Genomic DNA, 51,223 nt, shown 5'->3' on the forward strand with positions numbered 1-51,223 from the left:
GCTCCGGCGTTTTTCTTCCCCGGCGCGCTTCTGCTGTGTTGGGACCAGGCCATGGTTTCTCAGCGCTCCCGCGCCCAGCCGTAGGCGTAACGCACGGCTTTTTCCCACCCGCGGACCATGGTCTTGCGGGTCTTTTCATCTAATTCCGGTGTAAAGATCCGGTCCACTTCCTGATTTTCTTTGACTTCTTCCTTATCTTTCCAGTATCCCACAGCAAGGCCCGCCAGATAAGCCGCACCCATGGCTGTGGTCTCCACACAGGACGGCCGCTTTACCGGTGCCTGGATAAAGTCTGCCTGGGTCTGCATCAGGAAATTGTTGGCACTGGCTCCGCCATCCACCTTCAGGGATGTCAGGTCAATACCGGAATCCGCCTTCATAGCCACCAGCACATCATGGACCTGGTAAGCGATGGACTCCAGCGTAGCCCGGATGATGTGGTATTTGTTCACACCCCGGGTAATACCTACAATGGTTCCTCTGGCATACTGATCCCAGTGGGGTGCGCCCAGGCCGGTGAAGGCCGGAACCACGTAGCAGCCGTTGGTATCTTTTACCTTCTTTGCCATGTACTCGGAATCCTCCGCCGAATCAATCAGCCGCAGTTCATCCCGCAGCCACTGAACCGCTGCCCCTGCCACGAAGATGGAGCCCTCCAGCGCATAGTTCACCTTGCCATCCAGTCCCCAGGCAATGGTGGTAACCAGCCCGTTTCTGGAAAATACCGGCTTTTCTCCGGTGTTCATAAGAAGGAAGCAGCCCGTTCCGTAGGTGTTCTTGGCCTCACCCGGCTCAAAACAGGTCTGCCCGAACAACGCCGCCTGCTGGTCCCCCGCCGCCCCGGCAATCGGAATTGGTCCGCCCAGATAAGAGGGATCCGTCTCGCCGTAGATGCAGCTGGACGGCTTCGGCTCCGGCAGCATACACTTCGGAATATCCAGAACCTTTAAGATTTCCTCATCCCACTGCAGAGTGTTAATGTTAAACAGCATGGTACGGGACGCGTTGGAATAATCCGTCACATGCACCGCGCCTTTGGTCAGCTTCCAGATGAGCCAGGTCTCCACCGTGCCAAATAAAAGCTCACCCTTTTCCGCCCGTTCCCTGGCTCCCGGCACATGGTCCAGCAGCCATTTGATCTTGGTCCCGGAAAAATACGCGTCAATGACAAGTCCCGTTTTCTTCCGGAAACTGTCCACGTATCCCTGTTCCTTCAGGGAATCACAGTAAGCTGCCGTGCGGCGGCACTGCCACACAATGGCGTGGGCAATGGGTTCTCCGGTCTCTTTATCCCATACAATGGTGGTTTCTCTCTGGTTGGTGATGCCGATGGCCGCAATATCTGCCGCCTCCACGCCAATGCGGTTCATGGCTTCTACCGCCACGCCCAGCATGCTGGCCCAGATTTCATCCGCGTCATGTTCTACCCAGCCCGGCTGCGGAAAATACTGGTGAAATTCCCGCTGCGCCATGCTGCAGATCTTGCCTTTTTTATTGAAGAGGATACAGCGGTTGCTAGTGGTTCCTGCGTCCAGTGCCATAATATAATCTGCCATAATGTTTCCCCCTTTATATGAGATTTTACTTGCTCGTTTCTTTTTTGTTCTTAAAATTCCACAATAAAACGATTCTCCTTCACACTGTCTGACTCCGCCCAGATCTTCCCTCCATGCATCCGCACAATTTCCTGCGCGATGGCAAGACCCAGGCCATATCCGCCTGTTATTCCCCGGGATGGATCAGCCCGGTAGAAGCGTTCAAATATCTGCTTCTGTTCTTCTTTCGTAAGCGGGGTTTCCTGACTGGTTACGGTAAACCGGATTTTTTTCTCTGCCGCCTGTTTTAAGCTTACCCGGATTGTGCTGCCTGGTTCACTGTATTTACAGGCATTGTCCAACAGGATTTCCGCAAGCTGTCTCAACTTCGCTTCTTATCCATCGATCATCCGTCCGGCTTCTGCCCGAATATAGCCTATGCGGCGTTTGTCTTCTGAATCTGTCAGCGCTGAGGATGCTGCAATCAGTCCCGCATTGGATAAGATAAGATTCGTGGCGTTATTTTCCGAGCCTCACATCCTTTCGAATTCTTTCACTTTTTTTAACAGTTCCACCACCATATCCTTTTCTTCAAGCTGGCGCTTAAGTCGCAGGTTCTCCCTGCTCAGACATTCCAGTTCGTCAACCTCATCATCCGGTTTATGGTGCCCGCGTTTATCTGACAGCCCGTCTCCCCCCGCTGCATCGTATTTCTTTACCCAGGAATAGACCCGGCTGTATGAGACATCACACAAGGAAGCCGTTCCTTTGTAATCCCGGTCATGGGCAATACAGTATCCCACTATTTCCTTGCGTTCCTCGAGTGTTGTTTTTCTCCGTGCCTCTGCCATATAGACCTCCCTTTTCGGATCATAACTCTTAAGTTCTATATTGGCATTATACTTCAAAATCCACCTTCTGAAAACTTTGGTGTCAGAAATACCGTATTTGACGGTAATTTCCAGAATAGTGCCCTTCCCGGAAAGGTATTCTTCCACAGCTTCTGTGCTAATAAAAAGAACTTATGTTCGATAAACCATGGGCATATAGAAAAATATATGGTAAAATATAATCAGCCGAGATAGTTTCCATGGCTGAAGGAAGTAGACAGTCTGGCATTGTGCAAAGCACAGCTGCATCTGCAGACAGCATACAAAAATTTCTTTCGTGATGTTTCTGTAGGTTTTCCAAAGTTCAAATCAAAAAAGAAGCCAGTAAAAAGCTATACAACCAATTATGTGAATAATCCGGGGTGAAATCCATCACCTGTCCGGCGTATGGAAATCAATATTCCGTTTTTTACGGAATCACGCTTCCAGCAAAAAGGGAATCGCATTTTTCGCCCTGCATCGGCGAGCAGAGTGATGCCTGAGCGGAGGATACGTGCTATAATATTGAAGGAAAATAGACGATGAAATGAGGGGACATTTGTGATGGGAAACGAAGTCGGATTAAAAATAGAAGAAATGCTGTGCCAGCTGGCCGATGCAACGCGCATCGACGGAGAGATCTGGCGTGCAGCTTATACCCCGGAAGACAAAAACGCGAAGAACATCCTGCGTGAGTGGATCGAAGATCTGGGGCTTGAATACAGAGAGGATGCGATCGGTAACGTGTATGGGCGGTTTCCGGGGACAGAGCCTGGAACCGTACTGACGGGATCCCACCTGGATACCGTAAAGAACGGTGGAAAATATGATGGCGCACTGGGCGTTGTGACCGGTGTGGCAGCGCTGGGATACCTCAAAGAGTCTGGCTTCGTTCCGAAGCATAGCCTGGAAGTGGTTGGTCTGATGGAGGAAGAGGGCAGTCGTTTTGCTACCGGCTGTCAGGGGAGCCGTGCGATCTGTGGCACGCTGAAAGAGGAGGATCTCGAGGAAGTCGGCCGTGATGGTGTCACACTTCGCGAGGCACTGGTATCTGCCGGTTATCAGCCGGAAGCGCTGAAGAGTGTGAAACGTGATGATATTAGAGCGATCGTAGAGCTGCATATCGAACAGGGACCGGTGCTTGAAAGCGAGCAGAAGCAGATCGGTATTGTGGACAGTATCGTCGGTATCGTCAACTATGAGCTGACCATTCAGGGAAGCTAGAACCATGCAGGTACAACCTCGATGCCTTTACGACACGATCCTGTGGTGGCTGCTGCGGAATTCATAACAGAGTCTACCCGTCAGATGATGGAGCAGACCCCTTCTGCCACCCTTACCTATGGCGCGATGCAAGTGTTTCCTGGAATGCAGAACGTCATTGCAGATCGGGTAAATCTGCTCATCGATATGCGAGATGGCAGCGAAGAGGAACTGCTTCAGGATGAAGCTATTCTGAAACGCGCGCTGGAATCCATCGAAAGCAAGGGCTTTAAGATCCGGTTTGGACAGAACCACTGGTTGAAATCAGCGCAGATGGATCCGAACGTGATTCGTGTGATCGAGCAGCACTGTAAAGAAAAACATCTGGCATATAAGCATATGAACAGCGGTGCCGGTCACGACTCGATGGTATTCGGAAAGGTGTTCCCGACCGCGATGATTTTCGTGCCGAGTATCGGAGGTATCAGCCATAATCCAGCAGAAGCCACCGCTATATCGGATATACAGACTGGCTTTGAACTGCTTTGTGACGTGTTAAAAGAATTATCAGAATAAAAGGAGGGAAGAAATAAAGGAAAATGAGGATCAGAAAAGCAGAAGAAAAAGATATTCCGAGGATCATGGAATTGTTGGGATGGGACAGGTATTGGAGATACATGCAGATATACGTCCTGACATTTTTATTCCGGGAATGATGTATATTTTTTCCAGACAAAAAATCCTCGCAGGCATGGATTTTAATTTCTGGAGGAAACTTTGGTTTGGACATAAAAATCTCCCTTAAGTAGACTTTGTTTATTTATCTTGTCTACTTAAGGGAGATCATATCACTTCTCTAACCCGCGGGCTTCTCTATTTATTTTCTATATTTTGCTGCCACTCCGGCGCTGCTCATGCATTAGCCTTCAATGGTAACATACTTCTTGGTTTCTACAGCCGGTTTTGCTTCTTTCTTCGGAACGAACAGCTTCAGCATACCATGCTTGAACTCGGCCTTGATGTCCTGCTCGGTTACATCTTCACCAACGTAGAAGGAACGCTGGCACGCACCGGCATAACGTTCACGGCGGATGTACTTACCGGTTTCTTTCTCCTGCTCGTCCTTGTCAAGTCCCTTGGATGCGCTGATGGTTAAGTAACCATCTTTCAGCTCTGCGGTAACTTCATCTTTCGTAAAGCCCGGAAGATCAATCTCCAGTTCATAACCGCCTTCCAGTTCCTTGATATCGGTCTTCATGACGTTCTTGGCATTGTGACCATACAGTTTCTTCTCAACGTTGTTCTCTGCGCTGTTATCGAAGAACGGAAAACTTCTCATAAAATCATCAAACATATCCTCACCAAAAATACTCGGCATTAACATAAGTCATCTCTCCTTTTCTATCTAAGCTTCTCTATGCTTAAACCTTGTTTCTTTGGAACCAGGATCTTTCAGGGACTCCCGGGAACCTCTTTCTTTGTTCCTTCTGTATCCCTTTCCTTTGTTCTATGTGTAATATAGCACATATTATTAGCACTGTCAAGAGGTGAGTGCTAATAATTTATTAAATTTTTTCCGCACGGTATTTCACATGATTCCAATCCATGCCAAAAGCACTTAAGAACACTTTCTGTGTTTTGGTTACTGCATGATCAAGCCGGTACACCTTATCCAGCTGGCGTGTCATCTCGATCTTTTCCAGTTCCCTGATTGCTGCCGGAACTGTAAGATAATTCGGTTTTTTGCCAGTTCTTTTGCCTTCTCCTTTAAAGCTGTATATATCCTGCACCGGATGATCAGTGCAAGAAAACCAATGAATATCTTATTTGATGCCGCCTCTTCTGATGCCACTCTCAGACAATGGTTTCCGAGATAAGATTTATCTGCCCGGAATACTTTTTCCGATACATCCCTGCTCTTGTAAAGGTTTATCGCATCCTTTGCATCCATCTTTTCGGATGAGATGATAGCAAAATATCCACAGAACTCCAGCTCATCCTGGATCACCGGCAGGAGGTCTTCTGTGGTATTGGCAATTGCCTGAATTCCGGGTTTTTCATCATAGGAAAGTACATGTACAACCTGTTCATCCTTCCCATGAAATTAGCAATTTTCTTGTTGCCTTATTACTTCTGATAATATTGAGAGCAGCTTATCAACCTGGATCGGCTTTGCTATATGACCATTCATCCCGGCTGCAATAGCATCTTGCTTATCTTCTACAAATGCATTTGCTGTCATTGCAATGATTGGTATACACGCCTTATCCTTATCTGGTATATTTCTAATTTCCTGCGTTGCTTTATAACCGTCCATCTTGGGCATCTGGATATCCATGAGTATCAGATCATAAGTTCCTGCCGGCATCTGCTCTATTTGCTTTACACACTGTATGCCATCCTCTACACGGTCAATAATAATCCCTGTTTCTTCAAGTATTGCAATTGCAATTTCTGCGTTTAGCTCATTATCCTCTGCCAGTAAAATATGTTTTCCGCGTAAACTGCTTTCCATATCAGCGGCATCTGTTTTTGATGCTTTCTGCCCGTAATAGTCCTCATCAGCCTTTTTTTGTATCAGGATAAGTGTAAACACAGTTCCTTTTCCCAGTTCGCTTTTCACGTCTATGCTGCCGCCCATCAGATCAACATATTTTTTTACAATTGCCATTCCAAGCCCTGTACCTGCAACTTTACCAACGGTCGTATTCCGTTCCCTTGAGAAGGAATCAAACAGAGTTGGCAGAAATTCTTTGCTCATTCCGATTCCTGTATCACGAACCTCTATCTGAATTTTCACAGAATTTTCCTGTTCACATGGAAACTCTTGTACAGTGACCGTAACGGTTCCTCCTGCCGGTGTATATTTGACTGCATTACTGATCAGGTTCACCAGAATCTGTTTTGTTTTTGTAATATCACACAGAACATGCTGATGCTCCACCTGTGTTTCAAATATAAGGTTCAGTCCTTTTTTGTCAGCCTGCGGTTCAAATACACTTTTTATCTCATCCACTGTCTGATCAATCCGGGCATAGCTTTCATCCAGTTCCACTCTGCCACTTTCAATACGAGCCATATCAAGTACATTATTGATAATTGCCAGCAAAAGATTTCCAGACTGTTCGACCGCCCTCTGATAATGAAGTAGTTTCGGATCTGTAAGTTCTTTTTTCATCAACTGGTTATACCCAAGTAATGCATTCATCGGTGTACGGATATCGTGGGACATATTAAAAAGAAACGCAGACTTCGCAGCATTTGCATTTTCTGCCTGTGTCTGGGATTCTTTTGCCTTTGTTTCAGCAGCTTTTGCCTTTTTCAGCAAATGAATGAACATTCCCAGTATCAGTATAAATACCAGCGAAAACATAATGATAACCACCAGGAAATTATCCTTTATAAAATCAGTAAACGTAACTCTTTTTAAAGAATTTTCATACATGGATACTGCTCCTGTCAGCTTTGAAGTCTGGATGGATTTCAAAGTCTTATTCAGGATCGACATAAGGATCGTATTTCCCTTGTCTACTGCAAATGATGTATTTGCCGTTTTTGTCAGAAACACACTGTGCATTTTTTTGTCATTGACATAATCCATTGCCTGTCCGGATCTGGCGATAAAGCAGTCTGCTTTCCCATTACGGACTGCCTGCTCTGCATCTTTTATCGAATTATATTCTTTAATATTCCAGTTTGGATAATTATAAGTAACATACCATTTATATTTGGAATTTTCTTTTGCGATAGCAACCGTATTTTCTGCACTTTCGTCAAAAGCCTCCTGTGCAGTCACAGCAGCGAAGGGAACCGATAAAACAGTATTGGATAATGCTAAGCCATTCTCTTCGGCATAATAGGGATTCTGATTGACATGAAAAATCATATCAATTTTATTGTCCCTCACTGCCTGTATCAACGCTTCCTGCGAATCCAGTCCAACCAGAATAAATTCCAACGGCTGCTCAAAACAATTCGAAGCGTATTCAATATAATCATTAACCACACCCATCAATTTACCACTTTGTGGATCAACGGTGCTGAAACCCGGATCATTTTCCAGATATCCTACTCGAATTGCCCCATGTTGTTTCAACCACTCCTGCTCATCACTGGAAAGGACCGCAACAGACTGGGTTGCAATATACTGTTTATAAAGATCATCGGAATAAAAAGGTTTATCATTTTCCATAGCACGCATGGCACTATCAAGTTCCTCTTTCAGATCAGGACGGTTTTTATTGATTCCATAATAAATCTCAGATCCACCTGTTGTAAATACAGCAGACAGACCTGTATTTACCCAGATAGACGTCTCTGTAGAAATTACTCCCTGGATCTCATGTTTTGCAAACATTTCCATCGCGCTGTCCATACTGTTTACAAATACATGCTTTGTTTTTACATTATGTTTTTTCTCCCAGTCGTAAAACTGTGTTGCCTGCACACTGTTCTCCATCATGGCAATAGACTGACCATTTAAACTTGAAATATCTGATGCTGAAATATCTGAATTTGCCAGATCTGCATACAGATAATATTTTTCTTCTCCCATAGGCAAATCGGAAAAGAGCATTGTTTTTGCACGTTCATCCGTATAAGACAGAGAACTCATCAGGTCAATCTCACCATTTTGCAGCTTTTTCAACAGTTCTTCCCAGTTGCCGGTGACATAGTCATAATCCCATCCGGTATAGGCAGAAACCGCCTGCTCATACTCATAGCCATAGCCACTCCGGCTTCCATTTTTGTCTGTGATATGATAAGAATCTTCATACCATGCCGCTTTCACCACCTCTGATTGTGGTTTCGCTGTTACATTTGTCTTAGTTGTCTCTGCCGCATCAATATCTTCCTCTAAATCTGCCGCCCTGACCGGAGCTGCCAGAAACACAACACAAAGAATACTGCACAACAAAAGGCTTCCATATTGCCGCATTCTGCTCTTATTTTTGTTACTCATCATTTTTCTTCCTTTTCTGGCAATCGAAATTATCTTACTATATTTTCTGCCTTAAAACCTGCTGCAAAGTATCCTCTATTTTTTTACTGTCAATGGGTTTTGCAATATGTGCATTCATTCCGGCTTTAAATGCCTTCTTTTTGTCTTCTTCAAAGGCATTTGCTGTCATAGCAATGATTGGGATATTGGCTTTCTTATTATTCTTTAAAGTACGGATTTCCCTGGTTGTCATATAACCATCCATTTTAGGCATCTGGATATCCATGAAGATCAGATCATACCTGTCATCATCTACTTCATTCATCCGTTCAACAGCATCTGTTCCGTCTTCCACAGAATCTACTATTATTCCGATTTCTTCCAACAGAGCTGTGGCGATTTCGCGGTTCAGTTCATTATCCTCCACAAGAAGAACCTTTTTACCAGAATAACGATACTCTCTTTCTGTTTGGAGCAATGGCTCTTCTTTTATATCCATAGGCTTTGTCAGGACTTTCCTTAATTCCGACATGAAGATTGGCTTCTCCACAAATGCAGTAACTCCGGCTTCTTTTGCTTCCTGTTCGATATCTGCCCAGTCATATGCGGTCAGAATAATGATTGGTATCTCGTCCCCAACTACAGAACGAATCCTTCGTACAGTTTCGATTCCATTCATATCCGGCATCAGCCAGTCGATAATATAAACTTTGAATGCATCGTTCTGTTCAAAGGCCTCCTTTGCTCTGATGACTGCCTCTTTTCCAGAAGTTGACCAGTCTGCCCGCATTTCAATTTCACGCAGCATCTTGCTGACACTCGTGCAGGTATGAACATCATCATCTACAACCAGTGCCCTTGCACCCACTAATTCAGGGATAGGTCCATACACAGTAGCCTTCTCCAGTGTTTTAAAATTAAGGGTAACAACAAATTCCGTTCCTTTTCCTTCTTTACTTGTCAGGGAAATAGTTCCACCCATCATGTCCACGATATTCCTGGTGATTGCCATACCAAGTCCGGTCCCTTTAATTCCACTTTGGGTAGATGTCCGTTCTCTTGAGAAGGAATCAAACACATGTGCCTGAAATTCTTCAGACATTCCGATTCCATTATCCCTGATCCTGAATTCAAAGGTAGTAAATCCGTTTCTGTTGCATGGTTTCTCAGATACACGGATATTGACCATACCACCTGCCGGAGTGAATTTAATGGCATTACTTACGATATTTAAAAGGATCTGGTTCAGACGTAATCTGTCAGTGATAACATTCTCATGGACAACATTCTGCGTGTCAATATAAAGATCCTGCTGCTTTGCCTGAATATTTCCCTGTATAATCGTTTTTAGATCGTGGAGAATATCCGGAATGCAGACTTCCTTTTCTTCTATCTTAACAACACCGCTTTCAATACGGCTCATGTCCAGAACATCATTGATCAAACTCAAAAGATGCTGGCTCGATGTCCCGATTTTTGTCAGATAATCCTTTACCAGATCCGGCTGATCCATATGTGCTGCTGCAAGGGCTGTGAAACCAATGATTGCATTCATAGGAGTGCGGATATCATGTGACATATTATTTAAAAATGCTGTTTTTGCCTTATTTGCATGTTCAGCGGAAGCGAGAGCAATCCGAAGAGCCTCTTCCTGCTGCAGTTCCCTTTCCCGCTGGTCTGTCACATCATGTGTCAGAAACTGGATATCTGTCACCTTTCCATCCTCATCACGATTCTGAACGATGGCACTTACTTCTATCCACTGCCTGTTCTTATTACGATAAATGTACCGAAGAATCTTATGTTTTTCAAATCGTTCACTGATCGTATCAAGATCTGTAAACTCAAGATAGCCTTCCTGGCATTCCGGCAGCATATAATTATCATGGATCAGTTTTCTTAGCTCACAGACATTCTGGCATTGCTTCAGGACATTTTCCTTATCTGCCTGGATTTTTAACCATTCTACTTTCTGATCCTCCAGATGGACCAAAAATATATTGTTAAATACTGTTCCAAGCGCCTCCAATGCTTTTGTAAGCTCTTCATCCCGTTTTTGGCTATAATGAAGTGCATTTGACAATTCTTTATTCTTCTGCAATGCACTGACATCCTGATAGGTCACATAGATATATTTTTTCTTACCCACAACAAGATAAGAAAAATCTGATTGCATATAGAACCATTTTCCCTGCGGATTTCTTTTTCTATAAAATATGTTCGTATGTGGATGCTCTATATTGAGATTTCTCACAGATTCCTCTACATATTGCTGATCATCCGGATGTACTGTTTCGCAAAAAGGTTTCTTCTGCAACAGCATCATCTGCTGCTGTGTAGTCTCCATCATCTCTGCAAAGCCTCGGGTAATAAAAACAGGATCATAACATAGCGTTGTTTTTGCATCCTCCTCTTCTGAAAGAATACAAAAAAGAACAGCACTGTTTTCAATAGAACGAAGCGTAGTTATAAACGCCTGCTGCTGTGGAACTGTATAGTCCTCCACAAACAGGAACACATTCTTTGTATCTGCACTTTCCCTCATAAAATCAAACTGCATGAAACGCATCTCGCCATTCAGCATAAAATTGATCATAACATGATGCATGATGTGTTCTGCTGTTCCCTGTGTGATTGCTTCCATCGTCATCTGCTGTTTTACCCGGTTAAGATCTTCTATATTGCCAGATGCATAACGCATTATTTTCTCACAAATATAGTCATCAAACATTTGCTCATCTGACTCTGGAAAAATATTTTCACCATTTAACAGGTTTGTATCCTGATGAAGCTTTATGCATTTTCCTGTATCTTCAAAATCAATGTACAAGATTTCTATATAATGGTTTTTAAGAGCTTTTTCATATATTGCAACCTGAACTGCTTTCTCCAACAACTGAATTCCTCCTTGTGTCAAACAGACAGTGCCTACTTTTTCTGCAACTGGCTGCCAGTTACTATTTTTCTTGTTGCCTTATGATTTCTGCTAACATTGACAGAAGCGTATCGACCTGGATCGGCTTTGCTATATGTCCATTCATTCCGGCTGCAATAGCCTCTCTCTTATCTTCTTCAAATGCATTTGCTGTCATTGCAACAATCGGTATGCACGCTTTATCCTTATCCGGCAAATTTCTGATTTCCTGTGTTGCTTTATAACCGTTCATTTTCGGCATCTGGATATCCATCAAGATCATATCATATGTGCCTGCTGGCATCTTTTCTATCCTGTTTACACACTGAATGCCATCCTCCACACGCTCTGTCTTAAGGCCGGCACGCTCAAGTATTGCCTCTGCAATCTCTGCATTCAGATCATTATCTTCCGCCAAAAGAATATTCTTGCCTTCAAGGATTTCACTGCTTGATTCAGAGCTTTCAGCACGTTTTTTTACATAATAACTTTCATCGGCTATCTTGTGTTTCAGTGTAACTGTAAAGGTGCTTCCTTTTCCAAGTTCACTCTCTACATCTATTGTTCCTCCCAACAGATCAACATATTTCTTGACGATTGACATTCCAAGTCCGCTTCCTGCGATCTTGCTCTTTGTGGTGTTCTGCTCACGTGTGAATGCCTCGAAAATCTCTGTCAGATACTCCTGACTCATACCGATTCCGGTATCGCTGACTCTCATCCTCGCTATCATGTATCCGGACTCATCACAAGGTAATTCATCTACATCTACCATAACAGAACCACCGGCTGGAGTATATTTTATGGCATTACTCAGGATGTTGACCAATATTTCTTTTATCTTGGTAACATCTGTCAATATGTGCTCATGTTCTACATTCATCGTGTAATGAAGCGCAATATTCTTTTTCCTTGCTTTCTCAGCAAATACTGCAAACAAGGATTTCCAGACATCTTCAATCCGGCAGTAATTCTCATCAAGCTCCATCCTTCCGCTCTCGATCCGGGCCATATCCAGTACATTATTTATGATTGACAGGAGCAGATTCCCGGACTGCTGCAGTTTTTCCAGATGTTCTAAAGTCTCAGGCATGTCTTTTCCATTTAATTCATTCTCCATAAGCTGTGCATAACCCAGAATTGCATTCATAGGAGTGCGGATGTCATGTGACATATTGTTAAGGAAACAGGTCTTTGCGAGACTGGCATCTTCTGCTTTTTTCAGAGCGATTTCCAGTTTGTCATTAAGCTTTTGTGTATCATTTGCAGCAAGCTTTGCGGCAGCTTCTGCTTTCCTTGCCTTCCGTAAAAGTATGAGGATAATACCAATGATAGTGAGTACAAAAAATCCTGCCGTAACAAAAAAAGCAAGCATATTGTCTTTTACAAAGTCCAAAAATGTTACCTTATCTGCTGTACTGTCATAAATAGCAAGGGCACTTGTAAGCATGTCAGATGGCATAGCCTTTAAGGTTTTATTCAATATCGATAAGAGGGTTCCTTCTCCACCTCTTACTGCAAAACACGCTTCCATTGTTTTGGTAAGTGGAACACTCTTGAAATCTCGATTGTTATCATAGATCATTGCCTGACTTGATCCCATAAGGAAACAGTCTGCTTTTCCACTGACAACCATATCCGCTGCATCCTCAAGCGAATCATAATCTACCAGCTTCCATTGCGGATAACCGAAAGCAATATGCTGTTTTAAGGCATCTTTTTCCTTTGGCACAGCTACTGTATACACCCTGTCCTCATTAAAATTTTTCTCATCCGTTACCGCCATCAGGCTGTAGTTCCAGGCAGTGTTTGTAAGTGCATAGCCGTTTTTTTCTGCGAGATCAGGATTTCTGCCGGCATAAAAAACCACATCAATCTCACGATTCTGCAGAGCCTGAGTCATTTCGTCATAGCTATCATATTCCTGTATATAAAATTTTAGTGTCTGATTCCCCAGACAGTCTTTGGCATAAGAAGTATACTCTGCCAGCATACCCGTAAGTTTTCCAGTTACTTCGTCCATGGAAAATACCGCCGGATCATTGCTCAGAAATCCTATCCGGATGTCACCATGTTCTTCCAGCCATGACTTTTCTCCGCCAGTAAGACTTTGACAATAATCAAGCGTAAAATACTTCTTATACAAATCTGCCTTAAAAAAGGGACTATCCTGTTCCAGCTGACGCATAGCATAATCCAGCTCCGTCTTGATATCGCTGCGCTCTTTATTTATTGCAAAATATATGCCTGATTTGCCAATCGTTGCAATGGATGATATTCCCTGTTCAGACCAGATGGATTCCTCCAGAGATACAAAACAATCAATGTCTTGATTCTCTAATTTCTTTTCAACATCATCATTATTATTCACATTTACATGCTCTGTGTGTATACCATTCTTATTTTCCCATTCTGTCAGCATGATTTCAGGTTCAGTACCCATGAGCACACCTATGCGTTTTCCATCCAGCGACTTGAAATCAGATGTCCCAATATCCATATCTGACAAATCAGCATAAAGAATATATTTTTCCTCACTCATCAGGTCATCCGAAAAAAGCAGCTTTTGTGCACGTTCATCGGTGTAAGAGATATCACCCATGATATCAATCTCACCATTTTCAAGCTTATCAAAACAGTTGGACCAGTCACATTTCACATACTCAAATTTCCATCCGGTATAACCTGCCAGAGCCTGCATGAGTTCGTAGCCATAACCTCGTCTGACACCGTTTTTGTCGACATAATTGAAGGTGTCCTCAAATGAACCGACACGTATAATCTGTGTCTGTTGTTTTTCATCATTATTCGTTTCAGCTGCCTGGCAGTGTACCGATAACATCATCCACATTCCCAGGACCACAAATATATATGCAAATAGTACGGCTGATTTTTTTCTTCTTTTATCCATTCTTCTTTTCTGACCTTTTCCATCCAATCTTTCATGATGCCATCTGTAAATATTGTTTTTATATCAATCAGTTTTGCAAATGGTTACTGGAGTAATGACCTGCGTTTCGTTGCCCCCCCCGGATTTTATGCTTCTGATCGTCTTTTCAAGCACCTTCATCTCAACCGGTTTTGAAACATGTGCATTCATACCGGCTGCCAGAGAATGCTGAATGTCCTCTGAGAATGCATTGGCAGTCATGGCAATGATCGGAATCTTCTTTGCCAGTTCATGGGAACTTCTGCGGATTGCCTTCGTCGCCTCATAGCCATTCATAACAGGCATCTGCACATCCATCAGGATCATGTCATAATCACCTGGAGCAGACTGTTCAAATGCTTTCAAAATCTCTTCACCGTTTTCACAGATGGTACATTCCGCACCTTCAATCTTTAACAGTTCCGTCAGGATCTCTGCGTTCAGCTTATTATCCTCTGCACACAGGAATCTCATTCCCTGCAGGATATTACCATCCTGCTCATCTGTTTCTTCTTGTGTCACCAGGTCAACTGTTCTATTCTCTGCAATTTTCAGATCCAGGAGAACCTCAAAACAGCTTCCCTGTCCCAGTTCACTGTCCACGTCAATGGTGCCTCCCATTGCCTCAACCAGATTTCTGGTAATCGCCATTCCAAGTCCGGTTCCCTGTATTTTATTCGTCATGGAATTTTCTGCACGGGTAAACGCATCAAAAATTGTATTTTGGAAATCTGCTGACATTCCCATACCATTATCGCTGACTAAAAAGCGATACTTGGCATAAACAGATGAATTTGATTCACATTCTTCTGCCAGAAGCTGGATTCTTCCACCTTCCTGTGTATATTTTATTGCATTAGAGAGCAGATTACTGAAAATCTGCATCAAATGGACTCGATCCCCATTCACCCACTCATGCCGGATATTTTCTTTTGTAATTGTAAAGGTCTGCTGCTTTTCATATATTTGAGAATGAAATATCGTGTCAAGTTCCTGTATAAAATCCACTATAGAAAAGTCAGAATATTTGAAAACCGTTTTTCCTGCCTCAATCTTGCTCATATCCAGAACATCATTGATAATCCCCAACAGATGCCGTGCAGAAACATCTATTTTTTTAGCATATTCTCTTACTTTTTCTTCATTTCCTGCATCATGTTCAAGCAATGATGTAATACCGGTAATTGCATTCATTGGTGTACGGATATCATGGGACATATTTGCCAGAAAATCACTTTTGGACTGGCTGGCATAACTGGCTACTTCTAATGCCTGTTCAGCTGCCTGTTTTGCCTGTGTAAGTTCTGTATTGATTGTTTCCAGTTTTGCGTTATTTTCTCTTTCAACCTCAATTGCTTCACTCTGTTTTTTTCTAAGCACTGTTACGATAGCTGTAATTACACAAACTGCCGCAACAACTGCAAACAGAATGATAAAGCACATGATCAGGTGCACAAGCCTTACCGTATTCGTTGCTACATATTTTGCCGGCACCAGAAAGATCAGGGTCCATGCTGCACTATCCATTCTTTTTAAAACATAGAAATATTCTGTCCCGTCAAGTATAGCATTGGAATAACTTACACCCTTTTCATTTAATTCTTTTTCCGTTTTGTCAAAGGAAGAACCATGAAGATATTCCATCTTCTTTAATACGGAAAACACATTATGTCCTTTAATCAGTTCTACTTTATTACTGTTAAACTGTTTAAAGCCATTATCATCAAGAATATAGACACTGTTATTGTTTTCATAAGCATCACAGCCAAAATATTCGTTCAGCTTCCGCATATCCTGATATAAGCCATAGTAATTAATAATCTGACCGCTTTGAAGTCTGATGGGATGATCCAGTTTCTTTAAAAAGACCATACGGGATTCATTTGTTGTAATAAAATTCGACACGTAGCTGATTTTTTCAGGGCTGTTCTCGAAATGATATGCATCTCTCACTATTCCCTGGTTTCCTTCTTCTGTATAGTACTTTCCACTGTCATCCACTGCCAGCAATGTTATCCTGGAATCTTCAAATTCATATAAATCTGTTATTGTTTTCATATATCGGCTCATATCATCCACAGTCTGTAGATCAGTAGATTCTATGAGGTTACATTGTACCTGGACATAATCCCATTTTGTGCCCATAACATCTTCCAGATTCAAAAACATCTGATGGGTAATTTCATCCATCTGGTTCAATCGTTCTTCATAAATAAACTTTTGAATATATGACTGATTCAGGAAAATAAATAAACCGAGCATAACTAAGATTGCAACAATACATCCCAAAATAACTTTTTTATATTGTTTTGTCTTCTCCAATGTACTGTTCTGACTTAGTTTCATTTCACATCCGCCTCGCTCAGTGTTTTAAATTTTGAAAAGTAATCTTTCGCTGCATCCATTCCCACAATACCACTGTCATTTAATACAACATCTTCATTTGCTCCGCAAATAACAACCTGATAAGTTTTATCATCTTCAAGTTCTTTATCCTTCACCAGCACATATGGATAGGTATTGCCTGTACCTGCGGCATCATAACCATCTTCACATAACTTTTTGATATCTTTCCCTGTAATTTTCGCTGTCTGTATTGTGCCATACCAGCTTGTTGGAAGAATCGTACAAATATCAGCTTCTGTAATATCCTGTGCATAAAGTTTGCCATTCACACCCTCTGTATTCTGGTCTATTCCATTACCATGTATCCATTTCCCAAGTGAAATCAGTGCTGCGTCGCTTTTTGTTGCTTCCATAAAGCTTTTTCCGATCAATTTTGCACAGCTCTCCTGAGAAATAATTTCAGTTGTAGTCGTGATAACTTCCGGTTTATTGTTTACTACAGAATCCTGATCCGTATCCAGCTGATCCACAACATCTTCAAGCGTTGCCTGATCCTGAAGGTATTCCAGCATACGATTTCCTGTATTTACCAATGTATTTTCCCACCCTGCATAAATAAGCGGTGCCGTATTTCCGGCATTGATCTCATCTGCAATATCTCCATAATAGGTATCGTCTGCATTCCAGTCCTTAAACGGTAAAAGGTTCGATATTAATTTCGATTCATCATATATCGCAGTTGTTCCTTCCACGGAAGAAAGAATCTCCATAACTTTTAATGCATCGTCAAGCTTTTGTGGATTCTCCTCTAATTTTTTGCTCAATCCATGATAGCGTGTCACATTCAAAATATATACATTCTGGCTTCCGTCTTCAGAAAGATATGGCATTAATCCAAACTGATCCTTTGTATCATCTGTTTCTCCGATACCATTTTTGCTTCCAAGCAGGAATAACGTATTGCCTTCCATAAATTCATTTCTGGTTTCGTCATCGCTCTGGGGATTCTTTTCATTAGCAGTAAACATCCCCAGATCTTTCCATTTCTGAATATAGTTCATGCAATCCATCATGCCCTGTGTATCACTCACATTGGCCTTTCCTGTCAGATAATCCTTTTGCCACTGCTTGCCCTGAAAAGTTCCCAGAAATCCCGTATCCGCAATATTGCACATATATTGAAATCCATAACCCGGATATGCAATCTGCGCCAGGCACAGCTGTACCCCTGCCGCCTTTGCTTCCTCTGCCAGGTTTTCCAGATCAGCAAAGGATTTTGGGAGCTCCCATCCATGTTCCTCTAATAAAGTCTTGTTATATGTAATGCCGATACAGCTGTAGGCTGACGGAAGCATGTAAATGGCTCCATCATCTGAGACATCCTGCAATCTGGATTCTACATAGTTGTCTGTAAAATCATAACCTGAAAGATCGATCATCTTATCACTCATGTCATTGATGTTTGGATCATAAACTGTCTGTGAACAAATATCGGGAAGATCATCTGCTGCTAACATATTCTGTAAATATTGTGTTGTGTTTGCACCCGAATAGGAAAGAATCTCTAAATTTACTTCCGGATACTTCTCATGTACCAGATCAGCTAATCGATCACACTCTAAATAAGGTGCCAGAATAGTGACTGCTTCATGTTCACTCGTCGCATTCTTATTCGTACAGCCAGTAAGACATAACAGCACAGTTACAACAGATACACCAAATATCTTTTTCAAAAAGTTGCTCTGTAAGTTTTTTGAAATCATCCATACCCTCCCCCGAAAATTTTAAATTCTGCATCATCTACAATAAGTATCGTTTGTCTTTTATCCATATTTTTCCTTTGTCCATTCGGGTTTTATGAAATTCCAAAAACTCACTTCAGATTATTCTGTAATGTATCAATCAATTCATCTATAATGATTGGCTTGGATAAGAATCCATCCATACCGCATTCCTGTGCTTTTTTTCTGTCTTCGTCAAAAGCATTGGCCGTCATGGCAAGGATGGTAATTTTCGCCAGCGCCGGATTTTTCAGGGCACGAATCTGTTTCGTAGCCTCATATCCGTTCATTACCGGCATCTGTACATCCATCAACACAAGATCATAGCTGCCCGGTTTTGAATTCTTAACTTTTTCCACTGCTTCTGATCCATTTTCTGCGGTGTCAACAAGGAAACCATATTCATTCAGGATCTCCACCGCAATTTCACTGTTTAGCTCATTGTCTTCTACAAGCAATAAACTCTTTCCCCTGAAATCCAAACCAGCTTCCGGGAGGATTGTATCTTCTGTCTCTGCCTGCTTCTGACCGATAGCAGTCATCAATGTCTCTCTGATATCTGACATAAACATAGGTTTCGCACAGAATGCAGTTACCCCTGCTGCCCTGGCTTCCACTTCGATATCTGACCAGTCATATGCAGTCAGGATAATGATCGGTGTATCATCGCCAAGGCTGCGGATCTGGCGTGTAACTTCAATACCGTTCATATCCGGCAGACGCCAGTCAATGATATAAGCATGGAATGCATCTCCAAGTTCCATAGACTGACGAGCACGAAGAACAGCCTCCTTACCGGAAAGTGTCCATTCCGAACGCATTCCAACCTTTACAAGCATTTTAGTCACACTGTCACAGGTATTGAAATCATCGTCTACTACCAATGCCTTCAGACCTTCCAGTTCTGCGATTTTCTCTATACGGTGATTCTCAGGCTGGATCCGCAATGGCAGACGGATAATAAATTCAGTACCTTTTCCCTGTTCTGTCTGAACCTCAATGGTTCCTCCCATCATATCCACGATGTTTTTGGTGATGGCCATGCCAAGTCCTGTACCCTGCGTCCTGCTGACAGTAGAAGTCCGCTCCCGCTCAAACGGCGAAAATATCTTCTGTACAAATTCCGGACTCATGCCGATTCCGTTATCCTTTACCCGTATCTCGTACAGTTCACTGCCTTTTTTTGTTCCCGGATACTGTCTCAGCCGGACAGAAACAGTTCCGCCTGCCGGCGTAAACTTGATTGCATTAGATAATAAATTCAACAGGACCTGGTTCAGCCGTGTCTTGTCACAATAGACATTCTCATTGGTCACATCCATGGCATCCATGTAAAGTTCCAGCTGTTTTGCATGGATCTGCCCACTGACAATGGTCTTCAGATCATGAAGGACCTCTGACAGACTGACCTCCGTTTCCTCCAGATGAATCTTTCCGCTCTCAATACGGCTCATATCCAGCACATCATTGATAAGTGAAAGCAGATGATTGCTGGATGAAAGAATCTTACCCAGATAATCCCTGACCTTTTCCTTATTATCAATATTACTCACAGCCAGTGTGGTAAAACCAATAATGGCATTCATTGGTGTCCGGATATCGTGAGACATATTGGAAAGGAAGGTGCTCTTTGCCCTGTTGGCAGTCTCCGCAGCGCGGACCGCCTCAGAAAGCGCCTGATTCATTTTTCTGTCAGAGGTACGATCTGACAGAACCAGGATATATTTCTTTTCCCCGTTTACCTCGCTGCCCATTGCAACATTATGAAACCAGCGGTGTTCTCCTGTTTTCTGATGAATATATTCAAAATCCCATTCCTGCTGCTCCTGAACCTGGATTTCTTCCAGATAATTCTTCTCCGGATCTTCAACATCCCCAGGATGCAGTTTCCCAAGAACACAAATATCTTTACGGATCTGTTCTACTTTAATTCCCAGCAGTTTTTCCACATTGGGACTGACGTAATCTGCTTTATATGTTTTGGCATCCAGCATCAGGAAAACGTCATCCACATTCATTGACAGCTTTTGAAACAATTCGTCCCTGTACAGGATCTCCGTATCCTTTCTTTTCATGTTTACCCTGTTTTTACGGAGAATAATTCCAATAAAAAGACCGGCAATACACACCGCTACTGCACTTACAAGCAGCATAGTACTACGCTGTAGAACATTCATACTGGCATTGACGATATCAGCCTGGACAAGTCCCAGAAAGATCCAGTCCTGAGGTTTGGATTTCTCATAGACCAGATAGTAATCCTCTCCATCCAGATTTATCAGCATTGCATCTGTATGTCCTTCCTTAAACTCTTCTGAAAGTTTAAGGATCTCTTTTTCAGACATGTTGGAATGCTCTCTCAGAATCCCAAAGAAATTATACACCTCTCCCCATGACTCAGAAGAATGATCCACAACAACACGACCATCCGGATGAACCACATAACTCTGGGCATTTCCATTGAAAGCAGAAATATTCAGCACATTTACGATATCAGAGTTTTCATAGGTAATGGCAATGGCATCATATTCAAAGCCCTGATAATTTCCATGAGGCTTGGGAGTGGCAAAAACAAGGAGCTGGGATTTTCCGGGAACTGTTGCATTGGTTATCACATCATTTCCCTGCCAGATCTCATCTTCAATATTTTCCTGTAATCCCAGATACCCGGTTTCACCTGTTACCATCTTATAGTTCCCGTCCGCTGACAGGAAATAAAAATCTAAAAAGCCTGCATCTTCCTGTGCTTTCTCTATATACTCACGAATTTCACTTTCATCGGAAGTGTTCTGCAGATATTCCCCCCATATATGAAGATAAGTCAGATTCTTATTTGTCAGCTCACTTAACATATTATCAGACTGATGAAAAATTTCTGTCAGGTGAGAAACACTTTCCTCATAAACAGTCTTCGATACAAACTCAAAATATCGGAAAACAGTCAAAAGGATTCCAACGAATAGGGCAATAAGAACTGCCGTATTCCATCGTTTTCTCACAACCTGTTTCTTTCTGTTTATATTATGATTCTTAACATCCATTCTTCTCACCTCAGAGTAATGTAGTCTTCAGGCTCTGCAAGAATGGCATTACCATCTGAAACATATGTTGTCCAGGTATCTTTCACAGAGGTATCCCCTCCATCAAATACAATATTTTCCTCTGCCGCATAAGCTTCCATATGTTGTGGTGCTGCAAGGCAGGTCACAGTAAAAGTATCCTTGTCCTGAATCTGTTTTCCATTCTTTGTAACTTTACTCAATGTATAACCATTATCCGTTTCCTTAATTTCTACAGAAATACCACTGAACACAGGCAGAGAGCCGCGGTTAAAGGGGATAAAGCCTCCCTGATAGCCTTCTACGAAGTTTCTGACCGTTTCCTTCAGTTCTGCCCCGCTCATCTCGCTACTGTAAGCGGAAAGCTCGTTTGGCATGATCATGTCTCCCGCCATCTTTTCCGTATATCCTGCCTTCAGTACATTTCCCGTAAAACTGTTTCCGGTTGCGATCAGCACATCTGTACCATAAATGCTGCGCAGAGTGTTTGCCATAACAGAATAGGCTTCATTGCCTCCGCTGGTATGGAAGCGATTGGAATAAGTTTTCTTTGAATCCAGCACAATATTCTCAGATGTGGATTTCTCTTCCAGAAGCTGAGAATTAAATGACTGGTATGCCTGCTCTGCATCATATTCTCCTGCGATCATCTTAGAAACCACGTCCCTGGAAACGGAGAAAAAGTCATTTGACGCAATTCGGATATACATATGATTTTCTTCGATCACAGGTTTCACATCTTTCATATATTCCGTAAGATGGAGATCCACATCCTGACTGTAGCTCAGCAAATCCTGACCATCACTAATGACCCGGTTCTGCGCCTCCTCTGAAAGCATTGTGTTCAGTACCTCCATTGCTTTCTTTTGGCGTGTCTCATCCTGTGTCAGATCACGGTTTAAAGCCACCTGGAAATATGGCGTAGTCATCAGCCACTTTTTGCCATTCTGTTGAAAGAATGGAAGAAATGTTGTGTTGATGCCCTGATCCTGAAACATTTTCACACCGGAAGAGCTGCCAAAATACATGGCAAGCTTACCACTTCGGTACATCTCAACGATATCATCATAATTCATATCCAGATCATCCTGGTTCAGTCCTGTATCCTGGATGAACTGCTCCATACGTTCAAAAGCCTGCGGCCAGACGGTACTGTCCAGACCTTCCCTCTTTGTATTCCCCGGATCACTGTAAGTAGTGCGCCACTTACGTCCGTCCACAGTAGACAGTTCTGACGCTGACAATCCCTGCAGTGTTTCCATACAGGTATAATCATAATAATAGTCTGCAGAAAACCCACGGATACCCACTGCTTCAAATGCCTGGCAGGCAGAAACGAAGCTTTCATAGTCTGTTGGCAGAGGAATATCATACTGTTCAAATAGATCTTTGTTCACCACGAAACCATGGGCATCTGCACACACCGGAAGCCAGTTTATACTGCCATCCTCGTTCCTGAAACTGTTGAGGTAGGTATCATAGACTGCACCTGCTGCATTGGTTGTTGAAAGATCCATCAGACTGTCTTTCAGCGGACTTGCATCATGCAGTGAAAAACGACAGCAGGTTATAATATCCGGCAATCCATCATTTTCTTTAAGAAACTTATAAAAATCCAGGTCATTATTCCCTACTACAAATTCCACATTGATGTCCGGAAGCTGTTCCTGGATGTATGGTGCATATTTTTCATACAGCTTTGTGCTCCACAAATACACCGTGATAGTTTCTACATCTTCTTTTTCTGCACTCTTCCCGCCGCAGGCTGACAGAAATGACATGACTATCACCATTGCCAAAAGTACCGCAAGTATCTTATTCCATTTTTTCTTTTTCATTATGAATTCTCCCCCTGAAATCGTGTTTCACCAGTTTATGAATTACTTTTACCAATAATTTTCCATCAATAGGCTTTGCTATATGTTCATCCATTCCTGCTTCTTTTGCCCTCAGTCTATCCTCTGTGAATGCATTTGCCGTCATTGCAATGATCGGAATCACCTTTGCATCCTCTCTGTCCATGGAGCGGATCGTCTTTGCTGCTTCATATCCATTCATCACCGGCATCATGATATCCATAAGAATCACATCAAATTCTCCAGATCCGCTTTTTCTGAATATCTCCACTGCCTCCTGTCCATTCCATGCTTTTGTCACGACAGCATCTTCGTTCTGAAGCATAAATTCTGCAATTTCCATATTTAAATCATTGTCTTCTGCCAGAAGAATGTGGAGTCCCTTTATAGATTTCCCTGATACATCTTCCTGTTCTTCACGTTTATCCACATCCAGGTCTATTTTAAACGGAACCCGGATCACAAAGGTGGTTCCTGCGCCTTCTTCACTTTCAAAGGTAATGGTTCCACCCATTTTCTCGACCAGATTCTTTGCAATCGCCATTCCCAGACCTGTTCCTGCAAATTTTGTGCGGCTTCCCGTATGTTCCTGCGCAAATGGTTCAAACACACATTTCTGAAATTCCTCAGTCATTCCGATTCCGGTATCCCGGCAGACAAATTCCATTGTGGTCATTTCTGGCTGTTCGGATGGAATTTCCATGCAGCTGATATAGATCTGTCCGTTTTCTCTGTTATATTTCACTGCATTGGACAGGATATTCATCATCACACGTTTTACATACCCCGGACTTCCAATAAAATCCCGGTGTGTGATTTCTTTTTTCTCCCACACAATCTGGATATTCTGTTCTGCAGCCATCTGTTCGATCACTACAAATACTTCCCTGGAAATACTGCTCAGGTTAAATGGAAGCTCTTCCAGAACAATTTCCCCTGACTCAAGCTTACTCATGTCCAGAACATCATTTACCAGTTCCAGTAACAGGTTGGATGCCTCTTTAACCTTTGTCCTGCATTCCGTCTGTTTCTCCATATCCTCTGCATAATGGTCTGCCACATTGATTATGCCACAGATTCCATTGATCGGAGTCCGGATATCATGGCTCATTCGCTGGAGAAACTCTGTTTTTGCCTCATTGGCGGCTTCTGCCTTTTTTGCAGCTATCAGAAGTTCTGCTTTATATTTTTCATCTTTTTCCAGTTCCTGTTTCCGGTGTGCAAGATTGGTTCTGTATGTCCAGAACCAGAATATACTGTATATCAGGAAATAAAGAAACATAACGCTTATCACACTTAATGAAAGATTATGGAATACTTCCGTATCCGGAATATACGCATAAATATAGTAATCCCTCTGCTTCAGCATGATTCCGTAACATCCGATTCCTTCATTCTTCAAATGATAAATGTGCTGACTGTCTGTATGCTTTTTCATTGCCTGAACAACTTCGTTGTCAGCCGTATTCTGCCCTAACAGGCTCTGATCATTGCTGGCAGCAACGATCCCATCGTCTGCAACAATAATCGTTCCATCTTTCTGGGTACTATAACCATTTAAAAGTCCCTGTATCGTCAGGGTATAGTTTCTGGCAAATTCAGGAGATGTGTAATAGTAGATTGCCACGATACCCGGTGCATCTTTTCTGGCACAGGCTGCAATATCAATATAGGACCCATCTTCCCTGGCAAACCGTTCCGAATAAGATCTTTCTTCATATCCGGTAAAATCCATGATAATATCTTTTTGCAGATATTCCGTGATCTCATTGGCCAGAGTCTCATCCGTGCTGTATTCACAGTCCGTCTTCCCTTCTGTATCCAGTACAAGGATGCCATCCACCCAGAGAGTCTGAAGATTTTCTCTCAGGAACTCCCGGCTTAGCTGACCACCGTTTTCTATTTCCATATTAATATTGGTACTCATCTGTCTGGCGCTTTCGATCGAACGAAGGAGACTTTTGGATTCCGAAGATTCATTGTAATGGGTGTAGGTGGAGCACTGCACTTTGACATAATTTACAATCTCTACCATCCGTTTCTCTGCTTCCGCTTTCTCCGCATGAAAGAAATAAAACAGAGAGACTGCAGCCACACAGATTCCAATCAGACCGCCGAACAGCTGGATCCGTTTTTCTTTTTTCTTTCTCTTAATATCCAAGATCATCCACCTCCAGATACTTCTGGGGATCATCCAGATATTTTTCAATAATTTTCAGGGATGTGCCATCCTGTCGCATCTCTTTCAGAGTCTGGTTCATCTGCTCACAGATTCCTCTGTCATCATCTTTTGCAAAAGCAACACCTATTCCGGTGATCATCAAAGGTTCTTCCAGGATACGAAAGCTTGCGTCATAATCCTTCATATACTGAATAATAGATTCCTCATGTGCGGCGACTGCATCTACATATCCTTTTCCCAGAAATGTATAGATCAGCTCCCTGTGTCCCAGGCTGATCAGATTGCCCAGCTTTGGAATTCTTTCATCCGTCCGGTTCAGAAAGATGCCTTCCGGCTTGGTTGTGGACTGAACGGCAAGGTTCTTTCCCTCCAGATCACTCAATTTATAGATATCACTGTTCTCATTTACAGCAACCACCTGGCGGCTTGCTATGTACGGCCCGGCCCAGCGGTAATCGCCAAGACGTCCTTCCATAGAAAAGCAGCCCATGATACAATCAATCTCCCCGCTCTCCACCAGTTCTTTTTTCTTCTCCCAGTTGATCTGGACAATCTCCACCTGATATCCCATTCTTTCAAAAGCTTCTGTTGCCAGTTCTACATCTATGCCCGTTGGAACACCATCCTCATTCAAATAATTGTATGGTGGATAGCTGTCACTGCCGAGCGTGATGACCGGCTTTTCTGTTTCTTTTTTCGGGCTATCTGTATCACTGCACCCTGTCAGAGTGCACGCTAAAATTCCTACAAGCAAAATGCCTGTAAGCACTCTCTTTCCTTTCATTCCTTTCTTCTCCTGTTGATAAGTGATTTTATTATCCCCCATGCTTTACTGTGTACAAGCAAAGCTTCAACGAGTTAATGTTTTAAAAATAAAAAAAAGAGAACAGCCGATATATCCGAACTGTTCTCCTACTTTCAAAGTCAACGCAACATTGACATTACGGCTTCCTGCTCACTCAAAAATGTTTTCATTTCTGCAAAAGTCATTTTCGCCTATATCGTTTTTATAATATCATAGACAGTTACGTTTGTCACATAAAAATTTGAACCTCAAAAGAAAACATCTTTGATCCGTGAACGGAGTTTCCTGTAAAACAGATAAGTCCTTTACAGATTGCTCTCCTTCCGATTCGCCGCTCTCCGCATAGCTTCCCCGATATCCGTAATACAAAGCAGCGTTACTACAAGGAATGCCCCGGGAATCACAATGATCCACCAGGCGCCTCCAGACATGGCCTTTTCTGCCAGGCTCAGCATGCTTCCCCAGGAGATCATTTCCAGCGGCAGGCCAATCCCCATATAACTTAACGTCGATTCTGCCGTAATGGCACTGCGGATGTTCATCACGGCCATAAACAAAATCGAGGCAATGAAATTCGGTGTCAGGTGGCGCCTTAAAATATAGAAGAAGCTTCCTCCCATAGCTCTTGCCGCAATCACGTACTCACTGTTGCGGATCTGGCGCACCTCCGTGCGCACCACTTTTGCCATTCCGGCCCAGCTTGTCGCACCGATCACGACCGATAAGCTGAAGACTCCGGCTTTTCCAAAAGCAGCCTGGAGTAAAATTACCAGAAGAAGATTTGGTACGCTTAAGAAAATTTCAGATAAGCGCATCAGCAGCTCATCCAGCCAGGCCGGAGCACATCCGCTGACTGCCCCGTAAAGAATCGCAATTGCTGCCGCGATCAGGGACGCCAGCACACCAATGGTCAAAGAAATCCGTCCTCCGGACCAGATCATGGAAAAAATATCCCGTCCCATGGTGTCAGTGCCGAACAAAAATTCTTTGCCAGGATGAACACTGCAGTTTAAAAGATCCATATACGCAGGATCCTTCGGCATGATCCAGTCCGCGCAAATGCAGCCCAGAACGATTCCTGCAAGAACCAGGATGGGAAGCAGCGGCTTATTCCGATACCAGAAAACCTTCTTCTGCACCGGAGCTTCCTCAGACGGACGGATGCCAACGATGCGGAAACGGGGATCTGCAGCTGACAAAGCAGAAAACGGATTCTGGATTTTGCGTGAGGCAGATTCTAACCGGAGATTTTCCGTTGCTACTGTTCCGCTCTCCGCAGCTTCTGCCCCGGCTGCCTCCACTGCTCTTTGCGGCATATCTGCTCTGTTTTCCTGCACGCTCAGTCTCTCTGTAATCTCTGCTTCTTCTGCATTGTGCGGCTCTGCAGCTTCCCCGTTTTCCTGTTCTGTCTCCTGCACCTTCCGCTCGCCGCAGGTCACCCGCAGCCGCGGATCCAACCATTCATTGATCTTTCCTGTTGCCATGCTGCACAGAATCACCAGCACACCAGATAAGATACAGAGCAGCATCAGGAGATTATAATCCTTGTACCGCGCGCTCTCATAAGTCAGGGTTCCCAGCCCCGGATAGGAAAAGACCGTCTCCACCACATAGGTGCCGCCCAGAATATGCGGCACCGCAATGGCCATGATACTTAAGTAAGACGGCATGGCTCCCCGCAGACAATGGCCCAGCAAAATTTTTCCTTTCCGCAGCCCCTTTGCCCGGGCCAGAAGTACATAATCTCCGCGGATTTCTTCCAGCATGCGGTTTCGCATCAGAAACGCGTAATACCACAAATGACTCAGTACCACCACGGAAAGCGGCAAAATCAGATGCCGTATCCGGTCGGCCACGTCACCTGCCTTTCCCGCAGTGTAAGCCCCGGAACTTGGCAGCCAGTGAAGTCCTGCCGAGAAAATCAGAATCAGCACCAGTGACAGCCAGAACTCCGGAATACAGCTTGTGATTGTTCCCACGCGGCAGAAAAAGCGGTCCAGCAAACCGTCCTCCCGCCAGGCACAAAGGATTCCCAGAAACATGGAACCAAAAAAGATCAACAGGAATCCAATTCCGCCAAGCAGCAGCGTATTGCCAACCCGGTTTCGAATCACAGTCACAACATCCTGCTTATACTTATAAGAAATTCCAAAATCTCCGTGTGCCGCTTCCTTCAGCCAGCGCACATACTGAACCGCAATTCCATCATCCAGTCCAAGTTTTTCCTCTGCCCAGCTTCGTTCTTCCGGGCTCATCCGCTCTACCCGGTCCCCATAGTAGGAAACCAGCGGATCGCCGGGCGCCATCCGGGAAACAAAGAAAACGGTTGTAGACAGAACAAAAACACTAAACAGCAGAACCAAGATTGTCCGTACAAGCCTGTTCAGATTCCAGACCCGCACAGCCCGCTGCAGCGTTTGCGGCCTTCCAGCCATTTCCGATGCACAAATATTGCTTTGTATTTTCTCAGCATCCACAGCCGCCCCTCCTCTCCCGCTCCAGTGCCGGGTCCGGTTCCGGGATCGCAGCCAGAAGTTTTTTCGTATATTCATGTTTTGGAGACGCAAACAATTCCTCCGTCGGCGCCGTCTCCACCAGTTTCCCCTGGTACATCACACCGATTCGGTCGCACAAAAAGCGCACCACCGAAAGATCATGCGCGATAAACAGAAACGTAAAGCCATGTTCCTGCTGCAGATGCCGGAACAGATTGATGATCTGCGCCTGAATTGACACATCCAGTGATGCCACCGGCTCATCTGCCACCACAAACTCCGGCTCCATGGAAAGGGCCCGGGCAATAGCCACCCGCTGCCGCTGTCCGCCGGAAAGCTCGGATGGATACTTATCCAGATACTCCGCATCCAGTCCCGTGTAATGTATCTGGAATTCTGCCTCTGCCCGAAGCGACCCCCGGGGCGGGATCCGTTTCTGAATTTTCATGGGTTCTGCCACAATATCACAGATTTTCATGCGGGGATCCAGACTGGAAGCGGAATCCTGGAAAATAATCTGGCGTTCCGACTGCAGCATACGCTTATGCTTTCGATATACCAGCGGATTATTTGTCTCAATCCCGCGATAACCGATACTTCCATGTGACGGCCTGGTCAGGTTCATGACACAGCGGGCAATCGTGGATTTTCCAGAACCAGATTCCCCTACCAGCCCAAAGATTTCACCTTTCCGGATCTGAAAAGAGACATCATCCAGGGCTTTTTCTTTTCGCCCGCCCGGAAGTGTGTACACCTGGGTCAGATGGCTCACATCCAGAAGAATTTCGGAATTCAGCGGAAGCGTACGGCGCGGATGCACGGAGACGGAAGCGCTTTCGCTCTGCGCTGCTGCCGCACCGATCTGCTGCGCCCGCGCATCCAGCGTCCAGGTCGCCGCGAAATGGGTATCCGAAATCTGGAACATGGGCGGTTCTTCTTCATAATCGATCGCCAATGCCTGCTCATTGCGGCAGGCGAAGGCATCGCCCTTCGGCGGATCAATGAGCGTGGGCGGCATTCCCGGAATGGTATAAAGCGCGTCTTTTCCTATGGAAGCCGCCGGAAGTGCCCGCATCAGTCCCTTTGTATAGGGATGACGCGGATCATAGAAAATCTCATCGGCGGTTCCAATCTCCACAATCTTTCCGGCATACATAACCGCCACACGGTCAGCCACACGGGCCACCGCGCCAAGATCATGAGTTACAAACACAATGGATGTACCAAGTTTTTTCTGAATATCACGAAACAGGTCCAGAATCTGCGCCTGTACAGTCACATCCAACGCTGTGGTAGGCTCATCCGCAAAGAGGATTTCCGGATTTCCGGCCAGTGCCACCGCCAGCACGGCACGCTGCCGCATGCCGCCGGAAAACTGGTGCGGATACTGGCGGCTGCGCTCTGCAGCGTGGTCAATCCCCACCAGTTCCATGAGTTCTTCCACCCGGTGCTGAATCTGTGCCCGGGGCAATTTCTGTTTCCGAGGCAATTTCTGTTTCCGGCCAGCATTCTGCTCCTGCGAGCCTGACTGCTCCTGTGAAATCCTGCCGCCCTGAGCGCCAAAACCACTCTGCCGCTGCAGCTTCACCGCCTCCGCGATCTGGTCTCCAATGGTCATGGCCGGATCCAGCGCCGTCATGGGGTCCTGAAACACCATGGAAAAACGGCTTCCCCGCAGGCCACACATCTTCCGTTCCGAGTAGCCCGTGATATCTTCCCCCTCCAGCAGAATCTGTCCCGATTTATGCTTTGCGGATGCCGGAAGCAGCTTCATAATGCTGCGGCACAGCGCGCTTTTTCCGCAGCCGGATTCTCCCACCAGGGCAAGAAGCTCACCTTTTTTCAGGGAAAAGCTCACATCCCGCACCGCCTGCACTTCCCCCTGCCGGGTAAAAAAGCTGACCGACAGGTGCTTTACCTCCAATACATCCGACATACTTTCTCTACTCCATTGTCCAGTCTTTTACATTCCAGAAAATACCTACGCCATGGTGTCCCATTACGGTATCTTTGCTGATGCCATGAATGGAAGATTTCGCCACATAGTTGGCATCCACATAGCAGATAAAGGCATACGCCGGATCCTCTGCCAGTGCTTCCTGGAATTTATTGTAATTCTCCCGGCGCACATCCGGGTCATCGGATTGACGCGCTGCTGTTAGATATTCATCCACCAGCGGGTCTGAATATCCGGAATAATTGGCGCCCTTGTCCGTACCAAATACTTTATAAGTGTGATCATCCGCATCAAACGGGCTTCCCCAGCCGATCAGGTACGCCTGCTGTCCGGTCCAGTCCACTTTCACCGGAATATCCACAGTAACGTTTATGCCAATCTCCCGCAGCTGCTGTGCTGCTGCCTGCGCCATGTCAAGACGAACCTGGTCTCCGGCACCGACACTGATGACAAAGCCGATTTCTTCCCCATTACGCTCATAAAATCCATCTTTACCCATCACACAGCCCGTCGCTTCCAGAAGCTCTTTCGCCTTTGCCGGGTCATAATCGTAATGCTCCACATTTTCATTGTTGTATACATTACGCTGCAGCGGTCCGTAGGCCGGCATGCCCTGCCCCAGGATCACCGCGTCAATGATGGCCTGACGGTCAATTCCATAACAGATTGCCGGTATCAAATCCTTATTCCGCTTCCAGTAATCATTCTGGAAATTGAACAGAATACCGCGGTAATCGGAAGTTTTCATATCGTAGCAGGTAAATCCTTCTTTATCCGCAAAGGTTTTTGCGTCCTTCGGGGTCAGAAGCGCCAGATCCAGCTCACCGGTCTGCATCTGAACGGCCTTTGCGTTGTCATCCGGCACAATCTTGAAAATGATGTTATCGATGTTCGGCGCACCCTGGAAATAATCCTCATTCTTCACCAGCGTAATGGCCTGACCCTCTTCCCAGTCTGCCAGCATATAAGGACCGGTTCCTACCGGATGACGGAAGAAATCCGACTCCTGCATATCCTCACCTTCCAGTAGATGCTTCGGAAGAACCGCCATGGTCATGTAATCCAGAAATGCCACATTCGGCGCATCCAGCTGGAAAGAAATAGTGTAGGGATCCTCCACGGTGATGTTCTCCACATCCTCATAGTTCGGCGCATTCTCAGAACCGTTCGCCGGATCCATGATGGCTTCAATGGTAAATTTCACATCATCTGCGGTAAATTCCTCGCCGTCATGCCATTTCACACCCTCCTGCAGATGAAAGGTGTAGGTGCAGGTATCCTCATCAAAGGTCCAGTCCTTCGCCAGGGCCGGAACCACCTGGTTATCCCCATCATGAGCCGTCAAACCATTAAAGATCAGAATGTTGATTTCTCCGTGCTCGTCCATGGCCGGGTTAATGCGGGTATAATCGCCGCTGCCGTAAACCAGCGTAGTGCCATTCTCCCCGACTGCTGCACCGGACAGATCTCCAGCGCCAGCTTCCGTCTGTCCTGCTGCGCCGCCCTGCTCCTGACTGTTTTCCTGTCCGTTTTGCACTGTTTTATCGTCTGTTTTCGCAGAACCACAGGCTGTCAGGATGGCCACTGCACCTCCCACCAGTAATACTGCTGCTTTCATCCGCATGCTGTCTCTCATATCTCATTACTCCTGTTTCTGTTCTATACTCTGAATCTATCGTATTTGAATCTGCCTTATCTGTTTTTATTTATGTGCAATACTCTTGCGCACCTCTGCCAGGGATATTCCCTGCTCCCTTGCGATCCGCGCCAGATCCTCATATTCATATTTCTCCCGGGTCACACCGTAACCGGAGGAAATCTTTTTCTGCACCTCTCCGTACGGAGTCTGCACCGTCACAAAGCTGCGCTTTAAGGTATAACGGCTGCAGCTGTGCTCCCGCACGCCGATGGTGGTGGTGTTCTGAAAAATCACGCGCACCAGTTTTTCTTTTTGGTCTTCATGGCAAAGTACGCTTAACAGCGTACCCGGTCTGGATTTCTTCATGCCCACCGGCACCGTGTAAACCTCCAGCGCGCCGGCTGCCAGAATTGTCTCCATGGCAAAACCAAGCTCCTCTGCCGTCATATCATCCACATTGCACTCTAACTGCAGCACGCTGTCTCCGGCATCTTCCGTCTCGCCCAGCATCGCGCGAATGCAGTTTGCCTGTTCAAAATCCTTCTTGCCCATGCCGTAACCAATCGCTTCCGTGCGCATTACCGGCATATCACCAAAACGGGTGGCAAAATGCTTTAACAGTGCCGCGCCGGTCGGGGTGCAAAGCTCGCCTTTTACTGCTCCGCCGTACATCGGCACACCATTTAAAATGTAAGCAGTGGCCGGAGCCGGAACCGGAAGAATACCGTGGGCGCAATGCACATGACCGCTTCCCACATGAACCGGAGATACAATGACCTGATCCGGCGCAATGTGGTGCATCAGCAGGCAGACCGCTGTGATGTCCGCAATGGCATCCATGGTTCCCACCTCATGGAAGTGAATCTCCGTAACCGGAACACCGTGAGCATGGCTCTCTGCCTCTGCGATCAGGCCGTAAACTGCCATCACATCCTGTTTTACCTGCTCCGGAAGATTCAGATGATCACAGACGATGTGCTCAATGTCGTGGAGGCTGCTGTGGTGATGATGGTGGTGACCGTCGTGGGAATGCTCGTGAGTGTGTTCATGGTGATGGGTGTCATCGGAACCGGTCACAACCTGATGGTCATGGTGATGTTCATGTGCCTCACAGCTATGGTCGTGGTCATGATGATGGTCGTGCTCCTCATGCACAGGGCAGGCACTTTCGTGGCTGTGGACATGAGCATGGGAGTGATCGAGGTGGTTCTGATCCTGGTGGTTCTCATCGGTCTCTTTACAATCTTCAAATGTCGCATGATCGTAATGATGGTGGAACATCTCCTCGGACTCTTCCTCCCCATGCACCTTCACGGTCATATGGGTTCCGCCAATGCCACACTTGCTCATAGCTTCTTTGCTGAATTCCACGCCTGGAATCCCAAGTCCGTTCAATTCTGCCACAACCGCATCCGGGTCCGGCATCAATTCCAGTAAAGCCGCGGTCAGCATATCGCCCGCAGCGCCCATTCCACATTCCAGATATAATGTCTTCATGATTTTTTTCCCTCCGTTATATGATTGATCATGCTTGCCAGATATCCGGCTCCAAATCCGTTATCAATATTCACTACCGAAACTCCGCTGGCGCAGGAGTTCAGCATGGACAACAGTGCGGACACGCCGCCAAAAGATGCGCCGTATCCGATGCTCGTCGGCACCGCAATGACCGGGCAGTCTGCCAGGCCGCCGATGACGCTGGCCAGCGCACCTTCCATTCCCGCGATGGCAATGATGACCGACGCACTCATAATCTCGTCCATATGCGCCAGCAGCCGGTGAAGCCCCGCCACGCCTACATCATATAGACGCACCACCTCATTGCCATGAGCTTCGGCCGTCAGAGCTGCTTCCTCCGCCACCGGAATGTCAGATGTTCCCGCAGTTGCCACCACGATTTTTCCCAGTCCGTCCGCTGCAGGGAACTGGCCGATGGTGCCAATCTTCGCGTCTTTCCGATAGTCCATCTGCGGATATGTCTTCTGAATTTTTTCCGCCTTTTCTTCCGATAAACGGGTGATCAGAATCGTCTTTACCTCATGCTCCAGCATAGCTCCAATGATTCCCACCATCTGCTCCGGTGTCTTTCCGGCACCGTAAATCACCTCTGCCGCGCCCTGACGGATACCGCGGTGCAGGTCTACCTTCGCGTAACCGATATCCTCAAAAGGTTCTTTTTTAATGGCAAGCAGCGCGTCATCTACGGAGAGTTCGCCGTTTTTTACTGCTTCTAAAGTTTTTCTGATCTCGCTGTTCATCCGCGCACCTCCAGATCCAGCAAAACTGCCGGATAGCTCTTCTTTAACTCGTTCAGAATCTCTTCCCGTTTCTCCATGAGCAGCGGAAGCTGGCTGGAAAGAACCTGCAGTCTTGCAGCACCGTTCGGCATCATGCGGACACGGAAATCACTGAATCCAAGAGAGAACAGGAAATTCTCTGCTGCCTCCGTCTTCTGAAGCTTCTCTGCGGTGATCTCACATCCGGTCGGAATGCGGGTTGCCAGACATGCGTAGGACGGCTTATCCCAGGTAAAGAGGCCGCCTTCTTTGGAAAGTCTGCGGATCTCGGATTTTACCAGGCCGCACTCCCGGAGCGGAGACTTTACCTGCAGCTCCTGCAGCGCCTTCATACCCGGGCGGTCTCCCGCATCATCGGAAGCGTTGGTTCCGTCAAGCAGTACGGTATAGCCATCCTCCGCAGCCGCCTTCATGATCATATTGAAAATGACCTTCTTGCAGTAATAGCAGCGGTTGGATGGGTTGGAAACCACAACCGGGTCAGAGAGTACATCTGCCCGCAGCACCCGCACCGGCGCCTTTAACTGCTCTGCCAGTCGCATGGCATCATCCATCTCAAACTGCGGCTGGAACAGCGCTTTTACATAGTAGGCCTTCACATCCGCACCATATTTCATAGCCGCGTAAAGCAAATAAGAAGAATCCACGCCGCCGGAAAAAGCCAGCGCTACCTTCTGGTTTTCTTTGAAAAATTCCTGTAAGTTCATAAGTTAAGTCCTCTCTTTCTCAAAGGAATTGTCTCCGGTGCGGCAAAACGGCACCGTAAAGACAGAAAAAAGGCATGCGGCCCCTCCTGAAAGGGCCGTATGCCTTCATGTGCATACATCATTCTAAATAAAATACTGATACACCACCTGTAACATTCAGGTGTTCATATCATAATCGTTTGCTGCTAATCCATAACCAGAAGCTTCGTCTTCTGCCCGACAGCTTCGTGCTGTCAAATCTACGAAGAATTATAGCATATTCTTTTTTTTATGGCAAGCGGCGCCTATCCAATCAGCTTTCCAACTTCCGTCACCACGCCTTCAATCAGCTTCGCCATGCTCAGATCCGTTACCCCCACAATATAGTTATCGCAGTGGTTCACCGGAACCAGAATACGCTTGGCCGGACTCTGGCCCACAGCTGCTGCCATAGCTGCCGTGATCTCGCCCAGGAGCGCGTCCGCGATGACAATTCCCATCGGTCCGATGATCACATCGGCCCGGCGGCTGCAGACAATGACCGGATTCTCTCCCGTTGCCGCCACATCAGCCCCGGCTTTTAGCATGGCTGACGTAGCCAGGCTGTTGGTTCCCACAGCAGTAATGTACTGCTCCGGGTAACGTTTCTTCAAAGCGCTGACGATCTGCTTTCCAATGCCGCCGCCCTGCGCGTCAATTACAAGTATATTCATGATGATGTTGTTCCTCTTTCCTGTTGTCATTTGAATCCCGCTGGCACTTTGCTTCTGCTCCATGCTTGGCGTCTCCACCCTTCTGCCAGAATTCACTTCTCAGCATTTCCACTGATATTTTTTCATATCCACGCAGCCGTTTTCTTTAAACTGCACGCCTTCATCTTCCAGAAGCAGCCGCTGCTCCCACCAGCCCGGCGCAATCCGTCCCGCGTGGTTAACTACCCGGTGGCAGGGATATTCTCCATAAAACTCTGCCCGGCTTAATACCTTTCCCACCAGCCGGGAATTTTTGTCCCGGCCGATGAGCTTCGCAATCTGCCCGTAGGAGACCACACATCCCTCCGGGATTTCCTCCACCACGGACAGAATCTCGTAAATCAGGTCTTCATCCAGTTTACTCATTTACATCCTCTTACAACTTTACTTATGCCCGTCCAGGGCCTTCTCCAGTTCCTCTACCACAATCTTCATCGCCTTGATCCGGGCATACTTTTTATCTACAGATTCCAGGATATGCCACGGCGCATAGGTGGTGCTGGTTTTGGCGATCATCTCGTTCACGGCCTGCTCGTACTGATCCCACTTGTCGCGGTTCCGCCAGTCTTCCTCGGTGATCTTCCACTGTTTCTCCGGAGTGTTCTGGCGCTCGGTGAAACGCTCCAGCTGTGTATCCTTATCGATCTGTACCCAGAATTTGATGATCACAGAGCCCCAGTCGTGAAGCTCCTTCTCAAATTCATTGATCTCATGGTATGCGCGCTTCCAGTCATTCTCGCTGCAGAAGCCCTCCAGCCGCTCTACCATCACGCGTCCATACCAGGTCCGGTCGAAAATGGCGATATGGCCGGTTTTCGGAAGTCTTGTCCAGAAACGCCACAGATAATGCCGGGCTTTCTCATGGGGCTCCGGGCTTGCAATCGGGTGCACCTCATATCCACGCGGGTCAAGGGCGCTGGTGATGCGCTTGATGTTTCCGCCCTTGCCAGCCGCGTCCCAGCCCTCATAGGCAATGATTACCGGAACCTTCTTGCGGTACAGGCGGTTGTGCAGCTCGCCCAGTCTCTGACGCAGCTGCTTTAATTCCTTTTTGTAATCTTCATCGGAAATGGTCTTATCCAGCGGAATTTCCGAAAGCTGCGGCATCCGCTCCAGCGGGAACACATTCTGCAGAAGCGGCACGGCCATCTGGCTGTTGCTGAGGGCAATGTCGATTCCCTGAGTCAGAATCTCCATAATCTGAAGCTCTGTCCACTTTCTGGACTTTGCGTCGATGATGTACCACGGTGCCGATGGCTGGTTTGTCTGCTTTAAGTAATCCGAAAATACCTCCTGGCATTTGTCATAGTGGTCGTGCTGCCACACATCATAGCTGCCAACCCGCCATGCCGTATCCTTCTCCCCAGCCAGGTGGCTGATCCGCTTCTCCTGTTCCTTTTTGGAAATGTTCAGAAACAGCTTTACTACCAGATATCCGTTGTCCGTAAGCTGACGCTCAAACCGCTGTACGCTCTCGATCCGCTGTGCATACACTTTCTCTGAAAGTTCCCCCTGCAGATACCCGCCTGTCAGTTCACTCATCCAGCCAGAATCCAGAAATACAAACTTTCCTGCTTCCGGAATTTTCGCGAAATGGCGGTACAGAAACGGCTTTCTTGCATCCTCCTCCGTCTTCTTCTCCATGTCAAAGACCTTGAAGAAACGCGGATCAATGTTCTGGATGATACGGCCAATGCTGGAACCCTTACCGGAGGTTCCCCAGCCCTCCACCAGTACCAGCACCGGAACTTTTTTCTCCTTCATCTGGAGCTGCTGCACCGCCAATTTCTCCCTGGCCGCCTCGAGTCTGCTCTTCAGTTCCTCTTCTTCCGGCATCTCGGCCGGGATCCATTCTTTCAGCATAAAAAGCCTCCTTTATCTGGCAATTCTTTTTCTCTATTATAAAAAGAAAAAGAACGAAACATCAAGTATATTGGCATACATTTTCTCAAAAAAACGCAAGCCCACTGCCGAAAAAAAGCCTCTGATCCCGTTCTCGGTCAAAGGCTTTTTTCTCATAAAAATTTAAAATTTTACATGTTTACTCTTTCACAATAATCCAGTACGGAACTTCCATTTGTACTGTTTCTCCATCATATACCGTAAATACCAGACGATACAATCCGGGAGAAGCCGCCTGGCTCAGTCGTAACCGGCCATCCTGCGTCTTCTGTGAATTGTAAGTTCCAATACCGGCATTAAAATCAAATACTCCAGAAACAGACGCAAGCAAATCTGTTACCGATGTTGTCGTCGTTCCCTGATAAACCTGAACAGTGAGCCGATTCTGGTCTGCGAGATTCTTAAGCTGCATAGTCAGATTTTGTCCCTGCCGCCATTCAGCCACAGTCGCAACTCTGGTGCCGCTGACGGAAATTGCAGGATGCTCCACTGCTTCCGTAGTGAAAAACAGCGTGTTTTCTGCCCCTGCTTTTATTCCTCTTTTAGGAGATTCGGACTGTCCGGAAATGTACATCTGACCACTCATCTGATAAGTTACCGGTTGATCAGAGAACATATCCGACACCAAAGTCAGTGTTTTTTCTCCAGTCTGAACCGTGCTTTCCAGTGGAATGATATATTCGCCATCCAGGTTCTGGTCATATCTTACCTCTCCCACCTGAATATAAGCATCTGACGGTAAAACAGGCTGGCTGCCATTCTGTGCTTGCGAAAGCACCAGAGACAATGCCTGATTCTCAATGCTGCTGTCATTCCCCGCTGCTTTTGTTACAGTATAACTTACAGCCTGCTGAAGCCCATTTGCGTTTCCCACTGTATAGGAATATCCGGTAGCTCCTGTTAATTCAACCTCTACCTCCGCCAGTGTTTTATCTCCTGAGGTTTCTGTCCCTGTAAAGTCCAGTTTATAGGTTCCTTTTGGAATATTTGCCTCTTCGAAATTTACAACAAACATACAGGATCTGGTCTGACTTTCGGTTGTGTTCTTATCATAAGAATAAGACTCTGTGCCGCCCATCCGCCGGAATGCATCCAGTTTTACCTCTTTTTCATCCTGACCGGCCTGATAATGCCAGTATCCTGTTACTTTACTGGAAGTTTCTGTTTTTTCCAGATCCATCATCGTGATGGAGGTTCCTTTCGGAAATACTGACGATGCTCCTTCCGCTGTTTTCCATAAAAGCTTTTGCTCCGAATAGCTTCCCGGAACAAACTGATTTAAAACGAACACGGACGTAAATGCGGAATTCTGGCTAATCTGGCAACTGGAAGCCGTTCCCGGCACCTTATAATGTTCGCCTACGGCCACGCCAGAACCGGTTACCGTTACCTCAGCCACCCTTCGCACAAGGTTCACCCGATACGTAATGTCCAGATTCTCATTTCCAAGTGTAATGATCGCATAGCGTTCCGTTGTAGTATCTGTCAAAGCCTTGGAAAATTCCACTGTGGTCTGAAAACCGACCGGAGTATTCTCTGGTATTGTCCAGGACTGCCTCTGGGCCGTTCCGTCTGTTGTTCCCGTTGTCAGCACGGTACTTTCCCCTATTGTGCTTCCGGTTCCCTCTTCCGGATGTGTTTTCATGGCAAAGCTTACACGGAACTGCTGATTTGCGTCCGCTCCAGTCTTCCCCGCCGGATTTTCCGAAGCAGAAAGCAGCTGTGTTCCATCTGATGCCTTAACACTTTTGATCCAGACAACCTGATCCTTCGCAAATGCATGTGCAAACAACGTATCTGCTGATGCCTGGTTTTCTGCTGCTCCGGTATTCAGTTCAATGTCTGTAGCACCGCTTAATTCTTCACTGTATAACAGACAAATCTTATTGCTCGTCCGCAGCGGATAGGTATTGGTTGTGGTTACTCCATCGCGGGTATAGGTATATTTGCCGAAAGAGCGCCACTCTACCTCCATTCCGGTGTTTTTACTAAAATCATTTGCCCCATTATCATACTGTAATTTCAACTGAAACGTACGGGATTCCTGCTCGTTAATCTTTGCATCTGTTTTCATAGTAATCTTAAGCATGGTAACCGTACTAAGATCCGTTGTCGGCTCGATTGCTGTCCAGACCACGTTTTTGTCATTTACATTCCCCGATGTCAGCCCCTCCGCTTTCGTACCGTAAATCTGAAATGGACTGTTCTCTGTATTACTTCCGCTCTCTGCAACACTTATAAGCTTCAGATTAAACTCTTTTTTGAAAACCAGCGTATCTTCATCTACACCAAAACATGTCTTCGGAATCGGAATATAGTAAGCAAAATTATTTGCCACGCCGCCATCTTTACTGGACACTGTAACATGATAATTTATCACTCTTTCCGGTTTATCTAACGCAATTTCCGCTTCATAGTCCTTATCATCCAGAGAAAGCTTACTCTCAACATCCAGTTTGGCTTCCAGACGCATAACATTCAATGTCGTTGTGTTAGATTCATACGCATTGTATAAATTGAAGCCCCGCTTAGATACCGCACCAGTTTCGCTCTTAAAATACTCTGCCAGTTTTTGAATCTGCACTGCCTTTGTTTTTCCAGCCAACTCACCAGCACCATTTGCAGTCGAATTCTTTGTCCCGGCCGCGCCCCAGCTGATCAGCTGCCCGCTGGACTCAATCACCAGTTTATTTTGAAAATTCCAGGATATCGGATTTTTTATAGTACTGCTGGTAGTGAGTTTTACAGAAACCGTATAAGATCCAGATAACTTATCATTCGAATAAACATTCATCCCATTTGCCTGAATTCTCCACCAACAGGCCGTTATTCCATCGATTGTACATTCCGTACCCACAAGCTTATCCACTGATTTTGCCGATATCGTCCTGCTCTGAAGTTTATCACTTAAAGCAATCGTCACATCTTCTTTATCCCTGATAGATACACCTTCCGGTAAACAAAGATAAAAAATTCCATCCCGAAACACATGATAACCATTTACAAAATTTACAATGCGCTTCGCATCTGAGAGTTTTGCTCCATAATATTCCTCACTGGAAATCACCTCTCCAAATTTCAGAGTCGGACTGGCTCCTGCTGTAACGGATACGGTACTGCTGCTTTCATTAATCACAAGTTTATCGATACTTCTGGCCACATAATCATCAGTATCAGAAACCGTACTTTGTTCCGTTACCGTAATCTCTTTTTTTCCATCCTTTCTAATAGCAGTTTTCTCGTCAACCGAAGATACCGTCAGATTTGCCTGCGCCGTACCGCCTGTTTCTCCTTCTAAATAACCAAAAAACAATCCTGAATCGGAAGTCTGCCGGTTTCGCCACAAATGGGCAGTTTCCCGATGATAACGCGTAGACTTCTTCATTTTCGTCTGGTAAGAAAGACTCTTTATATAATAATGATCTGACACGTTACTTCGTTTTCTAAGTTCTTCCACACCACAGGCAAATGAACTCTTATCACTGTAAGAATAGGTTCCTGATACCGTCCCCTCATTCTCGTCCGATACCAGTACATAGGTTACCTCTGTTCCTGACGCGTTATCATACACCGGCAGCGCAACCTTGGTTACATAATACTTTGCCGTCTGATTCTTGCCAGTATTGAATACAAACTTTACATTTAATAAGCCAGAATCCACAACACCATCATTGTGAATATCAAAAAATCCAATCGAACCGTAATACCCATTTTCCCGGCAAACGTCTTTATAAATATGACGCTTTGCGATCTGGTCGGAATCGGCCGCTCCGTCTGACGACTTAATCTGAATATCGACCTGGTCTTCCATAAAATATACTTTTCGTTTTTCGTCTTTTTTGTAGGTGCTTGTCAATGTCGTAGCATAACCTGTGTAACTCGTCTGCTCTGTAATTTCCCAATCCTTCCATTTGATTTCTATTCCATCCTGTGACAGCTTTAAATTTTTTACTGCCTCATCGTCCGGCCAGAAAAACTGTGGGGTATAGAACAACGCATTGTGGCTTCCTATATACAGATTTTCAAATGTATAGGTAATGCTATGGTCTTCCTTAGTATACACGACGCTTTTTGCTTTAGGGCCTTTCTTAATTCCCTGCTGATTTCCCGTAAATGCCGTATCCTCCGCACTAAATTTCAAATAGTATGTATTTCCATTATACTCAATATAGGGACAGTAATACTTCACCTGCAAAGTCTTATACAGCTGCACCGCCGGTCCGGCCAGACCTCCGCTATAGGAGAAGGTTCCACTTTTTGATACATTCACACCGGCCTGATTGACTACAGAATTAACTGTTGCATAGCCATCAGCAGAAAAGGTTGCATTCAGTCCTGATCCATTCAGGGTTCCGGTCTTTAAGTTTAGCTGATCCACCTTATAGTCACTCAACGTGTCACTCTGATCAGACGCTGTTGCAATTCTTTCCAGTTTTACTTCCAGAATATCCGTTATTGCCTGCAGCGTATTACCGGTGTATCCTGCCAGTTCTACCTTATACTGAATGGTATTATGGAGATCAATCCGGTCAACTGCCGGATTAATCTGAATTCGAATTTCTCCGCTGGCCGGATTCAAAAGTTGTACCGTTTCTCCTGCATAGTTCTGTGCTATAATATCTTCATTTTTTATAAATGCAACCGCATCAATACCCGTTGTACTGTCCGTCGGAATACCTCCAAAATAGAAGATATCTTTCACCTTCATGCTCAGGATATAATCAAAATTTTCTGTTCCCTGATCTGTGAAATCTGAGTTTTTCGTCAGTACAATATCCAGATTCTTTGCTGTATCGGAAGTCCATGAATCCGTAAAAACATTTTTCTCCGAATCCGTGCTTTCCTTCAATGTTTCACCAGCAAAAGTTACACTCAGGTTATACGGCATTTCTTCCGCAGCTGGTTTTACCAGATTTTCTTCCAGAGCAGCTTTCTGTTCCTCTGTCAGATACGAAAGCAGTGTCTGTGCCGCAAGCTCCGCCGCTGCCTCATCTTCTGTATCACATAAATCCTGATACAGCTTCAAAACCTGATCATCCGAAAGATACTGAACAAATAATCTTGTATGACTCTCATCCGCTTCCTGCAAAAGCGTTTCATACTCTGCCTGCACCTGCTCCTGATTCAGTCCCCGAATCAGTTCTCTGGTATATTCTGCCTGGGAAGCTGCAACAACCGGACAGTTATGCCTGGAAACAGATGCCATTGGCTGACTTGCGTCTTCCACACTTTCTGCCGTTTCACCATCTTCAAAATCTGATTCTTCATCGATTTCTGAAGCATCTGTTTCCGAAATGGCCTTTGTTTCTTCTTCCGTTTCTTCAACCAGCCCTAAAAACAATTCATGGATTTGATTTTCATCCAGCTGATCAAGAAATTCGGACACTTCGGTTTCTTCTCCATTTGCAATAAACGGAAATAGCTCTAAAATTTGTGAATCCGCCAGAAGCGACGGCATTTCCCCTGCACTCTCCCGTTCTCCATCTTCTACTGCTCTGGAGTAAAGCATATAAAGCCGATCTGCGGAAAGTTCAGAAAGAAGATCCTGTAATGCGCTCGCATCTGCATTTTCACCGGAAGAAAATTCCAGGAAGAGACTATAAAGCATATCATCTTCCAATTCATCTGTTTTTCCGGTATAGATGGAATCATGCTCCAGTTCCGTCAGCATTTGAATCTGTTCCTCTGTCAGATAACCAAGAAACTGCTCTAAAAGATCAGAGTCCTCATCTTCCAAAATCACCAGCTGATCATAAATGTACTGAAGCTGCGATCTTGTCAGATGTTCCAGAAAGAAACAGAGCACCTCCTCTTCCCCGTCCGCATAAGCCAGATACCGCTCATAAATTTCCTGATTGCTCATTTTTGCAATCTCATCTGCGTTTGATGCACTCGCGAGATCTGACGGACTTGCCAGATTCGACCAGGTTGCCATGGTGTCTTCTTCCGCATCGGATGGAGTGGCTGCCAATCTGCTCTGAAATTTTTCCCTGTGTTCTGCCACCACGCCCGGAATTACCAACAGGCCGCAAAGAAGTGCCAGCATTACAAGCACCACGAGATACCTCGTTTCATATTTCTTCCATTTTTTCATCATTCCGTCCCCATTTCCTCTAAAGTGCCAGTCCTGCTGCTTTTACTGTTGTGCGGTTTTTGTTACCTGAAAATCACCCGTTTGATAAGTTTTCGTTGTATCCTCCTTGAAAAAGCGATAGCTTTCTGAACCATACCGGCCAAACGCCTCTATGGTCACTTGCCCTTTACTATAATTTCCAGTAGCTTCATTATATGTAGTCACGTTCTCAAACACGGTTTCTGAGCTGTCCGGAATTAAACCGGCCGGCCAGTTAATTGTGACTCCGTCGCCATATTCCTTTGTTGATACCCGAAGAATTATATAGGGGTTTCCCTCACTGTCACTGACAGAATAATGAACCTCCTGATCCTGCTCCTGCACAGTAAAGGTCCCTCGCAAGCTCTGGACAAACGGGCTTGTCGACTCTGCCGTCACATGATACGTTCCCGGTTTTAATCCGCTGATTGTTAAATTCTGCTTTGTTCCTCCGGTATCTGTATCTGCTCTTTGCAGCGTTCCGGTGTTTTCGTAGGACAATCCTTCCAGTGTTTCACTCTGGCTTTCTCCGGTCACACTGACCTTATATTTAATATCCATATCGGACCACCGGTAATCATCCGCATAATTTCTAAGCTGAATCGTAATTGCCGTAGTCCCCGGCGCGAGAGTATATGAATTTCCTGTTTCACTTAAATAATCACTGGTAAAATAGAACTGATTGGATAATGCTGCCGCACTTTCTGACTGCTGATGCACATAACGAGCCACAAGTCCGGCGGTACCTCCGCAGGCAGCTGCTCCGGCGAGTACCATAATTGCAAATAACGGCGCTTTCCGCCGCATTTTATTCCAGTTCCATCGTCTTTTCATATGTCTCCCCCGTTAGTCTGTTTGTTCTACTTTCACATTGACATTTACAAAATCCGGAACACCTGCCAATAACGGATTCGCCTTATCTTTCGGCCATTCCATGTTCAATTCATAGGTATGACTGCCCTCTACTCCAGCCTGAAATGTCATTTGATCTGTCTGAAATGTATGTCTCTCCTCGCCATCCGAATTCAGGATGCTGCTTTTTTCTGTAAATGTACCAATTGTCTTTCCATTCTGATCCTTCAATGTAAAAACAAGCGGTAACGTTCCTGCCGTTTCCACTTCTATGGAATAATGCTGTGACACCTCGCTCACCCGGTTATCACTCGTCTGGTTTGTTACGGTAATCTTACTGTCACCACTGACTCCCGGATAAAACTTTGTAGAAGTATCATGAAATAACGTAATGGTCTCACTCTCTCCAAAAAGCGCTACATGCGCTCCATCTGTTCCCGATGCCGAAGACGCATATCTGGCGTAAGTAGTGCCAAGCTGCCAAAACGTCACCAGCACAAAAAATAACATGATAATCCCAAGCCGGAAAACCCATAATCCCGGTTCCATTTTCCGTTTCATGCAGCCACCTCCTTCTTTTGCGAAATCATTACCCGTTTCCGGCACTGTTCTGTATCTTTACAGGGACGAATTTTCCTTTAATTTTCGAATTTCTTCCTGCAGTGCCACCAATTCCTCATCTTCTTTTTCCTGCTGTTTTTGAAAAAGATATTCTTCCAAAGCAAACACCATTGCAATCAGGATCAGCATAACCCACGGTTTTCGCAAAGCGGTCACCCAACGTCCCGCTCCGGCAATTCGAAACCTCACCGTTCCAAGCACTTTATCCTTTGAAAACGGTTCGTCTGCCGCATTATTTGCATCTCCCTGCGTCGTAACTTCATTGCCCTCAATTTGTATAACCCGATGAACAACCAGCTGTTTTCCTGCTTCATACACTACAATATCGTTCACCTGCAGTTCTTTCGATTCTTTCACAATAATCAGATCGTTTTTGGAAAGCGAAGGCTCCATACTTCCAGACAAAACCACGCCGATTCCATATCCAAATGGCATTGGCATCTGCCTGCCCAAAATTCCTCTGGCATTGGCCAGATAGATATTGACTCCCAGAAAAAAGCCCATAAAAATCAATATCGCACGTCTTATTATCTGATTACAAAGGATTTTTCTGGTCTTCTGATTTTCCTGTCTCTCCATCCCTGTATTGCTGTGTCTTTCCCTTTCTGCCCGGTCTGTTTACTGTTCAATATGGATCACCAGCTTCAGCTTATGGTTCAGATTTGCGCTGGTTCCCAGTTTTGTGTCGTAAGCATCTGCTGCCTGGCCCGTTCCCGTACTGTCGGTTCTTTCATACGGCCAGCGCCAGCGTATGCTGTAGTTGACGTTCTGCTTTGGCTGCAGTGTAACCGGAAATTCCTTTAACTCCGCCGCGCTTTTCCAGTCACCACTGATTACACTTCCGCTTCCGTCCAGAATCTTGTATTCCAGCGGAATGCTGCCGCCATTGGTGCCGTCCGCCTCTTCTTCCATAGCCACGGTCATGTAAGTGGCTTCTTTCATGGTGTTGCGGATGTAGAAGTTATATTGCCCTTCAATCCCCGGATACAATTTTTCATACGCCTGTTCCCCTTTCAGATCAGAAAACAGGTCAATGGATGCCATCTGCTTCCACAGCTTTCCTGTTTTGACATCTCCGATTTCTACGGTTTCCGGCTCTTCCGCTGGTCTGGTCGGGTTTGTTCCACCGCCCGAGTTGCCGGAATCACCGGAACCTCCTGAGCCTCCGGCAGTCCCTGAATTGCCAGTATTTCCATTCGTATTGGTATTTCCGGCAGCACTATTTTCTCCCGCTGTCTCTGAGGCATTTGCTGTTTCTGTTGACGCCGTGCTGTTTTCCTGATTATTGGTATCTTCCGCGCTTCCAGTTCGTCTAGAAGCATTCTCTTCCTCGTCGGCCCCGGATCCTGTCTGCTGATTTGCTTCCTGACCGGCATTTCCGTGCTCCTGCATTTCATTGACAATTCCAACATTCCGGCTTCCTGCCGTGCCAGTTCCAATCAGTCCGCTGTTTTTTTCACGGATCAGATAAGCATTGTCTCCAAAATCCGGAATATCCAGGATGCTGCCATCCGGCATCTTTACGGTAAATCCCGGCTGAATGACCATGCCATTCAGGAATGTAATCTGCAGACTGCTCCGGTTTATCTGCGTCCCATCTGTCAAATGAAGGATTCCATCTGCATCCATCTGAATGCCATCCGGCAAGTCTTCCCCTGCTGCATTCGGTGGCAGATACGTCTGCTGCGGAAGCAAGATCCCTCCATTATTTAAAACAATGGTTCCGTCCGGCAGCATATAATGTCCGGACGCAAAGGCCACAGCCTCATTTTCCTTTACCTGTACACTGCCCGATGGCGTAAGCACACGTCCCTCCGTGAGCGCCGCGCTGACACCGTCCGCATCAAAAAGCACGTTCTGGTTCTGCTCATCAACCTCCAGATCCATATCCAGCAAAATGGTATTCACCGGAATCTCAAAACGAATCTGCTGGTCCAGTTCTGATACTTTTACGTGCTGAATGCCCTTGTCCTGATGTTCCGAAATATTCAGGCTCATGGATGCCTTTTCCTGGCCACTGGCATCCTTAACATACAACGTGTGATTCCCCCGCTCTACATCATAGAAGAAAAAAGATCCGTCTTCACCCGTCTGAGCGGTTTTCGGTGTGCTGTGCAATTCCACGATGTGGTTGCTGCACGGCATTCCGTTGGTATAGCGAACCACTCCATAAACGGATAAGGCCGTCTCTGTTTCCGCTTCCGGCTCCACCTTAATAGTCTGCTGATTCGGCTCTGCCTGATCTTTCGCACGCTTTCCGAGGCGATACATGAGACTGCAGGAAGATATGAGGATCAGAAGCAGCAAAATGAGCGCCAGAAGCATGATGCGGCGACGCGTCCGCTGGCTTTTTGAATGTTGAAATTGATGTCGGTTGTATTCTGGTTTCATAGGCTTACCTGCTTTCCGGGCCGCCGCGCATGGTGATGGGCGGTCCTGCCTGCTCTGCTGTATAGATCAGTTTAAAATGGAATTTCTCTCCTTATGTATCACCCGGAGCAGCGAAGTCTGGGGGATGCATAAGGAGAAAAATGTGGGAGATGGTAACTTCATCAACACCTGCCCCAGTCACGACGGGGCAGGTAGATGAATAGAGTTTCAGATTTCAGCAATTGGGATAGAAGGTTGCTGAGTGAGAAAGGCCGGATTAGTCGACCTGAGTTGCGGTGACGGTGGCTTTGATGGTTGCAGTTGGTGCAGTTTCTGCAGTACCCAAGGCAAGATCTGTTGCATCTGCTTTGTTCGTAACAGAATCATCATCAAATTCCCATTTCCAATACAATCTATAGTTTGCTTCGTCTGTTGCAGCTTCCGTTGTAGCTGCTGCTAATTCAATATCAGTCTTATCGAGATCGGCAATACTACTTTTCCAATCAGCAACTGATGAGTCCGGCATTTCTGCATTCGCCGCTACAAGTGCATATTTCAGTGGAATATTATTATTGTTAGTGCATTCAAATTCAATACTATACTTAGCTGCTACTTCAGAAGCATTCTCTAAATACAAATCCACACTTCCAGATGTACCTGGTGCAATTTTTTTATTTGCTACATGTGTTTCATCGTTACCATTTGAATCTTTTACGGTATCAAAAATATTAAAATTCCAACTTGGTGTGCCGGTAATATCATTTTCTGTAGTCAGGTTATTGCTATTACCTAAAAGGAATGACCACTTTGCTACTGTTGCTGTACTAGAAGCACTTGTTGTGCTGGTATACTTCGCCAACGTTCCACTAATCAACCCAGTACTCAACAGTGTCACCACTGCCATTGCGGAGGCTACTCTCATCATGTTGTGTTTCTTCATACGTAATTCCCCTTTCTTCTTTTCGGATCCTTCTCCAGGATTTCCGATGGCTTTCTTTGCCTGTGTCTGCCTTCGCCATGTCTCACAGTGGAGGCCGCTACACGTTTTTATTCAAACCGCAGGCGTGACTCCCGCGGTACAGAATCATGTGAATTTTATTCCTGTTTGTTCTCCGTATGTTCTTCCCTGCCCTTTTCTTTTTCTGCCCGCAGCGCTTCCAGTTCTGCCAGTAACGCGTCCGTGTCTTTCTTTCTGCGCCGCTCGTAGATGGCCTGACGAGCAAAGTCAAATCCCAGAAGTAAGATAATCGGGACAACCACACAGGTGATGAGGCCTTCGGTTGTCTGCATATACATCACGATATTTCCCAGCCCTGGAATTTTTTTCTGATAAATACCTGCCAGATTCTTTGCCGGTACCGGGTTGGAATCTTCTGCGTTGTTGGCATCACCACGGGTGACCCAGGCCAGACTGCCATCGTCCTGAGTCTGAATTTCCACAACGCGGTGGGTTACTACGCTGTTTTCATTGCTGGCCGGATCAAAGAAGGAAATGACATCTCCTACCTTTACATTTTCCGGATCCGCCTGTTTGCAGATGATCAGGTCTCCTGCTTCGATATAAGGAAACATGGAGTCGGACAATACGACCATGGGGCTGTATCCACCAACATCCGGCACTGCATCTTTATTCAGATAACTTTTGGCAATCAAGGTGCAGTTGAGAATCAGGATCGGTGCAAGAATCACACACAATATGGTTCCTATTACGGTAAAAATTTTTGAAATAACGGATGTTTCCTTCTCTTTTGCGTCATTCATAACTGTCATTCCTAAGCGAACGGCCGAATCTTCGTTTCGGCTTCGATTCGCTTCCGCATCTAAGCGTCTCTCCTTCCCATGGTGTTATTGTCTCTGTCCCTTAGTAATACTCTGCGACGGAAATACAAAGCGCCTGGGGCTATCTCCACAGGCGCTTGTAAAGCAGATGAGTCTGCAAAAATATGAATTAGTATGTATTTTCTATCATTATACAGCATTTTTTTAATCACTACAAACAAATGCCCGTTAATGTTCATGCAAAAAGCGACAAAAATAGACAAAGTGTATCTTTTTCGATCACTCCAGATAAGTGATTGACTCCTGTTTTGACACGTTTGCAAAGCAGTAAATTATCCCCGTCCTCTGTTCTTCCTCCCCATTCGGTTGTATAATGAAGAAAAAATCTGAAGGAACGATCTATGACAATCACAGAAATCGCACAGCTTGCTGATGTTTCCAAGGCCTGTGTTTCCCGTTATTTTAACCATGGTTATGTCAGCGAAGAAAAAAAGAAAGAATCCGCAAGGTTATTGAAGCAACCGGCTACACGCCAAGCCGCTCCAATCAGCTGCCTGCCGAAAAAAGTCCCACCATCGGTATTGTAATCCCCAAAATCAATTCCGAAAGCATTTCTCGCATGGTTTCCGGCATTTCGCAGGTGCTGAACCAGAAAGGTTACCGTTTGTTTAGTTAAACTAGCCGCACTGACACTGAGTGCTTACCAAAAAGATGGCAGCGGTCATATCCATTAGAATCTCATCTCCATTAGAAAGATGAACGGAATCTTGGATAATTTGTACATCTTGTATGGTATCCTCAATGATATTTAGAGAGATCTGATCACCACATACCGGCTCAAATTCTCCAGCAGCTTTTTCTATAGATAAACTTGAAAGGTCAACAGATTCGTTATTCATCATAACAATCCTCTGCTGATTTCGGATTTCATAGGATTCCCCATTTATCTGAATGCTTTACAGGCTTGGTACGCACTCAGAACTATTCAAAAAATAGATTTAAAAAACAGAATAGCAATTCAGAAAGCATCTATCAGAAATGGTAGGTGCTTTTCTTATTGTTCCACAATACTATGTAGAAGGCAACCACGAAGCAATTATTCCAAAGGACATTTTCTTGCAAGTGCAGGAAGAACTGGTACGCAGGCGAGTGGTCAAAACCAGTGCCAATGGCAAAAAGCGCTCCTATAGCTGCAACCACTGCTTTGCGCAGATTGTCATTTGCGGCGAATGCGGTGAAATGTTCCGAAGAATCCACTGGAACGTAAATCCTCAATCATAAGTACCTTATCATAATACCATATCTTTGAGAAAATATCTCTCGGATCGCGCAATTCGCGC

General features: G+C 45.5%; 33 protein-coding genes and 2 pseudogenes. 4 read left to right on the forward strand and 31 right to left on the reverse strand.

Annotation, left to right across the window (positions count from 1 at the left end; genetic code table 11):
* Positions 1-59 precede the first annotated feature (59 nt).
* From glpK to WMO41_RS05635, 3 genes are all read right to left on the reverse strand, one after another.
* Positions 60-1,556 carry a glycerol kinase GlpK gene (gene glpK, locus WMO41_RS05625; protein WP_349228914.1) on the reverse strand — a complete coding sequence of 499 codons (1,497 nt, stop codon included), beginning with the start codon at positions 1,554-1,556 and terminating at the stop codon, positions 60-62.
* A 50-nt stretch (positions 1,557-1,606) separates the two neighbouring features.
* Positions 1,607-1,921 (reverse strand): sensor histidine kinase, encoded by a 315-nt coding sequence (locus tag WMO41_RS05630; RefSeq protein ID WP_349228915.1) that lies wholly within the window; start codon positions 1,919-1,921, stop codon positions 1,607-1,609.
* Between the two features lie 147 nt (positions 1,922-2,068).
* Positions 2,069-2,386, reverse strand: a complete 318-nt coding sequence (locus WMO41_RS05635; protein WP_349228916.1) for a helix-turn-helix domain-containing protein — start codon at positions 2,384-2,386, stop codon at positions 2,069-2,071.
* Positions 2,387-2,968: 582 nt separating this feature from the next.
* Here WMO41_RS05635 and WMO41_RS05645 point away from each other — a divergent pair.
* The 3 genes and pseudogenes from WMO41_RS05645 to WMO41_RS16055 all read left to right on the forward strand — a co-directional run.
* Positions 2,969-3,628: a hydantoinase/carbamoylase family amidase gene (locus WMO41_RS05645; RefSeq protein ID WP_349228917.1), complete on the forward strand. Its 660-nt coding sequence runs from the start codon at positions 2,969-2,971 to the stop codon at positions 3,626-3,628.
* A gap of 21 nt (positions 3,629-3,649) precedes the next feature.
* Positions 3,650-4,183 carry a M20/M25/M40 family metallo-hydrolase gene (locus WMO41_RS05650; protein ID WP_349228918.1) on the forward strand — a complete coding sequence of 178 codons (534 nt, stop codon included), beginning with the start codon at positions 3,650-3,652 and terminating at the stop codon, positions 4,181-4,183.
* A gap of 23 nt (positions 4,184-4,206) precedes the next feature.
* Positions 4,207-4,319, forward strand: a pseudogene (locus WMO41_RS16055) (GNAT family N-acetyltransferase); the annotation flags it as partial.
* A 207-nt stretch (positions 4,320-4,526) separates the two neighbouring features.
* Here the strand turns inward: WMO41_RS16055 and WMO41_RS05655 are convergent.
* The 27 genes and pseudogenes from WMO41_RS05655 to WMO41_RS05790 form a co-directional block, all read right to left on the reverse strand.
* Positions 4,527-4,991, reverse strand: coding sequence for an Hsp20/alpha crystallin family protein (locus WMO41_RS05655; RefSeq protein WP_349228919.1), 465 nt, complete (start codon positions 4,989-4,991; stop codon positions 4,527-4,529).
* A 181-nt stretch (positions 4,992-5,172) separates the two neighbouring features.
* A pseudogene (locus WMO41_RS15990) lies at positions 5,173-5,597 on the reverse strand (IS1634 family transposase); the annotation flags it as partial.
* Positions 5,598-5,711: 114 nt separating this feature from the next.
* Positions 5,712-8,573, reverse strand: coding sequence for an ATP-binding protein (locus WMO41_RS05670; protein WP_349228922.1), 2,862 nt, complete (start codon positions 8,571-8,573; stop codon positions 5,712-5,714).
* Between the two features lie 34 nt (positions 8,574-8,607).
* A complete protein-coding gene (locus tag WMO41_RS05675; protein WP_349228923.1) occupies positions 8,608-11,445 on the reverse strand; it encodes a response regulator in 2,838 nt (945 codons plus the stop codon).
* Positions 11,446-11,506: 61 nt separating this feature from the next.
* Positions 11,507-14,374, reverse strand: a complete 2,868-nt coding sequence (locus tag WMO41_RS05680; RefSeq protein WP_349228924.1) for a transporter substrate-binding domain-containing protein — start codon at positions 14,372-14,374, stop codon at positions 11,507-11,509.
* Between the two features lie 63 nt (positions 14,375-14,437).
* Positions 14,438-16,738, reverse strand: coding sequence for an ATP-binding protein (locus WMO41_RS05685; protein WP_494338429.1), 2,301 nt, complete (start codon positions 16,736-16,738; stop codon positions 14,438-14,440).
* Positions 16,735-18,501, reverse strand: a complete 1,767-nt coding sequence (locus tag WMO41_RS05690) for a 5'-nucleotidase C-terminal domain-containing protein (RefSeq protein WP_349228926.1) — start codon at positions 18,499-18,501, stop codon at positions 16,735-16,737. Before WMO41_RS05690 ends, WMO41_RS05685 begins: the two co-directional genes overlap by 4 nt.
* A 110-nt stretch (positions 18,502-18,611) precedes the next feature.
* Positions 18,612-21,560 (reverse strand): hybrid sensor histidine kinase/response regulator, encoded by a 2,949-nt coding sequence (locus WMO41_RS05695; protein WP_349228927.1) that lies wholly within the window; start codon positions 21,558-21,560, stop codon positions 18,612-18,614.
* A gap of 5 nt (positions 21,561-21,565) precedes the next feature.
* Positions 21,566-23,416, reverse strand: coding sequence for an extracellular solute-binding protein (locus WMO41_RS05700; RefSeq protein WP_349228928.1), 1,851 nt, complete (start codon positions 23,414-23,416; stop codon positions 21,566-21,568).
* Positions 23,394-25,601, reverse strand: coding sequence for an ATP-binding protein (locus WMO41_RS05705; protein WP_349228929.1), 2,208 nt, complete (start codon positions 25,599-25,601; stop codon positions 23,394-23,396). The genes WMO41_RS05700 and WMO41_RS05705 overlap by 23 nt, the downstream gene beginning before the upstream one ends.
* Positions 25,585-26,400, reverse strand: a complete 816-nt coding sequence (locus tag WMO41_RS05710) for a substrate-binding periplasmic protein (RefSeq protein WP_349228930.1) — start codon at positions 26,398-26,400, stop codon at positions 25,585-25,587. The genes WMO41_RS05705 and WMO41_RS05710 overlap by 17 nt, the downstream gene beginning before the upstream one ends.
* Before the next feature lie 326 nt (positions 26,401-26,726).
* Positions 26,727-28,973: an ABC transporter permease subunit gene (locus WMO41_RS05715; RefSeq protein WP_349228931.1), complete on the reverse strand. Its 2,247-nt coding sequence runs from the start codon at positions 28,971-28,973 to the stop codon at positions 26,727-26,729.
* Positions 28,888-30,852, reverse strand: coding sequence for a dipeptide ABC transporter ATP-binding protein (locus WMO41_RS05720; RefSeq protein ID WP_349228932.1), 1,965 nt, complete (start codon positions 30,850-30,852; stop codon positions 28,888-28,890). The genes WMO41_RS05715 and WMO41_RS05720 overlap by 86 nt, the downstream gene beginning before the upstream one ends.
* Positions 30,853-30,859: 7 nt before the next feature.
* Positions 30,860-32,509, reverse strand: a complete 1,650-nt coding sequence (locus WMO41_RS05725; RefSeq protein ID WP_349228933.1) for an ABC transporter substrate-binding protein — start codon at positions 32,507-32,509, stop codon at positions 30,860-30,862.
* 66 nt (positions 32,510-32,575) lie between these two features.
* Entirely contained in the window at positions 32,576-34,009 is a 1,434-nt protein-coding gene (gene larC / locus WMO41_RS05730) for a nickel pincer cofactor biosynthesis protein LarC (protein WP_349228934.1), read from the reverse strand.
* Positions 34,006-34,770 (reverse strand): nickel pincer cofactor biosynthesis protein LarB, encoded by a 765-nt coding sequence (gene larB / locus WMO41_RS05735; RefSeq protein ID WP_349228935.1) that lies wholly within the window; start codon positions 34,768-34,770, stop codon positions 34,006-34,008. Before larB ends, larC begins: the two co-directional genes overlap by 4 nt.
* Positions 34,767-35,516 carry an ATP-dependent sacrificial sulfur transferase LarE gene (larE, locus tag WMO41_RS05740; RefSeq protein WP_349228936.1) on the reverse strand — a complete coding sequence of 250 codons (750 nt, stop codon included), beginning with the start codon at positions 35,514-35,516 and terminating at the stop codon, positions 34,767-34,769. Before larE ends, larB begins: the two co-directional genes overlap by 4 nt.
* 284 nt (positions 35,517-35,800) lie before the next feature.
* Positions 35,801-36,208 (reverse strand): DUF3842 family protein, encoded by a 408-nt coding sequence (locus WMO41_RS05745; protein ID WP_349228948.1) that lies wholly within the window; start codon positions 36,206-36,208, stop codon positions 35,801-35,803.
* 99 nt (positions 36,209-36,307) lie between these two features.
* Complete coding sequence (locus tag WMO41_RS05750) at positions 36,308-36,613, reverse strand: MGMT family protein (RefSeq protein ID WP_349228937.1); 306 nt, start codon at positions 36,611-36,613, stop codon at positions 36,308-36,310.
* Positions 36,614-36,631: 18 nt separating this feature from the next.
* Positions 36,632-38,110, reverse strand: a complete 1,479-nt coding sequence (pap, locus tag WMO41_RS05755; protein ID WP_349228938.1) for a polyphosphate:AMP phosphotransferase — start codon at positions 38,108-38,110, stop codon at positions 36,632-36,634.
* Between the two features lie 178 nt (positions 38,111-38,288).
* Positions 38,289-44,246 (reverse strand): hypothetical protein, encoded by a 5,958-nt coding sequence (locus tag WMO41_RS05760; protein WP_349228939.1) that lies wholly within the window; start codon positions 44,244-44,246, stop codon positions 38,289-38,291.
* Positions 44,247-44,285: 39 nt separating this feature from the next.
* A complete protein-coding gene (locus tag WMO41_RS05765; protein ID WP_349228940.1) occupies positions 44,286-45,095 on the reverse strand; it encodes a hypothetical protein in 810 nt (269 codons plus the stop codon).
* Positions 45,096-45,107: 12 nt separating this feature from the next.
* Positions 45,108-45,674, reverse strand: coding sequence for a hypothetical protein (locus WMO41_RS05770; RefSeq protein ID WP_349228941.1), 567 nt, complete (start codon positions 45,672-45,674; stop codon positions 45,108-45,110).
* A gap of 57 nt (positions 45,675-45,731) precedes the next feature.
* Positions 45,732-46,313, reverse strand: coding sequence for a signal peptidase I (locus tag WMO41_RS05775; RefSeq protein WP_349228942.1), 582 nt, complete (start codon positions 46,311-46,313; stop codon positions 45,732-45,734).
* 39 nt (positions 46,314-46,352) lie between these two features.
* The gene (locus WMO41_RS05780) at positions 46,353-48,059 is read right to left on the reverse strand and encodes a hypothetical protein (RefSeq protein ID WP_349228943.1); all 1,707 of its coding nucleotides are present in this window, start codon (positions 48,057-48,059) and stop codon (positions 46,353-46,355) included.
* A 322-nt stretch (positions 48,060-48,381) separates the two neighbouring features.
* Positions 48,382-49,044 carry a hypothetical protein gene (locus tag WMO41_RS05785; RefSeq protein WP_349228944.1) on the reverse strand — a complete coding sequence of 221 codons (663 nt, stop codon included), beginning with the start codon at positions 49,042-49,044 and terminating at the stop codon, positions 48,382-48,384.
* A 155-nt stretch (positions 49,045-49,199) separates the two neighbouring features.
* On the reverse strand, positions 49,200-49,874 hold the full coding sequence (locus WMO41_RS05790; protein WP_349228945.1) for a signal peptidase I: 675 nt from the start codon (positions 49,872-49,874) through the stop codon (positions 49,200-49,202).
* 410 nt (positions 49,875-50,284) lie between these two features.
* On the opposite strand from WMO41_RS05790, the gene WMO41_RS05795 reads away from it, so the two are divergent.
* On the forward strand, positions 50,285-50,470 hold the full coding sequence (locus WMO41_RS05795) for a LacI family DNA-binding transcriptional regulator (RefSeq protein ID WP_349228946.1): 186 nt from the start codon (positions 50,285-50,287) through the stop codon (positions 50,468-50,470).
* 90 nt (positions 50,471-50,560) lie between these two features.
* Here the strand turns inward: WMO41_RS05795 and WMO41_RS05800 are convergent, their stop codons facing one another.
* Positions 50,561-50,785 carry a hypothetical protein gene (locus WMO41_RS05800; protein ID WP_349228947.1) on the reverse strand — a complete coding sequence of 75 codons (225 nt, stop codon included), beginning with the start codon at positions 50,783-50,785 and terminating at the stop codon, positions 50,561-50,563.
* Positions 50,786-51,223: the final 438 nt, after the last annotated feature.

Origin of the sequence: Ventrimonas faecis, from assembly GCF_040096075.1 — a bacterium.
GTDB classification, from domain to species: domain Bacteria; phylum Bacillota; class Clostridia; order Lachnospirales; family Lachnospiraceae; genus Brotaphodocola; species Brotaphodocola faecis.

What these genes read in the sequence shown, in the direction of transcription:
- glpK (WP_349228914.1), bottom strand. Translation starts at nt 1,556, where the DNA reads ATGGCAGATTATATTATGGCACTGGACGCAGGAACCACTAGCAACCGC.
- WMO41_RS05635 (WP_349228916.1), bottom strand. Translation starts at nt 2,386, where the DNA reads ATGGCAGAGGCACGGAGAAAAACAACACTCGAGGAACGCAAGGAAATA.
- WMO41_RS05645 (WP_349228917.1), top strand. Translation starts at nt 2,969, where the DNA reads ATGGGAAACGAAGTCGGATTAAAAATAGAAGAAATGCTGTGCCAGCTG.
- WMO41_RS05650 (WP_349228918.1), top strand. Translation starts at nt 3,650, where the DNA reads ATGCCTTTACGACACGATCCTGTGGTGGCTGCTGCGGAATTCATAACA.
- WMO41_RS05655 (WP_349228919.1), bottom strand. Translation starts at nt 4,991, where the DNA reads ATGTTAATGCCGAGTATTTTTGGTGAGGATATGTTTGATGATTTTATG.
- WMO41_RS05670 (WP_349228922.1), bottom strand. Translation starts at nt 8,573, where the DNA reads ATGATGAGTAACAAAAATAAGAGCAGAATGCGGCAATATGGAAGCCTT.
- WMO41_RS05680 (WP_349228924.1), bottom strand. Translation starts at nt 14,374, where the DNA reads ATGGATAAAAGAAGAAAAAAATCAGCCGTACTATTTGCATATATATTT.
- WMO41_RS05685 (WP_494338429.1), bottom strand. Translation starts at nt 16,738, where the DNA reads ATGAAACTAAGTCAGAACAGTACATTGGAGAAGACAAAACAATATAAA.
- WMO41_RS05690 (WP_349228926.1), bottom strand. Translation starts at nt 18,501, where the DNA reads ATGATTTCAAAAAACTTACAGAGCAACTTTTTGAAAAAGATATTTGGT.
- WMO41_RS05695 (WP_349228927.1), bottom strand. Translation starts at nt 21,560, where the DNA reads ATGGATGTTAAGAATCATAATATAAACAGAAAGAAACAGGTTGTGAGA.
- WMO41_RS05700 (WP_349228928.1), bottom strand. Translation starts at nt 23,416, where the DNA reads ATGAAAAAGAAAAAATGGAATAAGATACTTGCGGTACTTTTGGCAATG.
- WMO41_RS05705 (WP_349228929.1), bottom strand. Translation starts at nt 25,601, where the DNA reads ATGATCTTGGATATTAAGAGAAAGAAAAAAGAAAAACGGATCCAGCTG.
- WMO41_RS05710 (WP_349228930.1), bottom strand. Translation starts at nt 26,400, where the DNA reads ATGAAAGGAAAGAGAGTGCTTACAGGCATTTTGCTTGTAGGAATTTTA.
- WMO41_RS05715 (WP_349228931.1), bottom strand. Translation starts at nt 28,973, where the DNA reads ATGAATATACGAAAAAACTTCTGGCTGCGATCCCGGAACCGGACCCGG.
- WMO41_RS05720 (WP_349228932.1), bottom strand. Translation starts at nt 30,852, where the DNA reads ATGTCGGATGTATTGGAGGTAAAGCACCTGTCGGTCAGCTTTTTTACC.
- WMO41_RS05725 (WP_349228933.1), bottom strand. Translation starts at nt 32,509, where the DNA reads ATGAGAGACAGCATGCGGATGAAAGCAGCAGTATTACTGGTGGGAGGT.
- larC (WP_349228934.1), bottom strand. Translation starts at nt 34,009, where the DNA reads ATGAAGACATTATATCTGGAATGTGGAATGGGCGCTGCGGGCGATATG.
- larB (WP_349228935.1), bottom strand. Translation starts at nt 34,770, where the DNA reads ATGAACAGCGAGATCAGAAAAACTTTAGAAGCAGTAAAAAACGGCGAA.
- larE (WP_349228936.1), bottom strand. Translation starts at nt 35,516, where the DNA reads ATGAACTTACAGGAATTTTTCAAAGAAAACCAGAAGGTAGCGCTGGCT.
- WMO41_RS05745 (WP_349228948.1), bottom strand. Translation starts at nt 36,208, where the DNA reads ATGAATATACTTGTAATTGACGCGCAGGGCGGCGGCATTGGAAAGCAG.
- WMO41_RS05750 (WP_349228937.1), bottom strand. Translation starts at nt 36,613, where the DNA reads ATGAGTAAACTGGATGAAGACCTGATTTACGAGATTCTGTCCGTGGTG.
- pap (WP_349228938.1), bottom strand. Translation starts at nt 38,110, where the DNA reads ATGCTGAAAGAATGGATCCCGGCCGAGATGCCGGAAGAAGAGGAACTG.
- WMO41_RS05760 (WP_349228939.1), bottom strand. Translation starts at nt 44,246, where the DNA reads ATGATGAAAAAATGGAAGAAATATGAAACGAGGTATCTCGTGGTGCTT.
- WMO41_RS05765 (WP_349228940.1), bottom strand. Translation starts at nt 45,095, where the DNA reads ATGAAAAGACGATGGAACTGGAATAAAATGCGGCGGAAAGCGCCGTTA.
- WMO41_RS05770 (WP_349228941.1), bottom strand. Translation starts at nt 45,674, where the DNA reads ATGAAACGGAAAATGGAACCGGGATTATGGGTTTTCCGGCTTGGGATT.
- WMO41_RS05775 (WP_349228942.1), bottom strand. Translation starts at nt 46,313, where the DNA reads ATGGAGAGACAGGAAAATCAGAAGACCAGAAAAATCCTTTGTAATCAG.
- WMO41_RS05780 (WP_349228943.1), bottom strand. Translation starts at nt 48,059, where the DNA reads ATGCTTCTGGCGCTCATTTTGCTGCTTCTGATCCTCATATCTTCCTGC.
- WMO41_RS05785 (WP_349228944.1), bottom strand. Translation starts at nt 49,044, where the DNA reads ATGAAGAAACACAACATGATGAGAGTAGCCTCCGCAATGGCAGTGGTG.
- WMO41_RS05790 (WP_349228945.1), bottom strand. Translation starts at nt 49,874, where the DNA reads ATGACAGTTATGAATGACGCAAAAGAGAAGGAAACATCCGTTATTTCA.
- WMO41_RS05795 (WP_349228946.1), top strand. Translation starts at nt 50,285, where the DNA reads ATGACAATCACAGAAATCGCACAGCTTGCTGATGTTTCCAAGGCCTGT.
- WMO41_RS05800 (WP_349228947.1), bottom strand. Translation starts at nt 50,785, where the DNA reads ATGATGAATAACGAATCTGTTGACCTTTCAAGTTTATCTATAGAAAAA.